At 65.9% G+C, this 56,882-nt stretch carries 53 protein-coding genes and 1 tRNA gene (1 of these 54 running past the window's edge); 38 read left to right on the top strand and 16 right to left on the bottom strand.

Annotated features, from left to right (window positions below; genetic code table 11):
* The first annotated feature begins 220 nt into the window (after positions 1-220).
* Positions 221-820, top strand: a complete 600-nt coding sequence (locus E3T37_RS13380) for a hypothetical protein (RefSeq protein WP_134367597.1) — start codon at positions 221-223, stop codon at positions 818-820.
* 250 nt (positions 821-1,070) lie between these two features.
* On the top strand, positions 1,071-1,187 hold the full coding sequence (locus E3T37_RS13385) for an MJ0042-type zinc finger domain-containing protein (protein WP_134367599.1): 117 nt from the start codon (positions 1,071-1,073) through the stop codon (positions 1,185-1,187).
* A gap of 95 nt (positions 1,188-1,282) precedes the next feature.
* Here the strand turns inward: E3T37_RS13385 and E3T37_RS13390 are convergent, their stop codons facing one another.
* The 8 genes from E3T37_RS13390 to E3T37_RS13425 form a co-directional block, all read right to left on the bottom strand.
* On the bottom strand, positions 1,283-3,250 hold the full coding sequence (locus E3T37_RS13390; protein WP_134367600.1) for a zinc-ribbon domain-containing protein: 1,968 nt from the start codon (positions 3,248-3,250) through the stop codon (positions 1,283-1,285).
* A complete protein-coding gene (locus tag E3T37_RS13395; RefSeq protein ID WP_134367602.1) occupies positions 3,247-4,341 on the bottom strand; it encodes an ATP-binding protein in 1,095 nt (364 codons plus the stop codon). The genes E3T37_RS13390 and E3T37_RS13395 overlap by 4 nt, the downstream gene beginning before the upstream one ends.
* Positions 4,338-6,248: a Mu transposase C-terminal domain-containing protein gene (locus E3T37_RS13400; RefSeq protein WP_134367604.1), complete on the bottom strand. Its 1,911-nt coding sequence runs from the start codon at positions 6,246-6,248 to the stop codon at positions 4,338-4,340. Before E3T37_RS13400 ends, E3T37_RS13395 begins: the two co-directional genes overlap by 4 nt.
* Positions 6,235-6,987 (bottom strand): TnsA-like heteromeric transposase endonuclease subunit, encoded by a 753-nt coding sequence (locus E3T37_RS13405; RefSeq protein ID WP_166806111.1) that lies wholly within the window; start codon positions 6,985-6,987, stop codon positions 6,235-6,237. Before E3T37_RS13405 ends, E3T37_RS13400 begins: the two co-directional genes overlap by 14 nt.
* A 638-nt stretch (positions 6,988-7,625) precedes the next feature.
* Positions 7,626-7,970, bottom strand: a complete 345-nt coding sequence (locus E3T37_RS13410) for a hypothetical protein (protein WP_206750642.1) — start codon at positions 7,968-7,970, stop codon at positions 7,626-7,628.
* A complete protein-coding gene (locus E3T37_RS13415; RefSeq protein WP_166806112.1) occupies positions 7,951-8,793 on the bottom strand; it encodes a metallophosphoesterase in 843 nt (280 codons plus the stop codon). Before E3T37_RS13415 ends, E3T37_RS13410 begins: the two co-directional genes overlap by 20 nt.
* A gap of 110 nt (positions 8,794-8,903) precedes the next feature.
* Positions 8,904-9,281, bottom strand: coding sequence for a hypothetical protein (locus E3T37_RS13420; protein WP_134367611.1), 378 nt, complete (start codon positions 9,279-9,281; stop codon positions 8,904-8,906).
* On the bottom strand, positions 9,278-9,583 hold the full coding sequence (locus tag E3T37_RS13425; RefSeq protein WP_134367613.1) for a hypothetical protein: 306 nt from the start codon (positions 9,581-9,583) through the stop codon (positions 9,278-9,280). Before E3T37_RS13425 ends, E3T37_RS13420 begins: the two co-directional genes overlap by 4 nt.
* Before the next feature lie 330 nt (positions 9,584-9,913).
* Here E3T37_RS13425 and E3T37_RS13430 point away from each other — a divergent pair, with 330 nt between their 5' ends.
* The 8 genes from E3T37_RS13430 (at position 9,914) to E3T37_RS13465 (ending at position 21,994) form a co-directional block, all read left to right on the top strand.
* Positions 9,914-10,525, top strand: coding sequence for a helicase associated domain-containing protein (locus tag E3T37_RS13430; protein ID WP_166806113.1), 612 nt, complete (start codon positions 9,914-9,916; stop codon positions 10,523-10,525).
* Between the two features lie 6 nt (positions 10,526-10,531).
* Entirely contained in the window at positions 10,532-11,089 is a 558-nt protein-coding gene (locus E3T37_RS13435) for a hypothetical protein (protein WP_134367617.1), read from the top strand.
* 1,488 nt (positions 11,090-12,577) lie between these two features.
* The gene (locus tag E3T37_RS13440) at positions 12,578-13,177 is read left to right on the top strand and encodes an NYN domain-containing protein (RefSeq protein ID WP_134367619.1); all 600 of its coding nucleotides are present in this window, start codon (positions 12,578-12,580) and stop codon (positions 13,175-13,177) included.
* Positions 13,174-15,219, top strand: coding sequence for an N-6 DNA methylase (locus E3T37_RS13445; RefSeq protein ID WP_134367621.1), 2,046 nt, complete (start codon positions 13,174-13,176; stop codon positions 15,217-15,219). The genes E3T37_RS13440 and E3T37_RS13445 overlap by 4 nt, the downstream gene beginning before the upstream one ends.
* A gap of 129 nt (positions 15,220-15,348) precedes the next feature.
* Positions 15,349-16,869 (top strand): class I SAM-dependent DNA methyltransferase, encoded by a 1,521-nt coding sequence (locus tag E3T37_RS13450; RefSeq protein ID WP_134367623.1) that lies wholly within the window; start codon positions 15,349-15,351, stop codon positions 16,867-16,869.
* On the top strand, positions 16,866-18,044 hold the full coding sequence (locus E3T37_RS13455) for a restriction endonuclease subunit S (RefSeq protein WP_134367625.1): 1,179 nt from the start codon (positions 16,866-16,868) through the stop codon (positions 18,042-18,044). Before E3T37_RS13450 ends, E3T37_RS13455 begins: the two co-directional genes overlap by 4 nt.
* A gap of 221 nt (positions 18,045-18,265) precedes the next feature.
* Positions 18,266-21,661: a DEAD/DEAH box helicase family protein gene (locus tag E3T37_RS13460; RefSeq protein ID WP_134367627.1), complete on the top strand. Its 3,396-nt coding sequence runs from the start codon at positions 18,266-18,268 to the stop codon at positions 21,659-21,661.
* 24 nt (positions 21,662-21,685) lie between these two features.
* Entirely contained in the window at positions 21,686-21,994 is a 309-nt protein-coding gene (locus E3T37_RS13465; protein ID WP_134367629.1) for a hypothetical protein, read from the top strand.
* A 13-nt stretch (positions 21,995-22,007) separates the two neighbouring features.
* Here E3T37_RS13465 and E3T37_RS13470 read toward each other — a convergent pair.
* Positions 22,008-23,449 (bottom strand): IS3 family transposase gene (locus E3T37_RS13470; RefSeq protein ID WP_370292558.1). Its coding sequence is split into 2 segments (ribosomal slippage): positions 22,008-23,080 and positions 23,080-23,449, totalling 1,443 coding nucleotides; the frame shifts between segments, so codons are not numbered across the junction.
* Positions 23,450-23,620: 171 nt separating this feature from the next.
* Between E3T37_RS13470 and E3T37_RS13475 the strand changes: the two genes are divergently transcribed.
* Complete coding sequence (locus E3T37_RS13475; RefSeq protein ID WP_134367633.1) at positions 23,621-23,863, top strand: hypothetical protein; 243 nt, start codon at positions 23,621-23,623, stop codon at positions 23,861-23,863.
* Positions 23,864-24,096: 233 nt separating this feature from the next.
* Here the strand turns inward: E3T37_RS13475 and E3T37_RS13480 are convergent.
* Together E3T37_RS13480 and E3T37_RS16930 are read right to left on the bottom strand one after the other, a co-directional pair.
* Positions 24,097-24,168: transfer RNA gene (locus E3T37_RS13480), tRNA-Arg, on the bottom strand.
* Positions 24,169-24,309: 141 nt separating this feature from the next.
* Entirely contained in the window at positions 24,310-24,948 is a 639-nt protein-coding gene (locus tag E3T37_RS16930) for an iron ABC transporter ATP-binding protein (protein WP_166787088.1), read from the bottom strand.
* A gap of 70 nt (positions 24,949-25,018) precedes the next feature.
* On the opposite strand from E3T37_RS16930, the gene argS reads away from it, so the two are divergent.
* The 10 genes from argS (at position 25,019) to pdxH (ending at position 37,729) form a co-directional block, all read left to right on the top strand.
* The gene (argS, locus tag E3T37_RS13485; protein WP_134367635.1) at positions 25,019-26,695 is read left to right on the top strand and encodes an arginine--tRNA ligase; all 1,677 of its coding nucleotides are present in this window, start codon (positions 25,019-25,021) and stop codon (positions 26,693-26,695) included.
* Between the two features lie 2 nt (positions 26,696-26,697).
* The gene (locus E3T37_RS13490; protein ID WP_134367637.1) at positions 26,698-27,474 is read left to right on the top strand and encodes a DUF2993 domain-containing protein; all 777 of its coding nucleotides are present in this window, start codon (positions 26,698-26,700) and stop codon (positions 27,472-27,474) included.
* A gap of 88 nt (positions 27,475-27,562) precedes the next feature.
* Positions 27,563-27,850, top strand: a complete 288-nt coding sequence (locus tag E3T37_RS13495) for a hypothetical protein (RefSeq protein WP_134367639.1) — start codon at positions 27,563-27,565, stop codon at positions 27,848-27,850.
* Positions 27,851-28,021: 171 nt separating this feature from the next.
* A complete protein-coding gene (gene lysA / locus E3T37_RS13500; RefSeq protein WP_134367759.1) occupies positions 28,022-29,476 on the top strand; it encodes a diaminopimelate decarboxylase in 1,455 nt (484 codons plus the stop codon).
* Positions 29,473-30,810, top strand: a complete 1,338-nt coding sequence (locus E3T37_RS13505; RefSeq protein ID WP_134367641.1) for a homoserine dehydrogenase — start codon at positions 29,473-29,475, stop codon at positions 30,808-30,810. Before lysA ends, E3T37_RS13505 begins: the two co-directional genes overlap by 4 nt.
* Positions 30,810-31,931 carry a threonine synthase gene (thrC, locus tag E3T37_RS13510; RefSeq protein ID WP_134367643.1) on the top strand — a complete coding sequence of 374 codons (1,122 nt, stop codon included), beginning with the start codon at positions 30,810-30,812 and terminating at the stop codon, positions 31,929-31,931. Before E3T37_RS13505 ends, thrC begins: the two co-directional genes overlap by 1 nt.
* A complete protein-coding gene (thrB, locus tag E3T37_RS13515) occupies positions 31,928-32,881 on the top strand; it encodes a homoserine kinase (RefSeq protein ID WP_134367645.1) in 954 nt (317 codons plus the stop codon). Before thrC ends, thrB begins: the two co-directional genes overlap by 4 nt.
* Before the next feature lie 450 nt (positions 32,882-33,331).
* On the top strand, positions 33,332-35,890 hold the full coding sequence (rho, locus tag E3T37_RS13520; protein ID WP_134367647.1) for a transcription termination factor Rho: 2,559 nt from the start codon (positions 33,332-33,334) through the stop codon (positions 35,888-35,890).
* On the top strand, positions 35,890-36,969 hold the full coding sequence (gene prfA / locus E3T37_RS13525) for a peptide chain release factor 1 (protein ID WP_134367649.1): 1,080 nt from the start codon (positions 35,890-35,892) through the stop codon (positions 36,967-36,969). The genes rho and prfA overlap by 1 nt, the downstream gene beginning before the upstream one ends.
* Before the next feature lie 118 nt (positions 36,970-37,087).
* The gene (gene pdxH / locus E3T37_RS13530; RefSeq protein WP_134367651.1) at positions 37,088-37,729 is read left to right on the top strand and encodes a pyridoxamine 5'-phosphate oxidase; all 642 of its coding nucleotides are present in this window, start codon (positions 37,088-37,090) and stop codon (positions 37,727-37,729) included.
* Between the two features lie 8 nt (positions 37,730-37,737).
* On the opposite strand, the gene epsC is transcribed toward pdxH, so the two are convergent.
* Complete coding sequence (gene epsC / locus E3T37_RS13535) at positions 37,738-38,316, bottom strand: serine O-acetyltransferase EpsC (RefSeq protein ID WP_134367653.1); 579 nt, start codon at positions 38,314-38,316, stop codon at positions 37,738-37,740.
* Positions 38,317-38,343: 27 nt separating this feature from the next.
* On the bottom strand, positions 38,344-39,282 hold the full coding sequence (cysK, locus tag E3T37_RS13540) for a cysteine synthase A (protein ID WP_134367655.1): 939 nt from the start codon (positions 39,280-39,282) through the stop codon (positions 38,344-38,346).
* A gap of 134 nt (positions 39,283-39,416) precedes the next feature.
* Here cysK and prmC point away from each other — a divergent pair, with 134 nt between their 5' ends.
* From prmC to E3T37_RS13610, 14 genes are all read left to right on the top strand, one after another.
* Positions 39,417-40,259, top strand: a complete 843-nt coding sequence (gene prmC / locus E3T37_RS13545; RefSeq protein ID WP_134367761.1) for a peptide chain release factor N(5)-glutamine methyltransferase — start codon at positions 39,417-39,419, stop codon at positions 40,257-40,259.
* A 57-nt stretch (positions 40,260-40,316) separates the two neighbouring features.
* Positions 40,317-41,117 carry an L-threonylcarbamoyladenylate synthase gene (locus E3T37_RS13550; protein ID WP_134367657.1) on the top strand — a complete coding sequence of 267 codons (801 nt, stop codon included), beginning with the start codon at positions 40,317-40,319 and terminating at the stop codon, positions 41,115-41,117.
* Between the two features lie 3 nt (positions 41,118-41,120).
* Positions 41,121-42,344, top strand: a complete 1,224-nt coding sequence (locus E3T37_RS13555; RefSeq protein WP_134367659.1) for an MraY family glycosyltransferase — start codon at positions 41,121-41,123, stop codon at positions 42,342-42,344.
* Positions 42,341-42,814 (top strand): hypothetical protein, encoded by a 474-nt coding sequence (locus E3T37_RS13560; protein WP_134367661.1) that lies wholly within the window; start codon positions 42,341-42,343, stop codon positions 42,812-42,814. The genes E3T37_RS13555 and E3T37_RS13560 overlap by 4 nt, the downstream gene beginning before the upstream one ends.
* 173 nt (positions 42,815-42,987) lie before the next feature.
* Positions 42,988-43,776, top strand: coding sequence for a F0F1 ATP synthase subunit A (atpB, locus tag E3T37_RS13565; RefSeq protein ID WP_134367663.1), 789 nt, complete (start codon positions 42,988-42,990; stop codon positions 43,774-43,776).
* A 50-nt stretch (positions 43,777-43,826) separates the two neighbouring features.
* The gene (gene atpE / locus E3T37_RS13570) at positions 43,827-44,060 is read left to right on the top strand and encodes an ATP synthase F0 subunit C (protein ID WP_134367665.1); all 234 of its coding nucleotides are present in this window, start codon (positions 43,827-43,829) and stop codon (positions 44,058-44,060) included.
* A gap of 29 nt (positions 44,061-44,089) precedes the next feature.
* Positions 44,090-44,638: a F0F1 ATP synthase subunit B gene (locus E3T37_RS13575; protein WP_134367667.1), complete on the top strand. Its 549-nt coding sequence runs from the start codon at positions 44,090-44,092 to the stop codon at positions 44,636-44,638.
* Positions 44,638-45,432, top strand: coding sequence for a F0F1 ATP synthase subunit delta (locus tag E3T37_RS13580; RefSeq protein WP_134367669.1), 795 nt, complete (start codon positions 44,638-44,640; stop codon positions 45,430-45,432). The genes E3T37_RS13575 and E3T37_RS13580 overlap by 1 nt, the downstream gene beginning before the upstream one ends.
* An 87-nt stretch (positions 45,433-45,519) precedes the next feature.
* Positions 45,520-47,157, top strand: a complete 1,638-nt coding sequence (gene atpA, locus E3T37_RS13585; protein WP_134367763.1) for a F0F1 ATP synthase subunit alpha — start codon at positions 45,520-45,522, stop codon at positions 47,155-47,157.
* A 124-nt stretch (positions 47,158-47,281) separates the two neighbouring features.
* A complete protein-coding gene (locus E3T37_RS13590; protein ID WP_134367671.1) occupies positions 47,282-48,184 on the top strand; it encodes a F0F1 ATP synthase subunit gamma in 903 nt (300 codons plus the stop codon).
* Positions 48,185-48,203: 19 nt separating this feature from the next.
* Positions 48,204-49,667 carry a F0F1 ATP synthase subunit beta gene (gene atpD, locus E3T37_RS13595; RefSeq protein ID WP_134367673.1) on the top strand — a complete coding sequence of 488 codons (1,464 nt, stop codon included), beginning with the start codon at positions 48,204-48,206 and terminating at the stop codon, positions 49,665-49,667.
* Positions 49,668-49,669: 2 nt separating this feature from the next.
* Positions 49,670-49,936 (top strand): F0F1 ATP synthase subunit epsilon, encoded by a 267-nt coding sequence (locus E3T37_RS13600; protein WP_134367675.1) that lies wholly within the window; start codon positions 49,670-49,672, stop codon positions 49,934-49,936.
* A gap of 5 nt (positions 49,937-49,941) precedes the next feature.
* Entirely contained in the window at positions 49,942-50,712 is a 771-nt protein-coding gene (locus E3T37_RS13605) for a YaaA family protein (RefSeq protein WP_134367677.1), read from the top strand.
* Positions 50,713-50,769: 57 nt separating this feature from the next.
* Positions 50,770-51,741, top strand: coding sequence for a malate dehydrogenase (locus E3T37_RS13610; RefSeq protein ID WP_241980991.1), 972 nt, complete (start codon positions 50,770-50,772; stop codon positions 51,739-51,741).
* Positions 51,742-51,793: 52 nt separating this feature from the next.
* Here the strand turns inward: E3T37_RS13610 and E3T37_RS13615 are convergent, their stop codons facing one another.
* From E3T37_RS13615 to E3T37_RS13625, 3 genes are all read right to left on the bottom strand, one after another.
* Positions 51,794-52,381, bottom strand: a complete 588-nt coding sequence (locus E3T37_RS13615; protein ID WP_134367681.1) for a DNA-3-methyladenine glycosylase I — start codon at positions 52,379-52,381, stop codon at positions 51,794-51,796.
* Positions 52,378-52,878 (bottom strand): methylated-DNA--[protein]-cysteine S-methyltransferase, encoded by a 501-nt coding sequence (locus tag E3T37_RS13620; RefSeq protein ID WP_134367683.1) that lies wholly within the window; start codon positions 52,876-52,878, stop codon positions 52,378-52,380. The genes E3T37_RS13615 and E3T37_RS13620 overlap by 4 nt, the downstream gene beginning before the upstream one ends.
* A gap of 124 nt (positions 52,879-53,002) precedes the next feature.
* Positions 53,003-54,169, bottom strand: coding sequence for a N(5)-(carboxyethyl)ornithine synthase (locus tag E3T37_RS13625; protein WP_134367685.1), 1,167 nt, complete (start codon positions 54,167-54,169; stop codon positions 53,003-53,005).
* Positions 54,170-54,227: 58 nt separating this feature from the next.
* Here E3T37_RS13625 and E3T37_RS13630 point away from each other — a divergent pair, with 58 nt between their 5' ends.
* From E3T37_RS13630 to E3T37_RS13640, 3 genes are all read left to right on the top strand, one after another.
* Positions 54,228-55,190, top strand: a complete 963-nt coding sequence (locus tag E3T37_RS13630) for an aldo/keto reductase (protein WP_134367687.1) — start codon at positions 54,228-54,230, stop codon at positions 55,188-55,190.
* 189 nt (positions 55,191-55,379) lie between these two features.
* Complete coding sequence (locus E3T37_RS13635) at positions 55,380-56,543, top strand: acyltransferase (protein ID WP_241980990.1); 1,164 nt, start codon at positions 55,380-55,382, stop codon at positions 56,541-56,543.
* A 9-nt stretch (positions 56,544-56,552) separates the two neighbouring features.
* On the top strand, positions 56,553-56,882 hold the 5' portion of the coding sequence (locus E3T37_RS13640; protein WP_134367690.1) for a TetR/AcrR family transcriptional regulator. Its footprint extends 261 nt past the window's final position; 330 of the gene's 591 nt are visible here — the first part of the coding sequence; its start codon is at positions 56,553-56,555; its stop codon lies off the right edge, out of view.

Here is a 56,882-nt window from a genome sequence, read left to right on the forward strand (position 1 = left end):
CAGGTGGGCAGATCTGTTGGCCATGAGTGGGCAGTTTTCATGGCCACCAGCGGGCATTCCTACTGGCCGCCAGTGGGCAGTTCGGATTGGCCATTGACAACCTTCAGGCCCAACGCGAGATCGCTCGTTGCTTGCGGCCACTAGGGCTCACGCATCTGGTCGTGCGCGAATTGACTGGCAGGACCCGGGGGCGACAGCGGAATTCGATAGCGTCAGCACCATGACTATTGACCTCGCCGCAAGCTATCGAATTCGCCTTCGGTCCCTCCAATGGGTGAGTTCTTTCCTGCGACAGCTCAGTCATTCGGCCGATGAAGATGCGGTGACTGTCGCGGCCAACTGGGCCGTGGGAGCTGTCTACGATCTCTCTGAGGCGTATTGGGCTCTTCAGCTGGACAAAATCAAGTCGACCGCGTCTCAGGACGCCCATTTCGAATCGTTTCTCGGCGGTGAAACCGTCGGCGGCTTGTTAGTCGCGCGGGCCAAGATGACGCACGAACTCGTACAGGTGAGCTCAATCAGCTCGCTTCGAAACTTGCCGTACGACTTCGCAAAGTTGACGGACTGGGCTTGGGCTGCACCGGCATGGAAGACAGGCGACCGTCTTGACAAACGCACCGAGTGGTACCGACAACACGTGAGTAGACGACCGCTTTGGGTGCCGATTGAAGCGGCAGAGTGGTGGTTCACCACGAACGGTCCGGAATTCGCCACGGGAGAGGCCGTCATCGCGCCGGAGAGCTGGGTCAAAGGTATCGCCCCCGTGTTTTTCAATGCCGACGAGGTAGGAATAGCCAGGCAACTTCGCAAAACCCGCTAGCGACACCTCAATCAGCGTCGTCGCCGCTCCACGTCTTCCTCAAACACAAGATGTAGTGGTGTCCAAATGACGGAGGCACCATATATAGTATTTACCATCGGGCTACAAAGTCCGGTACAAACCAGAACGGCCCCTCTTGGCGGTCGATCTACCAAGTGGGGCCGAAGACTTCTTGCGGAAGAACTAGAGCCTAGCAAGGCTGGATCGAAGAAAGTCACATGGAGCCTTCGCGCACCGCAAAGGACCAGAAATGGCAACCAGCTTCAACATCACCTGCCCGCACTGCCGCACCACATTCCGCAACCAGGTAATCACCCGGCACGGAGCAATCCGCTGCGGGCACTGCGGCAAGACCATCACGATCTAGTTCGGAGGGGGCGTACCTGAAGCCGGGTACGCCCCCTCCTATATCCGGCTGTTTAGCTTTCACCCCGGGCGAGCGGTGTCAGCTGTTCGCAGTGACTAGGCGGCCAACCTGTAGACGAGGATCCGGTCGGCTGGTTCGCATTTGGGGCACCCTTTGGACTGGCGGCGGTTTTGAGTCGTCTGCTGGTGGTCGTGCCTGTTGAGGATGCACTTCCACCACAGCTTGTGGTCGCTCGGGAACATCTCGTGGGCCTCTTTGCGGTTTAGGTAGGGGTGGAGTTCGAGGGAGAGTACGGGTTCGACGGTGCCGAGGTCGTTGTCGCCGACCCTCAGCTTCCGGCTGCAGCAGTACTTGCAGCCGAGTCCGAGGGTGACCTTGTCGATCCGAGCTTGGTACGGGTGATCCTCGTTGGTCTCGCAGAGCCACCACATTTCTCGACGCTCGCCGTGGGTGACGTGTTCGGCGGTGAGGTAGCCGTTCAAGGTGGGGTGCAGGCGGGCGGCTACCTCAGGGTGGGTTGAGGCGAGGCTGTCCTCAAACAAAATGGTTCGCTCGCGGCCACACACGTTGCAACCGCGCTTTCCGGTGACCAGCTCCCAGGGGCGTGCGGGGAAGATGTGGCCGGCAGTGCACCTCCATTTGGCGAGCAGATTCGATCCGGCACCGAGGGTGGCGGGGGAGCAGTCTTCTGCCCAGCCCTGGGCCCACATTGCTGCGACGGAGGGGTCAGTGGTGACCATGCAGTTCTCCCCGGAGCGGGTGGTTCGGTTGGAGCAGAGGGCGCAGTTGTAGGTCGGGAGGGTTTTCTTTGATGGGCTGACGTCGTGACTGTGGCCTTTTGTGCAGGTCCACGAGTGCTTGGTGCTGGAGTTGTTGGCGACGTCGGCGGCGGTCAGGCCGCCGTTGCGGTACAGGTCGAACTGGGCCGCGGCATGCGTGCTCATCGTTTGGACGTCATTGGTGCCCGGCCGGACTCGGCGGGTAGTGCAGAGGCCGCAGTCAGGGGTGTACATCGTCGGCGTCATCGTGCCTGGCAGCGTCACTGGGGGCAGGAAGTCGAACGTGTGCCCGTTCTCGCACGTGAACGGCCGAGGGACGGTGGTCTCGGGGCCGGTGTAGAGCGCGTTCAGATCAGCGATCGTGAGCATCGCGGTGATGGGGGTGTCGCCGATGATCGCCAGGTAGTTATCGATCGGCTCCAGATCACCGGTGACTGCGGTTAGCCAGCGGGCAGTCGACGGCCGGAGCGGGTAGTCGTGGTGCCAGTCGGGGCGGAAGGGGTCGTCCAGGGTGATCGCGTTTCTCAGGGCAAGGACAGTGGGGCGCAGATAGATCCACAGTGCCCGCGTCACCGCCGGGCGCGCGTTTCCCAGGCTGGCGCTCACGACGCTGTCCAGGTGGGCGTATGCGTCGGCGAAGGCCGGGGTGGTGGCGAAGAATCGTCGGGCGAAGGTGTCAGCAGTGATGGCCTGAATGGTTCTGATCACTGCGGGGAAGACGAGGGGCTCGGCCTGCTCGATGGGCAGGTCGGGGTGGAGGTCCTGGGCGATGGCTTTGGTGGTGAGGAGGTAGAGGCGCACGTCGATGAGGCGTTTGCGTCGCAGCTTCTCGAACACGGCCTGGGCGTGGACGGTCTCGGGGCTGGCGTGGTGCTGGTCGTTGGCGCGGCTCCACAGGCCGATCCAGCGCTCGTGCCGGGCGCAGACGATGTCATCGAAGTGGGGGTTCTGTTCGACGATGGCGCCGTGGGCGCAGTGCGTGCAGGCGAAACGCTTTGGGAGGGTGTCCATGAAGTGTCGGCACGGAGTGAACCCGTCTTTGAGCCATGCGGAGGTGTGTGGGTCCAGGTGCAGGGTGTCGCGTTTCGTGATGGTGGTGAGCGCGCGCATCCATCCGTCGTGCTGGTTCTTTTCGGTGCGGCCGGTCTCGAATGCGCGGGTCAGGGTTGTCCGGTGGGTGTCGTCGCAGAAGTTCGCGGCGAGGAGCCGGGTGCTGTAGCTGTCGAGGGTTTCGCGGTGGAAGGGGCGCACGTCGAACGGGAGAACGCGGATCGGGGCGTTCATGCGCTGGCCAGCCCGGACATCGGGTACTGCAGGGCCTTGCTGCCCTTGCTGAGGGCGGCCATTTTGATTTTGTAGTTCTCTTCGGCGAACTGGTCCAGTTTGACGGTGTTCATTACGGCTTCGGTGAGGCACTCCTGGGTGTATTTGGGGTTGGTGATCAGTTCGATGGTCGCCCCGGTCAGGAGTTTGGCGAGGCTGCCGATGGACCCGGAGGTGCGCAGGTAGAGGTAGTCCCGGAGCAGTCGCAGAGTCCCGATCTCTTGGTGACGGAGGGGGAGCTTCTTTTCGAACGCGGCGATGAGGCCGGACCAGGTTTTCCGGTCTGCGGCGTCGCCGAGGTTGAGGCGTTCCATGTCGAAGATGGTGAAGCGGCCCCGGAGCTGCTGGCCTTTGGCGCCGGAGAGGAGGGCCCCGTTGGCGAGTCCGAAGCCGGCGTAGACGAAGGTGGCGGGGACTTCGTTGTGCAGGTTTTTCAGCACGTCGACGGATTCGCCGAGGCCGACGCTGCGACCGACGAGGTTCTGCAGTTCGTCGACGACGATGAGTTGGGTTCCGGCAGCGATCAGTGCCTGCACGACGCGGCGGCGGATTTCGCCCATGGACTCTCGGCCGGTGACCGGGAGGCCCAGGAACTCGGCGAACGTCTTCATGAGCAGTTTCCCGGTTGAGGCGGCGGGTACTGACACGTACACCACGGGGAGTTGGCCGTGTTCTGCGTAGTCGGGGTACATCCGCGTGTACTGGGAGTGGACGGTGCGCATGAGGGTCTTGGCTGTTTCGGTCTTGCCGACGGTGGAGTCGCCGTTGAGCATGAGGCCGGCGTGGCCGGAATTGCGGCCGACGTTCACGGCGAAGGCCTGCTTGAGGAGCCGGACGGATTCGGTCACGTGCGGGGTGGCGATGACGATTCCCCCGGAGGTGTACACGACCCGGGAACGATCGTAGGAGGCGCGGGCGGTGTCGGTCATCGAGGAGTATTCGGCGTCGTTGAGCATCTCGGGGCGCGGGATGCTCCGGTTCAGGAACGAGGTCAGGCCGTCGCGGTCGTGGAGGGAGGAGGGGCGGTCGGCGGTGTGGAAGAGGAGGGTCATGAGAGGTTTCCTTCGGGGTCGAATTCGGAGAGTTCTTCAGCGTCGTCGTCTTCGTCGAAGTCGGCGGGCATGAGCGCGGGGCGCGCTGGGGTGGGGAGTTGGTGGAGCGGGGTGCCGGCGAGTGTTGCGCCGACGAGGGCGACTTCTGCCCGTTGGGTGAGACGGGTCTCCGCCTCGGTGGGTTCGGTGCTGTCGGGTTGGAACGCGGCGAAGAAGGGGCTGTTTTGGGCGTTCCAGTCGCGGATGGTGCATTCGATGAATGAGCCGTCGGGAGCTTTCGCCCACACCGCGGACGGGTTGTATGGGTCGTAGTGCAGGACCATGGAGTTCTCCCGGCCGCGGAACTGGTGCAGTTCCGCGGAGTCGTAGAAGTGGTTCGCGTGTCGGAGGCCGGTGGAGGTGAGGGCCTTCTTGGTTGACGGCAGCAGCGCGAGGTACTGGTTCCGGCTGAGGGGGATGTCGATCGTGCCGGTGGCTGCCGCGGCGGCGGCAGCCATCTGGTTCGGGGAGAAACGCACGGTGGGATGCAGGGGGTCCTGCAGAGAGGTGTGCGACAGGTTCTGCCACACGTTGAGGACCCAGTCGTGGAAGAGTTCCTGCACGGCGTAGATGTCCAGGAGGTCATCGCGCTTCTCGATGTCTTCGCCGCGAAATTCGACGCCCCGGCCGACGTATCCCGGGAGGTACTGGGTGAACAGCGTGCCGATGGTTTTAAACATGCGTTCCACGATCGATTTACTGGTCGGGGTGCGCGGCGGGGAGAAGATGACCCGCATGTGGAATGCCTCGGCGGCTCGCAGGGTCGGGGTCGATTTGAAGTCCTTGCCGTTGTCGATGACCAGGATGCGCGGGTACACGTAGGGACGGTGGTGCGCGAGTCGGGCCAGGTCGTCACTTCCGAGCAACGTGCAGGTGGGGTTTTGCAGCTGGACCATGTCGCGGAACCGGCTGCGGTCGGGCTGGTTCTGGATCGGGGTCAAGGCCTGGGCGATGAGGCCGACGTGGTCGACGCTCTTCGTCGCGACGAGGCGAAACGAATAGGCGAGGATGCTGCGCGTGGCGACATCGATCATGATCGTCAGCGTGGGCCGTTGCGGCTTTCCGTTGGGGACTTTGACCAGGAGGTCCAACGGGGTGGAGTCCAGCTGGACTTCGGCGCCGGGCAGGACCTGGACGTGTTTGGCGTGGGGCCGGTCGGGGCGGTCTGCCAAGGAGCGGCGAGTCTTGGCGCTGCCGGTGGTGTGCTTGTTTCTTGTGTAGTTCTCGATCAGCCGGTACATGGTTCGCTGCGACGGCAGCTGCGGCGCGTCGGCGCCGTACTGGAGGGTGAGCTCGGCCCGGGTCAGGTGGATCAGCCGCTGGTTTGTTCCCGTTGATTCACCGCGTTGGGCGGCGATGACGTCACAGAGAGCTTCGATGACTTGCCTGCGATCCTGACTTGCGGAGTGTTTACCCGTCAGGGCGCGGCCGTCGATGAGGGCTGTTTCGCCGGCCTTTTTGAATGCGGACAGCTTGGACATCAGTGTTGAGCGGGCCATCTTCAACTCGGTCGCTTCGAGCTCGAGGAGTTTGGACTGGACCCGCTGCTCCTGCGTGGTGGTTTCCGGGTCGAACTGGGCCCGCGGCTTGCTGACGTTGGGATTCTCGCCAGTGGTGATTTCGCGCAGGTGATCGGACAGGGTGAGCGTGCGTCGCTGTTGCGTGTCGGAGAGCGATCCGAGGAGCCGTCCGTCGGCGATCGGGGCTGGTTCCAGGCCCACGACGCGTTGGGATAGTTCGGCCAGGTGCATGGTGACGTACTGGCCCGTGGCGGTGGAGCGCATTTTGACCAGGCCGGCGCTCTGTTGGATGAAGGCGTATTGGCCGTCGTCGAGTTCGATGGGGACGGTGATGTCAAGCGTGGGCATGGGGGCTCCGTTCAATGAGGGTGGTGCCGTCTATTCGTTGGGCCAGATCGGTGTGTACTACGCGAAGCCACAGGAGGTGGAAGAGTGCGGAACGGCCTGAGGCGAGTGAGTCTGGCGACAGAATCTGGGCCGCGTCGTCGAATCGCGTTGGCCCGGTGAGATCCGCGAGCAGACGGGTTGTGGCGTCGTCTCCGGGGCTGAATAGGGGATGGGTGAAGTTGCTGAGCCAGGTCAGGTTGGCCTGCACCTGCTCGGGGAGGCCGGCGAGGACCTGGTAACCCCAACCCACGGCCGCGCACACGGCCTGCGTTTTCGCGAACTGCTCGAGTGCTTTCGAGGTGATCTTCGAGGCGGGTTTGATGTCGTAGACGACCTGGCGATTGTTGGCGTGCAGTGCCATCAGGTCGGGGACGTGCCGGCCGCCGTCAGCGAAGACCATCTCCATCGGCTGAGCGGCGATCGCCGTGATCGACTCGACGTGGTCGAGGTACATCATCATGTTTGCCTCGTTCAGCGACTCGTGCCAGACATGAGACTGCGTCTGGGAGAAGTAGTACAGCCCGTAGTAGTTCCGCTGTCGCGGATACGACGTCGGCTTGCGAAACGGTTCGGCGAGGTAGAGATGCCGGCCCAGCAGGCTCCGGTCGGCCGGCGCCTCCCGCGTCGTCTTCGGGGTGGGTTTCCACCGCACCAGGGCGTTGCCGCTGAATCGCAGCGACTCGTCAACGATCAGTTTCATCAGGTCTTTGTTCATGAAACTTAGGTGTGCGGCAGGAAATCTGGGCTAAGGCAAAAACGCCGAGAAAGTGTATTAACAGCCGAGAAATATGCTTATATGCCGAGAATGCGCTGCATTTTCGGGTAGTTTTGGGGTCATGACCGCGCCCCGTTACGAACCTCGTGCTTCCTGTGCTGAACCGGACAGTTTCGGAAAGGCGAGGGAGGTGGTCTGGATTCCGCCGACGGACGAGCGCTCTGCCGCGTTGGGTCGAGCTGCTCGACTGCAGCACATGTATGCGGTTCGGATTCGTGCACGGGCGAGGGCGATCACGAAGGGGACAGTGCTGCCCAGCCCGAGTGGTCCACTCGCGGCTCGCCCCGGGGCGGATCTGAAAGCTCCGCTGAAGACGCTCGCGATGAAATCGGGGACGAGTTATGCCCGGCTGTTGCGGTGCCTGCGGGGTGAAGTGGTGATGCGCCTGGATGACATTGCGTGGGCAGATTTCGTGCTGGGGGAAATCAGCGAACAGCAGCAGCGTGCACCAGCGGCAGTCGATCAGCCCGGGCAGCGCCGTGGTCCGTCTGGGCTGTAGCGACTGGTACCGAACGGCCCGCCCCCACCGTGCGGCCACTTCGTCGGACGCGCGCAAGGCGCCCTCAGTCAGACACCGCATCGCCCACTCCCGGGAGCTCATCCCGGCTGATAGCTTCGATCGCGGCCACCGTTGAAGTGCTGGCCCAGTAGAACTCGATGTCGTCGTCCCAGCCATCGGTGAGCATGGTCCACCGTCCGCGGTGACCGACTTTGAGGGTGTCGATTGTGCGCAAGGGCCGGGGCCGGTCGTTGATCGTCGGGGGCGCATTGACGCCGGGGACACGCGTCACCGTGCCGAGGTCCAGGTCAAAGAAATGCGTGCTGTCCCGCGTGGTGACCCGCCACGCGCCACCTTCATCTCCACGGAGTTCGCTCACGTGGATTGGTTCAACTGCCGGGTCGGCCATCATCAGTCCTTTCTGGTTCGTGGGTGTCCGGCACGGCGGGGGCACCGTTCCGGTAGAGGAACTCCAGGCCGAGGGTGGCGGTATCCAGGATCGCCAGGTTCACCCGGTTCGTGCCGTTCATGTCGAGCACGACGACGCGGGTGGGGTAAGCGGCCCCGGGCACGGTCAGCACCTGGTCGTGGAAGCGGTGGTAGTGGCCTCCGAGGGTCAGCCGGGGGCGGGTTTGCAAGACGGCCCGGCGAAACATCACCCGACTTTCCGTTGCGTACCTGATGTCGTCCGTCGAGAAGCCCAGTTCCCGGGCGCGCTGTTCCAGATCGGGCTCGTCCATCAGCGGCGCTTCATGTCCGACTAGAACATCTGCGCGTTCGCTGCCCAGGCGCCGCAGATCCGCTTCAGTGATCTGTTCCTCGGGCCACCACGAAATGCCCTCCTTCCGGAGTTCGCGGTCGATGCTATTGGCGCCGCCGAGGATGGCCAGGGTGAACTCGCCGATTTGGGCGCGGTATCCGCGGGGAAGGTGAGCGACGTTGTTGGCGATCCATCTCAGGCCGTCCGGGTCGACCGGATATGCCGCGAGTTTGGGGTGCCAGTCGTGATTGCCGTCCAGGAAGAACATGGTCATCTGATGCCGGGCCAGGGCGCGCGAGATCTTGTTGAGGTCGATCCGCCAATTCCTGCCAGGCCACAGGATGCCCCAATCACCCAACTGCACGACGACGTGCACGCCGCGGTCCGCGAAAGCCCGGAAAGCCTGCAGGGCGTGCTCGATGTCCCCGTGGAGGTCTCCCATGATTCCGATCCGGGTCGATTGCGACAGCATCTGCACGTCGTAGGACGGTGACGAGGAAAAGGGGGCCGGGCGGTGCGTTTGACGGTGTGGCTTCAGATCGCTGCGCGGGTCGTCAGCCGGAGGACTCTGCTTGCCGGTGCTCATGGTTCGAACCTGATCTGCGGGATGGCGCCGTAGTTGATGTAGCCGCCGACGAATCGCACGGATTCGATCTCGGCGGCGCTGAGCTCCCGCGCGGGACGCACCGGCTCGATGGTCACAAGGGGGGAGCTGACATAGCGGCCAGTGACCTGGCTGGCGGACACGAGGGTCAGGGGGCTGCCGATCTCGACCGGACCGATCCCGGAAAAGCTCAACCACTCGTGGTCACCGGGAAGCTGGCGAGCCGCCGGGCCCGGGGCCCGCCGGTAGGCGCGCAGATCGCCGTCGATGAGAAGGACCGAGCCGTGCTCTGTGGTCAGCCGGGTGACGCCCGACGAGCCGGGCACCCCATCGGACGGCGCTTGTCTGCGGATCATGCTTCACCCCGGTCGCTGTCGAGAACGGGGGTAATGCGCTCGATCGCAGTCACCGGCGTGCTGCGGCGCGTCGTCGCATCCACACCCGGAACGGCCAGGTCAATGAGCAGCTGCATGGAACGGCCGACCGAGCACTCCACAACCCTCAGCAAACGGACGGTGGAACGATCACGGCGCAGACTGTGGACCCGCGCGGGATGATCCGCCGCTGGAATTCGGCACATCTCGTGTCGGTCGAGATCAAGCCAGTAGGTTGAGCCGGACCGGGTTCGGATCCTGAACTGCCCGGTGACCTGGTCCATCAGGGTACTCATCGAGACCATGAGCCAACCTCCGTGCAGCTGCGCAGCCGGACTGGGCGGGCAGGACCTGACTTGTCGACGGTCGGTGTCGTAGCCACGGGCCAGCGCACCCAATCCGATCTCGGAAGGCCCTGTGCAGTCACGCCTTGATCGCGCATTCGCGAACCTCCCGTGTCGCTCGACTGCTCGAGTGAACGGTCGGTACAGGGACGCTAGCCGGGGATTCCGGTCATGCGGGTCCGTGCAGGAATGCACCTTCCGACACATCGCGGGAGCTGTCCCGCGCATGACCTTTCCGACCCGCACGCCTTGCGGGTCGGAAAGGGACCCATGCCCGCACCGACCCCCGTAGAGCTCCTGCACGCCGACTACGCGCAGCTTCACCACCAGCCTCCCTCGACCCTCACTGCGGATCAGAGACGATCGCTGACCTTCTACAACGGTGAAATGGAATCCCGCAGCGCCGGTGAGATCCCCGACAGCGTCCCTCGAGACGTCGCCAACTGGATCCGCAACGTGTTCGCCCTGGAGGCCTTTGTTCGCTGTCAAGGCCGCATGCCCCGCGAAAACCGCCGCCTCCCAGAGGGCGCGATCTCCGCCGTGGAAAAACAGCGCGCTAACAGTGTCCGCGCGCAGCGCCGCGCATTCATCGCCGGGCGCCTCTGCACCTACCAAGTTCGGCGGCTGCTCTGCGTCCCCGGGTTCAGTTTCCATCCGCTGGAGGACGTCTGGCAGGCGAGCTGCGCTGCGTATGGTGACTTCACCGCCACACATGGGGACGCGCCGAAATTTCGCAGCACAGACCCGTCCGAACGGGCCCTCGCCGGGTGGGCCGCGAAAATGCGCTTGGCCCACCGGGCCGGCACTCTCTCCACAGACAGGGTCGAGATCCTGACGGGTCTGGACTTCTGGACCTGGGGTGCCCCGTCCAAGCAGCGATGAGTTCCCGTGCCGGAATACAGTTCCGACTGCTCTCCACCGGCCGACGGTGACCCGGTGCAGGATCAGACTATGACGAATAATCTTAACGGCGACGGGCGCGCCGCGAGCGGGTCACAGCACCGTTCGGACGAGACTCGCTCGGCCGGAGCGGCGGCGCCTTCGCCGCAGCTCGCTCGGGCCATACGTGCAACGGCAGAGGCGTGGCGGCGGTTCGAGGAAGAGTTCGGTCTCCTGACCAACGGTGAAGTTATCGAGATGCTGGGTGTCACCTCAGCTGGTCCGAGCTGGGTGGCTGCGCAACGCAAGGCCCGCAAGATCATCGGCGTGCGCCGGGGGAACTCCTACCTATACCCGGGCTTCCAATTCGACCACGAGACGGTCCTGCCCGTGATCGCGCCGTTGCTCGAGTTGGCACACGCCAACGGGTGGTCGAGCGACGATCTGACACTGTGGATGTTCGGCCCCAGCACATCGTTCGTTCAGGAGGATCGGCCGGTCGATCACCTGCTGGAGCCCGAGGCGGTCCTGGCCGCCGCGACGCTGACCATGGAAGCCTTGTGGTGACCAGCAGCGACCCGCCTCACCGGGCGGAGGAGCCCACGGGTTCCGCGCCCGAGGCGACTACGTCGAGAACCCAAAGCTGGGACGTCGCTCTTCGGCAGCGGGAACACACACTCAAGTCACGTGGGAGTCGACCGTTGGACCTTTCCGCGACGGCGCGAGCCTGATGCAACTGCTCGACATATCGACGGAGGAATTGGATAGGGCGTCGAATGCCGGCGAGTTTTCAGTTCAACGCCTCAGCAGAGCTCTTGACGGGGCTCCGCGAGGTGTTGGCCGTGTTGGACCCGGGGCTGGATAATCCGTGGGGCGACGCCCTGTGGCTCACCGCGGCCATCCGGCGATTCGTGGGTCGTTCCGCCGCGAAGCTGATGCGAATCGGGGAACTTAGACCTGTCCTCAATGCGGCGCGACAGGATCGGGCGACGTGGGATCGATAGACCGCACGGGGCCCGTCACTCGGGGCGGCAACTGACCACCGGATCGGCGACCAGCATGCTGGCGCCCAGCGTCGAGCGAAAACGCGGACTGAGCGCACCCCCCTGCCAACCCTGCCTGGGTCGAGGCTGTCTGCCGGACCGGATGTACGAGGGTGGGACGGTCCGAGTCGTGTTTTTCGTACTTTTGGGCCGGGGCCGGGGCCGGGGCCGGGTTCGGGTGTGTTGCGGGACCGGATGTACGAGGGTGGGGCCTTCCGGTCGTGTTTTTCGTACTTTTGGTCCGGGGTCGGGGTGTGTGGCCGGACCGGACGTACGAGGGCGGGGCTTTCCGGCCCCTCTTCTTCGTACATTTGGTCCGGTCTCCCGTCCCGGCAAGACCAGAAGTACGATCTACAGCGTTCCGGGTCGGGTTTTTCGTACCTTTGGTCCGGGGTCGGGGTGTGTGGCTGGATCGGATGTACGAGGGCGGGGCTTTCCGGGTCATGCTCTTCGTACTTTTGGTCCGGTTTTGAGGTGGTGTGGCCGGACTGGATGGACGAAGGGTGTGCCTTCCTGGCCTTGTTCTTCGTACATTTGGTCCTGGCTCCCGTCTCGGCGGGACCTTTACGACGACTATCGGGTGTCGTCGGCGGACGGCGTCGTCCATCTGGTCCTGCCCACCGTCGGCAGATCCAGCGGCGACGTCAGGGTCGGGGAGAGAAACAGCGCGGGTCAGCGTGCGGGCGGAGGCACGCTCCGCGGTAAGGTCCCGAACCCCGGCCGGGGTCCTTGACGTAATACAACGTTACCGGCGCGCCAGCGGTCCGCGGCGCCGACCACAGCGGTTCACTCCCATGAATCCGAGTCCGTTTCGGCGCCCGTGGTGGAGTGCGAGAACCGGACCTCGAGCGCGCCCGAGGCTGGCGACCCCGGAGCGTGCGGCGGCTGCTGACCGCCGGGTTCGGGCAGTTCCAGCGCCGCCGTCGCGTCGCGGGCGGCCCGACGGGCGTCGGCGTCGACCGTCCATCTGGATGACGGGGAATCGCCATCTGTCCCTGCCCGGGATCGCGCCTTGACCGGCGAGCAGCAGAGATCCATTCAGCTCGCGTCGATGAAAACATATTCACACTTGACAACACTGCCCACCATCTGTCATTGTGAATGTATTCACACCAGCAAGTTCGGAGAGGGGCTTAACATGATCCACAGCCAGAAGCAGAACCCGCCGCAGCGCACGCTGCACGTGATCGACATCGAGAATCAACTCGGCACGCCCCGGGTCACTGCGGACGAAATCGCCGAATGGTTCCGTGAATACGCGTCCCGGGTTGCGATCGGGCCGCTCGACCACATCGTGATCGCCGTCGGGACTGTCGACGGCCTGGTCGAGTTGACCACGATCAACTGCCGCCGGCTCGTGAAACTGGGGGTCAACGGTGCAGACCTCGCCCTCCTGAACGTCCTCACCGAGGAGAACGTTGCCCGTCGGTTCAATCGGGTCAACCTCGCCTCGGGTGACGCGATCTTCACCCCGGCCGTTGCCGAACTCGCCGGTGCCGGAGTCATCGTCACCGTGATCTCCCGCCCGCAAAGCCTGGCGGCGCGACTGCGTATGGCAGCCACCGCCACTATTACTTTTGAACTCACCGCTCAGTACAAGGAAGCAGCATGATGACCAACGCCCCCGTTGAGCCCACGATCGGACCCGCGGAAGTCGCCCGCCTCGCCGGCGTGAGCGCCTCCACCGTCAGCAACTGGCGGGCCCGTGATCTCGGCTTCCCCGAACCGGTCACCGCGAACACGTCCAGGCCTCTCTTTCGCCTCGCCGACGTCGAGGACTGGCTGACCCTGCACGCCCCGGGCAAGTCCAGGACGCGGTCAGACCGGCCCGCCTACGTACTTGTGAACATGCTGCGCGGTCGTATCAGTGCTGACAATTACGTCGATGTCGTTCTCCCGGTGCTGTGCGCAGTGAAAGTGCTGCGAGACGAGAGCCCGGGCCGGGCAGCCAGCCTGCGCTCCCTCTCCTCGTCACTCGATGAGGTGACCACTCTGCTGACCAGCCACGGGCGCTTCCTCGGACAGGCCTTTGCGAACGCACTCGACATACTCGGCCCGTCCGCCGCCGACGTGATGGATGCTCTCGCGGCAGAGGTCAAACCCGGTGACGACCTGGCTGCCGTCGCCGAAGACCTCCTGGCGCTCTCCACGGAGAGCACGCGGCACAACGTCAACGTTCACTCCACCGGGCCCCAGCTCGCCCGACTGATCGCGGGGCTGGTCCCCGACGAAGCCCGTGACGTGGCGGATCTCGCGTGCGGTGCGGGGGACGTCCTGCGGACAATCGCGGAGGCGCATCCCGAAATCCACCTGATCGGACGCGACATTTCGGACGACGCATTGCAGTTGGTGGCCTGCCGTTTCTTCCTGGAGCGGATCTCGGCGGACCTCGAACACAGCGATCTGCTGCATCCGACGAATGGCTCCTATAACGCCGTGGTGATCGATGGCCCCCTCGGCCTACGACTGGATGAGAGTGAACTCGCTGCGGTGATACCGCTTCCCTTTGGGCATTCCAAGGCCAATCGAGGCGAGACCGTGTGGGCGCAGCTCGCTTTCCGGGCGACCAACTCTGGCGGCACGGCAATCGTGCTCACCACGGAGAAGTCTCTCGCCGCGCAACGGAACGCGCCCGACGTGTTCAGGGAGATGCTCTTCGCAGGAGTGGTCGAAGCGGTCATCAGTCTCCCAGCACGAGCCCTACAGCGAACATCGATCCCCACCCAGATCCTCGTGCTCCGAAACCGCATCGATCTGGACGCCACCGAGCCCGTGCTGATGATCGACCTGGCCGAGGTCGACGGTCGCCGCGGCCTAGCCCCTAGCCAGGTTGATGACATGAACATCATCGTTCGGAATTGGCGCGAGGACCGGTTGGTTCTGAACTCGAACGCAGTGGCCGTGCCGGTGCGTGAACTCGCCGAACTCGGTGCGCCGCGGACCCCACGGGCATGGCTCATCGCGAAACGCCCGGTCGACCTCGGTGGCCTCCGGATCTCCCTCGCAACGGCGGAATCAGCCTTCGCCACTGCTCAAGCAGAAATATCCACACTCCGGCATGCGCCGATTCAACTTGTCGAACGCGAACACCCAGCTGAACTGCACCCGCTCGACTCACTCCTTGAGGTCGTCCGATCGTTCTTGACCAGCACCTCCGAAGGCGAAGGCCACCCGGTACGCATGATCACACCGAAATCCGTACGCACGGGGGAGATCGCGGAACGTAACGTCAAGACGCTGCCGAGCGAGTCCAGCGACCTGCGCACGAAATCCGGTGACGTCGCGGTCGCTGTCGTTGGATCTGAGATCGTCACCCGCGTACTGACCGAAGCCGGACTGGTCGTTGACAGCAACGTCCAGCTCGTCCGCGATCCAGCCGGCCGATTCGACCCGCACGTCCTCGCCCAACTGCTTCGCACGGAATCCAATCAGGCTCTGGTTAGCGACGGCGTCATCACCCGAGTCGAAGCCGGAAAACTGCGGGTTCCCTTGCTCCCTCTGGACGAACAGGCCCGTCTGTCGGCTGTGATCAGACAACTGGCCGATGCCAATCAGATTGCCGCTCAGCTGGCTCAGGCGAGCGAGGATGGCGCGCGCGCGCTCCGCGAGGCAATCATGTCCGGCAGGCTAGCGGCGGGGGACTCGAATGAGTGACGTGCGGGTCCAGGTGGCCGCCGACCCGACGTCGGCGGCCGCCGATACTCTGCAAGACTCGACAGCGTCGCCGTCGAGCAACACCGGCCGGACACACAACACACGTTTCAGTAAGAGGAGCACCGCACAGTGGTAACTGGGGAACTGAAGTCACAGATCGACAAGGTCTGGAAGGCATTCTGGACCGGCGGCATCGCCAACCCGGTCGAGATTATCGAGCAGATCACCTACCTGCTCTTCATCAAGCGGCTCGACGAGCTGCACACCAAGGAAGAAAACAAGGCCAACCGCCTGGGCGTCGCCATCGAGAACCGCGTGTTCCCGGAGGGTGACGATGACGCAGCCCGCACACCCCGCCCTTACAACGACCTGCGCTGGTCAGTCTTCGCCAACCGCGACTCCACCGAAATGTTTGAAATCCTGGGCCAGCACGTCTTCCCGTTCCTGCAGCAACTCGGCAAGGCAGGCTCGAGCTACGCCCGCAACATGAAGGACGCCCGCTTCACTATTCCTACGGCGGCCCTTCTGGTGAAGGTTGTTGATCTTCTAAACGACATCCCCATGGACGACCGTGATACGAAGGGCGACGTCTACGAGTACATGTTGTCCCAACTGGCGACCGCCGGCACGAATGGCCAGTTCCGCACTCCGCGCCACATCATCAAGCTCATGGTCGACATGTCCGCGCCCACCCCCGATGACACCATCATCGACCCCGCCGCCGGCACCGCCGGATTCCTGATGATGGCCGGCGAATACCTGCACGATCACCACCCGGAAATCTGGGCGGACAAAGCCCAGCGCGACCACTACAACCAGGAGGCGTTCACCGGCTACGACTCCGACGCCGCCATGGCCCGCATTGGCAGCATGAACCTGCTACTCCATGGTGTCGAGAATCCCACCATGGAGCGTGCAGACTCGCTGGCCGAGACGCACCCCAAGACAGAGTCCTATAGTCTCGTCCTCGCCAACCCGCCCTTCGCCGGCAGCCTCGACTACGAAACCACCGCCAAGGATCTGCTTCAGGTCGTCAAGACCAAGAAAACTGAACTCCTCTTCCTCGCCCTCACCCTGCGGCTTCTAAAGAACGGCGGCCGTGCTGCCGTAATCGTGCCTGACGGAGTGCTTTCGGGCTCCACGAATGCACATAGGGAACTGCGCCGCATGATCGTCGAGGACCAAAAACTCGACGCCGTGGTGAAGCTCCCAAGCGGAGTTTTTCGGCCCTACACCGGTGTCTCTACAGCAATCTTGTTTTTCACTAAGACCAGTTCTGGAGGAACCCAAAGCGTCTGGTTTTACGATGTTCAAGCCGATGGCTTCTCTCTCGACGACAAGCGCACCGAGCTCGATCCGACTGTGTACGAACAGGACAATCTGGCCGATGTCCTACTCCGGTGGAAGACCTTAACCAGTGACCCGGCGATCGAAGGCGATCGCCCCCGAACGGCCCAGTCTTTCCTCGTGACGAAGGCCGAGATTGCGAGCCAGGGCTACGACCTCTCCCTCAATCGCTACAAAGAAGTCCAGCAGGATGTTGTTCTTCACCGTTCTCCATCGGAGATCCTTGGCGACATTTCCGCGCTCGAAGTTGACATTGCTGCGGGTCTGGGTGTCCTGCGCCATTCACTGGGTGTCGGGGAATGACCTTCGCCAGGGCACGCGTGGGCGACATCGCTCAAATCAATCCGCGTCTTGCTTACGACGTTGCGGACATCGACTCCGTTTCATTTCTCGGAATGGCCGACGTCTCCGAGCTCGGATGGACAAACTCAGGGATCAGTCGTCCTTACTCTGAGGTCAAGAGGGGATATACGACTTTCATCAACGGCGATCTGCTAGTCGCAAAAATCACACCCTGTTTCGAGAACGGAAAGATTGCGCAAGCTGTCCTTGACCACGAGACTGGCGTCGGATCCACTGAGTTTCACGTAATTCGACCGGATTCCGACCTTGTCGATAGTCGGTACTTACTTCATGTATTACGTTCGCCGGCGGTCCGAAGGGCCGGCGAGGCGCGTATGACCGGTAGTGCAGGCCAGAAGAGAGTTCCTGCCTCATACTTCGGGTCGCTTGAAATTCCACTCCCACCCGTCCCCGAGCAGCGCCGCATCGCGGCCGTCCTCGACCAGGCCGACAACCTACGAGAAAAGCGCCGTCGCGCCCTGGCTCTGCTTGATGAGCTTGCAGATTCGCTTTTTCTTGAATGTGCTTCTACACCAGGTACGCCCTTGTCGCTGAAGGATTGCGGCGTGTGGTTCTCCTCAGGTAAAAGCGTCGTGGGACTTGGAACGAGCGAGCATTCCTCTAACCGGGTCTTGAAGGTCAACGCGGTCTCTACCGGACACTTCGTTCCGGCAGCGTCTAAGTCGCTCCCGTTGAGCTACAGTCCGCCACCATCCCATCGAGTGTGCGACGGGGACCTCCTGTTCACGCGGGCTAGCGGAAGCATTGATCTCATTGGAGTGTCGGTTTTCGCCCTAAAAACACCGGATGGTATGTATCTTCCGGACAAATTGTGGCGGGTCGAGTTAAGTGCGGGAAGTCTTGTGAGCAAGCCTTTTCTCCACGCGCTGTTCAGGCAGACTGACTTCAGAAGCTTTGTGGAGACTGAAGCGAGTGGCTCGAGCGGGGTAAGGAATATCTCCCAATCCAATGTTGCCCGTTTCAGAAGTTCGATCCCGAGTCGAGACGCTCAACGACTCTTCACAAGGCGAACTGAGGAAATTGACGGAGCTCGCGACAGTATGGCGCGAGAACTAGACGCGCTCGATGGGCTCTTCGCTTCTCTGCAAGACCGCGCTTGCCTAGGCGAACTTTAGACTTCCAATCGCCTTTCTGACCGGTCGTTGAGTTTGTGGGCCTGGCTCAACTACATGCTGATGCGGCCCGATCTGGCTATCCGCTCGTAGTCTGCCAGCAGACCTAGCACTCGTGCGAGGTCGTCGAGGTCGACGAAGTGTCATTGGAGTGACCCAGTCAGTCGTCGCATTACCTGCGACCGATAGAGTCAGCGTCAGAATGTGAAATGGGGGAGCGTGCAGTGAGTAATTTCGAATTCGTCCGGGCGGGGTGGGCCGAGATCGGCGATGAGGCGCGCGGGGCCGAGCACTACACATTCGGCGATCCGCGTGCGTCCATGTTCCGCGCGCGTCGCGCCCTTGAACTCACGGTGCAGTGGCTCTACACGGCCGATTCCACCCTCACTCGGCCGTACAAGGACGATCTCTCGAGCCTTCTTTTCGAACCCACCTTCAAGGCTCTCGTGGGCCCGGGCATTCACACGAAGATGAACCTGATCCGTTTGCAGGGTAACCGTGCCGTGCATGGCGCGGCCTCGGTGCGGGACAGCGACAGCCTGCCGGTGGTGCGCGAACTTTTTCATGTGCTCATTTGGCTGGCCACACGTTATGCGGCGAGCCCCGGGCAGCGGCCGGCCGGCGGTATGCCGTTCGACGCGGCATCGATCCCGAAGCCACAACCGGGGGCCGCCGCCCAGACCCAGGCGCAGCTGGCGCAACTCGCCGCAGCAAATGCTGCGAAAGACAAAGCCCTTGCCGAGGCTGCGGCCAACAATGACGCGCTCGTGGCCGAGCTCGCCGAACTGCGGGCGCAGGTGGCGGCAGCGAAACTCGCCAACTCGACCGTGCCCGACACCCACGACTACCTCGAGGCTGTTACCCGGGCGGAGTACATCGATCTGCTACTGCGGGAGGCCGGTTGGGCGCTGGCAGACAAACGCGATCGTGAGTTCCCGGTCACTGGTATGCCTACGCCCAGCGGCACGGGTTTCGTGGACTATGTGCTCTGGGGTGACAACGGGCTGCCGCTGGCGTTGGTTGAGGCGAAGCGCTCTGCCCAGACCGCGGCGGCTGGTAAGCAGCAGGCTCTTCTCTATGCGAACGCCCTTGAGGCGCAGTTCGGGCAGCGCCCGGTGATTTTCTACACGAATGGGTTCGACCATTTTATCTGGGACGATCTGCGCTACCCGGCGCGTCCGGTCGCCGGCTTCTACACGCGCGATCAGCTAGCGCTGCTCGTGCAGCGCCGGATCTCGCGGCTGCCGCTAGCCTCGGTCGAGACGAAGAAGAGCATCGTAGGCCGGTACTACCAGACCCGGGCCGTGACGAGAATCGCCGAGAGCTTCGAGTCGGCCAATGAGCGCAAGGCGTTGCTCGTGATGGCAACCGGCAGCGGTAAGACCCGCACGGTGATCGCGCTCGTTGACGTGCTCATGCGGGCGAACTGGGCGAAGCGGGTGCTCTTCCTCGCTGATCGGAAAGCGCTCGTCAACCAGGCCACGAACGCGTTCAAGGAGTTCCTGCCCGAGACGGCGCCGGTGAACCTGCTCACCGAGAAGGACACCGAGGGGCGCGTGTTCGTCTCCACCTACGGCACCATGATGGGGTTGATTGACCAGGGCGGCGACGAGCTGCGGCGCTTTGGTCCCGGCTACTTCGACCTCATCATCATCGACGAAGCTCACCGGTCGGTCTACCAGAAGTACGGCGAGATCTTCGGCTATTTCGACTCCCTGCTCGTTGGTCTCACCGCCACGCCCAAGGACGAGGTCGACCACAACACCTACGGCCTGTTCAACCTCGAAGACGGCGTGCCGACCGACTCCTACGAACTCGGCGAAGCCATCAAGGACAAATATCTGGTGCCCCCGGTCGGGCGGCCGATCGCCCTCGGGTTCATGGCCCGAGGCATCCGCTACGCCGACCTCACCGTGGAGGAACAGGAACAGTGGGACCTGCTCGACTGGGACGAGGGTCTGGTACCCGACGAGATTGGCGCGGCCGCTGTGAACAAATGGCTCTTTAACGCGGACACCGTGGACAAGGTGCTCGAGGTTCTGATGACCGAGGGGCGACGGGTGGCCGGCGGGGACAAACTCGGCAAGACCATCGTGTTCGCCAAGAACAACCAGCATGCAGAGTTCATCGCCGAACGCTTCGACCTGAACTACCCCGAGTTCAAGGGTCACTTCGCTCAGGTTGTGACCTACAAAACTACCTTCGCGCAGAGCGTGATCGACAACTTCTCGCAGTCGGAGAAGAGCCCACAGATCGCGATTTCAGTTGACATGCTCGACACCGGCATCGACGTGCCCGATGTCGTCAACCTGGTCTTCTTCAAGCCGGTGTACTCGAAGACGAAGTACTGGCAGATGATCGGCCGCGGCACGCGGCTTCGGCCTGACCTCTATGGGCCGGATGCGCCCAAGCAGGACTTCGTCATCTTCGACGTCTGCGGCAACATCGACTATTTCAACCAGGAGCTGCCGAATAGCAGTGCGTCGGCCACTGAACCTCTGCGGCACCGCCTGTTCCAAGCCCGGGTATCGCTCCTGGGCGCGCTCGACCGGCTCGGCTCCGTTGACGCTGGCCTCGTCGAGCTCCGCGGTTCGCTCGCTACTGGCCTGCACGCGACCGTCGCGGGCATGAATCAGCACAACTTCCTGGTGCGCCGACATCTGAGCGCGGTCGAACATTTCGCGGATGCCGCCGCATGGGCGAAACCGTCGGTTCAGGACCTCGACGCCGCGGCCGAGCACCTCGCTGGTCTGCCCTCTAGTGTGGACGCCACGGACGCCGACGAGGAAGCCCGCCGCTTCGACCTTCTCGCCCTGCGCACCCAGCTGGGAGTGGTTGAGGCAGACCCGAACTATGCGGCCGCTTACGCGGCAGCGAAGAGTCGCATCCGGGCGATCGCCGACGCCCTGGCCGACCAGCACAACGTGCCCGCCGTGCAGAAACACCTTGAACTGATCTATGCAATCGCCGGGGAAGACTGGTGGGAGGGCGTGACCCTTCCGTTGCTGGAAGTGATGCGCCTCCGTTTGCGTGGCCTTGTCCGCCTGATCGACCGGACGAAGCAGGCGATCGTCTACGTCGACTTCGAGGACACCCTTGGCGAACTCGTGCCCATCGATCCAGAGATCTTCACGCCGGGGGTCGACCGGGAGCGGTTCCGGGAGAAGCTGTTGGCGTTCCTTCGCGAGCACGCCGACCAGGTGGTGCTGCACAAGCTGCGTGCCGGCCGGCAGCTCACCGGCCTTGACTTGAAAGAGCTGGAACGCATCCTGACCGACACCGGAGGGTTCTCGGCCGAGGAGATCGCGGCTGGGGCCACTGAGGCCCATGGCCTGGGACTGCTGATCCGTTCGGTGGTCGGGATGGACCGCGCTGCGGCATCCGAAGCTCTCAGCGCCTTCGTCGCGAACGCGACGCTCACCGGCAACCAGCACGCCTTCGTCGATCTGGTCATCGACCAGTTGACGGCGCGAGGCGATGTGCCGGTCGCGCTTCTGTACGAGGCGCCATTCACCGACTACGCACCAATGGGCCCAGACGGGCTTTTCACTGACGCGCAGGTCACGCAGCTCGTGAGCGTGCTCAATCGCGTCGCGGCGACCGCCGCCGTGGCCTCGTAGTCAACAGGCGAGAACGGGCCCGCGATGACCGATCCATTGCAGTGGCTGGTACCACCTTCAGCGGTGGCTTTGATTGGCACTGAAGAAATTGTTGGACTGGATGCAACGGTCAGCGACTTCTGGCAATTCGCTATGGGTGACCTGCGAATGAATAACGCTCGCGGCTATCTTGCGGAGTTCATCGTTGGCAGGGCCCTTGGTCTGAACCATGCCCAGCGCGTGGAATGGGATGCGTATGACATCCTCTTCGGCGACATCACGATAGAGGTGAAGTCGTCGGCGTACCTGCAGTCGTGGGACCAGCGGAAACCCGGAATTTGTCAAGGTGAATGAGGCCAGCGTGAGTTTAGGCGGCTAGTTTCGGCTCCGCGTTTTGAGCTTCGGTTGGCTTGTTGATCCAGGCTGTGTCGGGGGTGGCGAGGATCTTCGGGTCGCAGCTGGTGCTGAAGCGCTCGGGGTTCCGGGCGCGTGCTGCGGCGAGGGTCGCCGCCCGTTCGGCGGCCTTGCCGGCGGCGAGGCCATAGTGGACGTCGGCGGGGGTGTTGAGGCCGATGCCGGTGTGCCGGTGGCTGTGGTTGTAGCCCTCGACGAAGGTGTTCATGAAGCGGCGGGCGTCGCCGAGGGTGCCGAAGCGTTCCGGGAACACGGGGGCGAATTTGAGGGTCTTGAACCACGCCTCTGAGTAGGGGTTGTCGTTGCTGACCCGGGGCCGGGAGTGCGACTTGGTGACCTCGAGATCTGAGAGGAGCGCGGCCACGGTCTTGCTCGTCATCGACGTGCCTCGGTCGGCGTGGACGACCTGCGGGGTGCCATGGATGGAGAAGGTCTCGGTCATCATCTCGGCGGCGAGGATCGCGGACTCGGCCGGATGGACCTTCACGCCAACGATGTATCGGGAGTAAATATCGATCATCACGTAGGCGTCGAAGTACTTGCCCTTGATTGGGCCGGGCAGTTTCGTGATGTCCCACGTATAGACCTGGCCGGGGCCGGTAGCGACCAGTTCCGGGATCGCGCGGGCCGGGTGGCGGGCCAGCCGGCGGCGTTCCCTGACCTGCTGGTTCTCGGCCAACACCCGGTAGATCGTGGAGATCGACGCCAAATACACGCCCTCGTCCAGCAGCTGCGCGTAGATCTGGATCGGCGGCAAATCCACGAACCGGGCCGAGTTCACCACCGCCAGAATCCGGGCCCGCTCGAGGACATCGAGCCGATTCGCCGGCACCACCACCGGCCGGGCGGCCCGGGTGCGGGGCGTCCGGGTCGCGGTCGCCCGCGGCAACCCGACCAGGCTGGCGGCCGTCCGGGTCGGAACGCCGCGGCCCGTGAGATCGCGGTAGGTGGTCATCACGGTTTCGTGTGCGGTGTTTCGTCCCGCGAGCTCTTCGAAAGATTTTCGAGTAGCTCGTGCATTTTTGACATGATCTCCAACGCCACCCCCGTCGTTTCCAGGCGCCGTTCGGTTAGCTCCAGTTGGCGGCGGAGCCGGGCGATCTCGGCCTGCTCGGGCGTGAGCCGGCCGATCTTCTCCCCGGGTTTCTTGCCCTGCAGCACCCCGGTATCGCGTAGTTTTCGCCACTCCGTGATCTGTGAGGAATAGATGCCCTGCTCCCGCAAATACGCGCCGCCTCCGTTGCGGGAGATGGCGTCCTCGTAGGCGGCGAGGTGGTCGAGTTTCTGCTTCGGGGTGAATGAGCGCCGGGGCGTGGGGCCGCCCGCGCGGGGGCCGGAACTGCTGTTATTCATGGGACTATCGTCGCGCACGGCGATCAACGATGGGCTGGACATGGTGGGACTTCCTGATTCTCGCCCTACGTCAAACGGCGGACTTGCTCTGAGCTACTGGCCTCAACTCACCCTGACACGTAGGGACCGAGCGTCATTGAATTCACGCGACTCAAGAGCACCCGGTGGGACCCTCGTGGTGGCGAGGATCCGGCGGGGCCGGGATACAACGCAATGGTCTATGTCTTCTGTGTGCAGACAGCACAGGACCACGACACATACGATCAACTGGCTCTCGACCAATGGGACTTCTACGTGCTCCCACGCAGCGTGCTCAAGGATCTGGGCCAAAAGAGCCTGCGGCTGTCCACGCTCAAGGCGCTTGCGTCGAAAGGTGGGGGGACAGAGAAGGGGGTTCTCTGGGCCGACTTGCGGGAAACTGTTACGAGTGCGGCGGTCGGTCAAGATCGCGACTGACACGTTTTCATGTGTCCTGAGAGCTGACCCGGCACAATCTGCGCAAGCTGCTGACACGAAACAAACTTCACGGGATCTGACCGCGCGTGAAAAGTCGTACAGACCGGACGACGGGCACCGAACTCGCGGTCCCGCCTTGGACGCTGCGGGTTCGCCATAGAAGTGCGGCAATCGAGGCACGTTGTCCGAACTAGGTGGCAAAAGTCCGAACTAGCGTGTCACGCGACACAATGTGCCCCCAGGCAGATTCGAACTGCCGCCCCTGCCTCCGGAGGGCAGTGCTCTATCCCCTGAGCTATGGGGGCCAGGGAAAACACTAGGTTATCAGCATCTCGGAGCCCGATGTGCCGCATCGAGTTCCACGGATGCGTCCGAGCCCGCCCGGCATGCCGCCCGAACTCGACCGAAAGTGTCGAACTCGGCGGCGGTCGAGCCGGTCAAGCCGGTTACTGCAGGTTGGCCAGTGCCGCGGATACGACCTTCTCGGCGTCACCGGGCTCACCGAATACCGGCGAACTCAAGGTTACCCAGTAGGTCTCTGTGAAGACCTGCACCTCGCCCTTGCCGCCGGAGGTGCCGAAGTAGCCCTCCACGGCGGGCGGGGTGCCGTAGGTCGGCACGATCTGCCCGGCGGAGGCGGCCGTGTTCTTGAGCTGGTTCAGGAGCACGTCGTTCGGCTGAGCCACCGAGATCTCGATCATTTCGCCGCTGGTCTGGTTGAGCAGGCCGCAGGCGAGTCCGTCATACTCGACGGCCTTCTTAGCGAGAGCACCGCCCGGTTTGAAGTCGGGCGCCGTTCCGTAGTTCGGGTTGAACTCATACACATCGTCGAGCGTGAGCACCTGGTCGCAGGCGAGCGTGACCGGGGTGCCAGAGGGGGTCGGCGTCGGCGTCGGGGCAGCCGAAGGAGTCGAGGTCGCCGCCGCGGTCGCCGACGCCGTGGCTGTGGCTCCGGGGGTCTTCGCCGGCGCGGAATCTGAGGAGCAACCGGTCAGCGCCACCAGCGCGACCGTGCCGGCGGCGAGGAGCAGGCCGGCACGCAGGCGCCGCTCCTGACGGAACGTGGGCGCAAGAAAGTCATTCACGGGTTGACTTTACCAAGACGGATGCCCGCAACCCGGCCGGTCAGGACCGCGCCGGGTAAGATCGGTCTTTGTGACTCCCGCTGAGCTTTCCCAATCCCTGTTCGACCTCATCCTCCAGTTGAGCGAGCGTCGACGCGCGGCCGGAACCGAGGTGGCCGACCTCGGCCTGACCGTGGCGGACGTCACCCTGGAACGGCCGAGGAACCGCGACCACGGCGACTGGGCCTCCAGCATCGCGATGAAGATCGCCAAACCCCTCGGCGCCAGCCCGCGTGAAATCGCCGCGGAACTCGCCGCCGGCCTCGAGCAGCTTCCCGACATCGCATCCGTCGACGTGGCCGGACCCGGCTTCATCAACATCCGTCTCGAGGCGGCCGCGGCCGGCGCCCTGGCCAGGACCATCGTCGAGGCCGGCCCCGCCTACGGCACCGGACACCTGTACGACGGCATCAGGATCAACCTCGAATTCGTCTCGGCGAACCCCACCGGCCCCATCCACATGGGCGGCGTGCGCTGGGCGGCCGTGGGCGACAGCCTGGCCCGCGTGCTGCAGGCCGAGGGCGCGGATGTCACGCGCGAGTACTACTTCAACGACCACGGCTCGCAGATCGACCGCTTCGCCCGCAGCGTCCTCGCCGGCTACCACGGCGAGGCCACCCCGGAAGACGGCTACGGCGGAGCGTACATCGGTGACATCGCCGACCAGGTGGTCGCGAAATACGAGGGCGACATCGCAGTGCTGGCCCGCGACGAGCAGCAGGAAGTCTTTCGCAGCGTCGGCGTCGACCTGATGTTCACCGAGATCAAGGAAAAGCTGCACGGCTTCGGCGTCGACTTCGACGTGTACTTCCACGAAGACTCCCTGCACGAGTCCGGCGCGGTCAACCGTGCGATCGAGCGGCTGCGTGAACAGGGCCATATCTTCGAAGAAGACGGGGCCATCTGGCTGCGCACGACCACCTTCGGAGACGACCGCGACCGGGTCATCATCCGTTCGAACGGGGAGCCGGCCTACATCTCCGGTGACCTCGGCTACTACCTCGACAAGCGCGAACGCGGCTTCGACCAAAACCTGATCATGCTCGGCGCCGACCACCACGGTTACGTCGGCCGCATGATGGCGATGGTCGAGGCGTTCGGTGACGTGCCCGGCGTCAACCTGCAGATCATGATCGGCCAGATGGTCAACCTGCTGCGCAACGGCGAACCGGTGCGGATGAGCAAGCGGGCCGGCACCATCGTGACCCTCGACGACCTCGTCGACGCCGTCGGCGTGGACGCCGGGCGTTACTCCCTCGTGCGCTCCAGCAGCGACACCCAGCTCGACATCGACCTCGACCTGCTCGGAAAGCGCACCAACGAGAACCCGGTGTTCTACGTGCAGTACGCCCACGCCCGCACCTGCTCGGTGGCCCGCAACGCGGCCGCCGCCGGTGTGGAACGCACGGCGTTCGCGCCCGAGCTGCTCACCCATGAGAGCGAGTCGGCCCTTCTCGGCGTGCTGCAGGAGTACCCGCGGGTCGTGGCCCAGGCCGCGGAACTGCGGGAACCACACCGCATCGCCCGGTACATCGAAGAGGTCGCCGGCTACTACCACCGCTGGTACGACAACTGCCGGGTCATCCCGCTCGGTGACGAGCCGATCACCGACCTGCACCGTACCCGGCTGTGGCTGAACGACGCCACCGGCCAGGTCATCCGCAACGGCCTCGGCCTCCTCGGCGTCGCCGCCCCGGAGCGCATGTAACCGTGGACGCGAGTGCCAGGAGAACACGGCGCCGAGGCCTCGGCGCCCAGATCGTGGTCGGTCTGAGCCTGCTCGGGCTGGTCGCGGCCTTCTTCTTCGTCGACGCCGGGATGCGCGGCTACGCCGAACGCCAGGTGAAGCAGGAGATCGCCTCGAACCTGCCGAAGACGGTGACCGGCGACGTGTCCGTGTCCATCGGCGGGCTGTCGGTGATCTGGCAGTACCTGGCCGGCAGCTTCGACCGGGTCGACCTGAAGTCCTCGGCGCTGAGCGTGGACGGCGTGCCGGCATCCGTGCATGTGGTGGCGACGGATGTCCCGCTCGACCGCTCCCGCCCCGTGGGCGACGTGCGCGGCATCGTCGACCTCGGCCCGGCCGCCCTGAACACCCTGCTGAGTGACTCGCTGCTCAGCGGGGCGGCCGACGCCGGCCTCGAACTCGGGCAGGACGAGGTCAGCTACACCGGCAGCATCGACCTGCTCGGCTTCCCGATCGACTACCGGGCCACGGCCAGCCCGACCGTGGACGCCGGCTCCGTCCTGCTCAGGCCCACCGGCGCCCGCATCACCTCCGGCGCCGGCGGCTTCGACGTCGGCGACCTGCTCTCCCAGGTGATGGGCGAGAAGCCGGTCCGGATCTGCGTGGCCTCGTACCTGCCCGACGGAGTCACCCTGTCCGGTGTCACGGTCACGCCGGAGCGGGCCCGACTCACCCTCCAGTCGAGCAGCCTGACCCTGAACCGCGCATCGCTCACGACCCTCGGCAGCTGCGCGGGCTGAAGTCCCCCATATTGAGGCCTGACAGTTCGGGCCGACCGCCGTACCCTTGGTATACCCGCTGATCGCGTTCCTTGGTCGAGGAGGCATCATGACCCTGCTTCGCATTCAACACCCCGTGCCCGACTACGACCGTTGGAAGCGCGCCTTCGACCTGGATCCCGCCGACCGCAAGGCATCCGGCGTCATCCGCTACACGATCCTGCGGTCCCGGACGGATCCGAAGTTCCTCATGATCGACCTCGAATTCGCCACGCCGCTCGAAGCCGAGAAGCTGCTTCTGAAGATGCGCCGCCTCTGGAGCACCAGTGGGTCCAGCGTGATGAGCGACCCCGAGGCGTGGATCGTCGACATCGTCGAAAGCGTCGAACTCGGCTGATCGCCACACGAAGACACGCGATTCGGCGCGGACCCGGGGCGTTCGCTAGAATCTTGGCAGGTCCCTCGCGTACAGACGCAGGCATCCTTTCACTGGCTTCAGGGACCAACCCGGGTTCGCTCGCCACTCAGTGAGACACCCACTCGACTCTTTCCCGTGAGGTTTTCACCCGTGGCCACCAACCCGCTCGCCCCCGACTGGCTCGGCCTTCCCGACGACGCCAACGCGCTCGCCCGGGGCCTCTGGCCGGCCACCCTCCTGCGTGCCCCCGAGGGCGAACTCGTCATCGGCGGCGTTCCCGCCTCGGCCCTGGCCGCCGAATTCGGCACACCCCTGTATGTGGTCGACGAGACGGATGCCCGCGCTCGCGCGGCCACCCTGCGCGAGGCATTCGAGGCCGAGTTCGCCCGCATCGGCACGACCGTGCACATCTATTACGCCGGCAAGGCGTTCCTCTCCACCGAGGTCGCCCGCTGGATGCTGGCCGAGGGCCTCAACATCGACATCTGCAGCGGCGGGGAACTCGCGGTCGCCCTCGCCGCGGGAACGCCGCCGCACCGCCTCGGCTTCCACGGCAACAACAAGTCCCTGACCGAGATCGACGACGCCTGCCGCCTCGGAGTCGGCACCATCGTGATCGACAGCCCGGTGGAGATCTCCCGGGTCGCCGAGGCCGCCGCCCGGCACGGCGCCCGCCAGACCGTGCGCCTGCGGGTGAACAGCGGTGTGCACGCGCACACGCACGACTTCCTCGCCACCGCGCACGAAGACCAGAAGTTCGGGGTCGCGCTCGAAGACGCGCCCGCACTGGTGGCCCGTATCCGCGCCGAACCGAGCCTGCGCTTCCTGGGTCTGCACTGCCACATCGGCTCGCAGATCTTCGGCGCGGACGGCTTCGCGGAGTCCGCGTCCCGGCTCCTGGCCGTGCACGCCGACCTGCTGGCCGGCGGGCCCGTGCCCGAAATGAACCTGGGCGGCGGCTTCGGCATCGCCTACACCTCCGCCGACACGCCCACCCCGATCCGCGAGCTCGCGGCCCGCCTGGCCGACATTGTCGCCGCGGAGTGCGCGGCCCGCGGCATCCCGGTGCCCGTGGTCGCGTTCGAACCGGGCCGCGCCATCATCGGCCCGGCCGGAGTCACCCTCTACGAGGTCGGCACCACCAAGGCCGTCAACCTGGGCGGCAACACGCGCCTGTACGTCAGCGTGGACGGCGGCATGAGCGACAACGCCCGCCCGGCCCTGTACGGCGCCGACTACACGGTGCGCCTGGCCAATCGTTCCTCGCAGACCGACCCCGTGCTGGTGCGCGTGGCCGGCAAGCACTGCGAGAGCGGTGACATCGTCGTCGACGCCGACTACCTCCCGGGTGACGTGGCCCCCGGCGACCTGGTGATGGTGGCCGCGACCGGCGCCTACTGCTGGTCGCTGTCGAACAACTACAACTTCGTCGGCCGGCCCGCCGTGGTCGCGGTGGCCGGCGGCATCCCACGGATGCTCGTGCGCGGCGAGACCGTCGCCGACCTGCTCGCCCGCGACACGGGGTTCTCACCGGCGGCCGACCCCGCCGACACCCGACCGAAGTCACCGAAGTCACCGAAGTCACCGAAGGAACCCGCCCGATGATCGAATACCGCAATCTGCGCGTCGCCCTCCTCGGTGGCGGTTCCGTCGGCGCCCAGGTGGCCCGGCTGCTGCTCGAGCACGGCGAGGAACTCGCCAACCGGGTGGGTGCGAGCCTGGAGTTGGTCGGCATCCTCGTGCGCGACCTCGACGCCGAACGCACCGTCGACCTGCCGCGCGAGCTCTTCACCACCGACGCCGAGACCCTGATCCTCGGCGCCGACGTCGTGATCGAGTTGATGGGCGGCATCGAGCCGGCCCGCAGCTACATCCTGATGGCGATCAACTCGGGCGCGGATGTCGTCACCGCCAACAAGGCGCTGCTGGCCACGCACGGCCCCGAACTCTTCGCTGCCGCCGCCCAGGTCGGCGCGCAGCTCAACTACGAAGCGGCCGTGGCCGGCGCCATCCCGATCGTTCGCCCGCTGCGCGACAGCCTCGGCGGCGACCAGGTCAACCGCATCCTCGGCATCGTCAACGGCACCACCAACTTCATCCTCGACCGGATGGACGTCGAGGGCGACACCCTCGAGGACGCCCTCCGCCTCGCCACCGAACTCGGCTACGCGGAGGCCGACCCGACCGCCGACATCGAGGGGTTCGACGCGGCGCAGAAGGCGGCCATCCTCGCCAGCCTCGCCTTCCACACGACCGTTCCGCTGGAATCGGTGCACCGCGAGGGCATCACGGCGATCACCCCGGCGCAGATCGAATCGGCTCGGAAGGCCGGCTACGTCGTGAAGCTGCTCGCCATCTGCGAACGCCTGGTCGACCCGGAGACCGGACTGCCCGGCGTCTCCGCCCGGGTCTACCCGGCCATGGTGCACCGCAATCACCCGCTCGCCGCCGTGCACGGCGGCAACAACGCGGTCTTTGTCGAGGCGGAGGCCGCCGGCAGCCTCATGTTCTACGGCGCCGGCGCCGGGGGAGTGGAGACAGCCTCCGCCGTGCTCGGCGACCTGGTGTCCCTGGCCCGGCGGCACATCGCCGGCGGCCCGGGAGTGGCTACCTCCACCCACGCCGACCTGCCCGTGCTCGACATCGGCAGCATCGCCACCCGCTACGCGGTCACCCTGGAGGTCACGGACGAGCCCGGCGTCCTCGCCGCCCTGGCCAGCGTGTTCAGCAACCACGGTGTGTCGCTGGCCCTGGTCGAGCAGTCCATGACGCAGGCCACACCGCGCACCGCGAATCACGCGGCCGTCCCGTCCACGGCTACCCTAGTGATCGGAACGCACGAGGCCAGGGAGTTGGCACTGGCCGCCACCGTGCGCGATCTCGCGGCCCACAAATTCGTCACCAATGTCGCATCCGTTTTGAGAGTTGAAGGAGTCTGATGTCCAGCGAACGAGAGTCCCTGCCGAACACCGCCGTGAAGACGGCTTCACGGCAGTGGCGCGGCGTGCTGCGCGAATACGCCGACCGCCTGAACATCACGGATGCAACGCCGATCATCACGCTCGGCGAGGGTGGCACCCCGCTCATTCCCGCTCCCGCGCTCTCCGCCCGCACGGGTGCGAAGGTCTGGGTCAAGTACGAGGGCATGAACCCGACCGGTTCCTTCAAGGACCGCGGCATGACCATGGCCATTTCCAAGGCCGTGGAGGATGGCGCCAAGGCCGTCATCTGCGCCTCCACCGGCAACACCTCCGCCTCGGCCGCCGCCTACGCGGCCTACGCCGGCATCCAGGCCGTCGTGCTCGTCCCCGAGGGCAAGATCGCCATGGGCAAGCTCAGCCAGGCCATCGCGCACAACGCGCAGCTGCTGCAGGTGCAGGGCAACTTCGACGACTGTCTCGACATCGCCCGCGACCTGTCCGCGAACTACCCCGTGCACCTGGTCAACTCGGTCAACCCCGACCGCATCGAGGGCCAGAAGACGGCGGCCTTCGAGGTCGTCGAGGTGCTGGAAGACGCCCCGGACATCCACATCGTCCCCGTCGGCAACGCCGGCAACTACACCGCGTACACGCGCGGCTACACCGAGGAACTCGAGCGCGGCGCCACCACGAAGCTGCCCCGGATGTTCGGATTCCAGGCTTCCGGCAGCGCCCCGATCGTGCTCGGCCACCGCGTCGACCACCCGGAGACCATCGCCAGCGCCATCCGCATCGGCAACCCCGCATCCTGGGACCTGGCCCTGGCCGCCCGCACCCTGACCGACGGGTACTTCGGCGCGATCAGCGACGAGAAGATCCTCGAGGCCTACCGCATCCTCTCCGCCGAGGTCGGCATCTTCGTCGAGCCCGCCTCCGCGATCAGCGTCGCCGGCCTGCTCGAGCGGGCCGAGGCCGGACTCATCCCCGCCGGCTCGACCGTGGTGCTCACCGTCACCGGCCACGGCCTCAAGGACCCGCAGTGGGCCCTGCGCACGGCGGATGGCTCCGACGTGAAGCCGACCATCGTGCCGGTCGACACCGCCGAAATCGCGAGCGTCCTCGGGCTGGTTCAGAAATGACCATCGCCGAGGCCGTCTCCGGCCGGTCGGCGCTGGCCGGTCGCTCCGTCACGGTGCAGGTCCCGGCCACCACGGCTAACCTCGGCCCGGGTTTCGACACCCTCGGCCTGGCCCTGGCGCACTACGACCACCTCGATGTCAGCGTTCGGGACGAACCCGGCGTCTTCGTCGAGGTGCAGGGCGTGGGCGCGGGAGAGGTGCCGACCGACGAGACCAACCTCGTCGTGCGCGCCATCATCCACACCTTCGCCGCCTACGGCCAGGAGCTTCCGGGCCTGAACCTGGTCGCGCACAACGTCATCCCGCACGGGCGGGGCATGGGCTCCTCGGGCGCCGCCATCGTGTCGGGCATCATGGCCGCCAAGGGCCTGCTCGAGGGCATCGTCGATATCGACGCGGAGGCGCTGCTCGCCCTCGCCACTGAGATGGAAGGCCACCCGGACAACGTCGCGCCGGCGCTCTTCGGCGGTCTCACCATCGCCTGGATGGCCCCGGAGGGACCGCGGCACAAAAAGCTGATGGTGCACCGCGGCGTCAAGCCGCTCGTTTTCGTGCCCGAGCACGCCATGTCCACCGCGCTGGCGCGCAGCCTGCAGCCGGAAACGGTGCCGCACGAGGACGCCGTCTTCAACGTGTCCCGGTCGGCCCTGCTGATCGCCGCGCTGATCCAGAGCCCGGAACTGCTGCTGGCAGCCACCGAGGACAAGCTCCACCAGAGCTACCGCGCCGCCGCGATGCCCGAGACCAGCCGTCTGATCACGCTGCTGCGCGACCACGGCTTCGCCGCCGTCGTCTCCGGCGCCGGTCCGTCGATCCTCGTTCTGGCCAGCGACCCGGGCCAGCGTCTCGTGGCCGCGGATCTGGTCGCCGCCGAGTCGGAGACGCCGTGGCAGGCTCTCATGCTCGCCGTCGACTCCCTGGGCGCGACGGTCACCCGCACCGACGCCTAAAGCCCCGCGCCTCCGTCCCGCACCCCACGTCCAACCTTCGTCCGAGCGCCTTGAACCAATTCGACGGAGATGTTGCTCTAGATAGGCGATTTTCGGGGTTTTGACTCTGATTTGGGCAAAATCTCCGTCGAATTCGTTCCGGGCGGGGAGGCTCGCGGGAGCAGGGGGTGCGGGACGGGGTAGGAGACGCCGGGACACGCCGGAGCTCCGCGTGTCCGCGCGATCTGTCGGTTCTGCTAGAGTCAAGGGGTACCCGATGGACACGCTTAACGCGCGAGTCCCTTCTCCGGTGCATTCCCTGTAACTCACTGCTATCGCATCATCTATGCGTAGCTGTGTGTGTTCACTTCAATCCACATCATTTTGGGATTGGACCACCCGCAGCGCGTGAGACGCTGCAACAGCTTCCCTGGTACGCACGTATGTCGCCAGGGGAAAGGACAATTTTTCGTGACTGACGTCAACCTTCGTACCCTCGGTACGGATTCCTCGCGCCTCTCCACCCTTCGCGTTGCCGAGCTTCAGGCTCTGGCGCTCGAACTGGGCATCCCGGGCGCTTCCAAACTCCGTAAGGGAGAGCTCGTGGACGCTATCACTGCGGAACAGGCTCGGAACACCCCCGCGGCTGAGTTCGCCCCGGACGCCCCAGTGATCTCCGGTCCCCCGGTTTCCTCCGACTCCGCCGGTGCCGCGGGCGATTTCGCCGCGCCGGCCGCCGACGCTGCCGTTGCCACGGCACCGCGCAAGCGGGTCTCCCGCCGCGCCACCACCGCGACCGCGGCACCAGCCGTGGCGCACGTCAACGCTGACGGTGACCTGGGCATCGGCATCATCGTCGCGGACTCCACCACCAAGCGCCGCACCACGGCCCCCACCACGTATGCCGGCCCCTCCGCCGACTCGGTGACGACCGAGCCGACCACCCCGGCCGCCGAAAAGCCCGTTCGCCAGGCCCGCAAGCGCGCCACCTCCGTCACGGTCAAGGCCGCCGCTGCCGCCGAGGCCGCCACGGAGACCGGCGCCGCCGAATCCGCCGCACCTGAGACCGCAGCAGTGGCGACCGGCACGGTGGAGACCGCGGCCTTCCAGCCTGAGGCCGCCGTCGAGGCAGCCCCGGAGACTGCGGCTGAAGCACCCGCCGAAGCCGAAACGGCGACCGGCTCCGGCCGTTCGCGTCGCAGCAGCTCGCGCGGCGGAGCCCGTAACGGGACCGCCCGCAACGCCATCGACGCCCGCAGCAGCATCGACGCCCGCAACACCGCCGATGAGCTCGCCGCCGAGGCTCCGAACGTCATCGAGCAAACCACGCCTGCCGAGCCGGCCGAGGTCGAAAAGGCCGAGGCGACCGAGCAGGTCGAAGAGACCGAGCAGGCCGAACAGCCCCGTCAGGGACGCAACCGCAACCGCAGCCGCGGCGGCGACCGCAACCAGGGCGCCGACCGCAGCCAGGGTGGCGCCGAGCGCGGCGAGGACACCGGACGCCAGCAGAACCAGCGTCAGGCCGGCAACCGCCAGCAGAACCAGGACAATCAGGCCGACCGCGGCCAGGAACGTCAGGCGCAGGGCCAGGACCGTCAGGGACAGGACCGTCAGGACCGACAGGGTCAGGGTCAGGGACAGGACCGTCAGGGTCAGGACCGTCAGGACCGTCAGGGCCAGGACCGTCAGGGTCAGGACCGTCAGGGCCAGGACCGTCAGGGCCAGGACCGTCAGGGTCAGGACCGCAACGTCGGCCAGGACCGCAACGGCCCGGACGACGACCTGAACAGCCGCAGCAACCGCAACCGTTTCCGTGACCGCAAGCGTCGCGGCGTGACCACGGGCGACGACTTCGAGCCGGAGCTGAACGACGACGATGTGCTGATCCCGGTCGCGGGCATCCTCGACGTGCTCGATAACTACGCCTTCGTGCGCACCTCCGGCTACCTGCCGGGGGCCAGCGACGTCTACGTGTCGCTCGGCCAGGTCAAGAAGTACAACCTGCGCAAGGGTGACGCCGTTGTCGGTGCCATCCGCCAGCCGCACGAGGGTGACCAGAGCGGCCGCCAGAAGTACAACGCGATCGTCAAGGTCGACTCCATCAACGGCCTGACCGTCGAGGAAGCCGCCAACCGGGTTGAGTTCCAGAAGCTCACCCCGCTCTACCCGCAGGAGCGCCTGCGGCTCGAGACCGAGCCGGGGAAGCTCACGCAGCGCATCATCGATCTCGTCGCCCCGATCGGAAAGGGCCAGCGCGGCCTGATCGTCGCACCGCCCAAGGCCGGCAAGACCATCGTCATGCAGCAGATCGCCAACGCCATCGCCACGAACAACCCCGAGGTCCACCTCATGGTCGTTCTCGTCGACGAGCGTCCCGAAGAGGTCACCGACATGCAGCGCACGGTGAAGGGTGAGGTCATCGCCTCCACCTTCGACCGCCCCGCGGAGGACCACACCACGGTCGCCGAGCTCGCCATCGAGCGCGCCAAGCGCCTGGTCGAACTGGGCCACGACGTCGTCGTGCTGCTCGACTCGATCACCCGCCTCGGCCGTGCGTACAACCTCACCGCGCCGCCCTCGGGCCGCATCCTCTCCGGCGGTGTCGACGCCTCCGCGCTGTACCCGCCCAAGCGCTTCTTCGGCGCCGCGCGCAACATCGAGAACGGTGGCTCGCTCACCATCCTCGCCTCCGCTCTGGTCGAGACCGGGTCCAAGATGGACGAGGTCATCTTCGAGGAGTTCAAGGGCACCGGCAACATGGAGCTCCGCCTGTCGCGCCAGCTGGCTGACAAGCGCATCTTCCCAGCGGTGGATGTCAACGCATCCGGCACCCGTCGTGAAGAAATGCTGATGAGCACGGATGAAGTCAAGATCACCTGGAAGCTGCGCCGCGCCCTCGCCGGGCTCGAGCAGCAGCAGGCGCTCGAGGTCATCCTCGGTCGCCTCAAGGAGACCACGTCCAACGTCGAGTTCCTGATGCAGGTTCAGAAGTCGATGCCGACCCTCGGCGGGTCAGACAAGGATCACTGATGTTCGAGTCTGTTCTGACTCTGCTGGCTGAGCACGACGAGCTGCAGTCTCAGCTGGCCGATCCGGAGCTGCACGCGAACCCAGCCCGCTCGAAGAAGGTCAACCGCCGCTACGCCGAGCTCAGCCGCATCATCGCGGCGTGGAACGAGTGGAAAGAGATCGGCGACAACCTCGAGGCAGCCCGCGAGCTCGCCGCCGAGGACGCCGACTTCGCCGCGGAGATCCCCGGGTTGACGGAACAGCTGGAAGCCGCAGCCGAAAAGCTGCGGCGTCTGCTGATCCCGCGCGACCCGCTCGATGCCCGTGACGTGATCATGGAGATCAAGATGGGGGAGGGCGGCGCGGAATCCGCACTGTTCGCCGCCGACCTGCTCCGGATGTACCTGCACTATGCGGAATCGAAGCGCTGGAAAACCGAGATCATCGAGCAGACCACGAGCGATCTCGGCGGGATCAAGGACATCCAGCTCGCCATCAAGGGCAACTCGAGCGACCCCGCAGAGGGCGTCTGGGCGCACCTGAAGTACGAGGGCGGCGTGCACCGAGTTCAGCGGGTGCCCGCCACGGAGTCCCAGGGACGCATCCACACCTCCGCCGCCGGCGTGCTCGTCTTCCCCGAGGTCGACGAGCCCGAAGAGGTCGAGATCAACGCGAACGACCTCAAGATCGACGTGTACCGGTCGAGCGGCCCCGGCGGCCAGTCGGTCAACACGACCGACTCCGCCGTGCGCATCACGCACCTTCCGACCGGCATCGTCGTGGCCATGCAGAACGAGAAGAGCCAGCTGCAGAACAAGGAAGCCGGCATGCGCGTTCTGCGTGCCCGCGTTCTCGCCCGGCAGCAGGAAGAGATCGACGCGGCAGCCAGCCTCGTGCGCAAGGGGCAGATCCGCACCATGGACCGGTCCGAGCGCATCCGCACGTACAACTTCCCCGAGAACCGCATCGCGGACCACCGCACGGGCTACAAGGCCTACAACCTGGACACCGTGATGAACGGCGCCCTGGAGGCCGTGATCGATTCCTGCATCACCGCCGACGAGGCCACTCGCCTGGCCGAGATCGGCGACCACGACTAGATCTCAGAATGATTCGCACGAGATCAGAGGCTTTCTGTGGCCCCGTCCCTCCTAGGCTGGAGGGGCAGGCCGGGGAGCTTTCGCATTCTGCCGGCCCAAACCGAGGGCGAGGATGCCGATGGAATCCCTGACGAGTCACACCGACTACGGCGCGGTGGGCCTGAACAAGTCCGGGGTCGACCCCGACCCGATGATCGAGTTCGCCGCGTGGCTGGCGGCCGCCGAGCAGGCGGGGCTCTACGAGCCGAACGCCATGGTGGTCGGCACCGTCGACCCGGACGGCCGGCCGAGCAGTCGCACGGTGCTGCTCAAGGGCCTCGACGGGAGCGGATTCGAATTCGTCAGCAACTACGGTTCCCACAAGGGCCGGGCGCTGGCCGCCAATCCGGGCGTCTCGCTGTTGTTCCCCTGGTTCGCGATGCAGCGCCAGGTGATCGTCTACGGCACGGCCCACCCCACGGATGCCGCCACTAGCGACGCCTACTTCGCGCGCCGACCGCGGGCCGCCCGCATTGCCGCTGTGGCCAGCGACCAGTCGCAGCCGATCGCGAGCCGTGCCCTGCTCGAGGAACAGGTGCGCCGGGTGGAAGCGCGCTACCCGGGCGACACGGACATTCCCCGGCCGGACGACTGGGGCGGCTACCGGGTGACGCCGCACGCGATCGAGTTCTGGCAGGGGCGAACGTCGCGGCTGCACGACCGCCTGCGCTTCACGGCCGCCGCCGCGGGCGGCTGGACCCTGGAGCGGCTGCAGCCCTAGCGGCAGCGTCAGTCGTCGGTGAGCGGCAGTCCCCTCGCGCTCTCGATCGTGTCGGGCCTGGCCGGCTGCACGGTCGCCGGAATTCCGAGGAGCACGGACTTCGCCGGGGCATCCCGCGTCACCACAGCGTTGGCGCCGACGGTGCTCCAGGCGCCGAGCGTGATCGGGCCGAGGATCTTGGCCCCGGCGCCGACCGTCACGCCGTCGTGCAGGGTCGGATGCCGCTTCTCGCCACGGGCCACCCCGTGACGGGATTTTCCACCGAGCGTGACGCCGTGGTAAAGCATGACGTCGTCGCCGATCTCCGACGTTTCACCGATCACCACTCCCATGCCGTGGTCGATGAACAGCCGTCGCCCGATCCGGGCGCCCGGGTGGATTTCGATCCCGGTCAGGAACCGGGTGAACTGGGACAGCAGCCGGGCCGGCAGCCACAGCCCGGCCGTCCAGAGCCGGTGCGCGACCCGATAGGACCAGACCGCGTGCAGGCCGCTGTACGCGAGGAACACCTCGATGTTGCTGCGGGCCGCGGGGTCGTGGGCGCGCGCCATCAGCACGTCTTCCCGGATGCTCGACAAGACTCCCATCGGCTGCTTCCGCCGCCCTCTTCTCGCCTAGTCCAGCAGGTCTTCGTAGAGAACGGTCGAGATATACCGCTCGCCGAAGCTCGGCAGGATTGCCACGATGGTCTTGCCAGAGTTCTCGGGCCGCTTGGCCTGCTCGAGGGCCGCCCAGACCGCGGACCCGCCGGAGATGCCGGAGAGGATGCCTTCGTCGGTCGCGAGGGCACGCGCCGTGGCCAGCGAGTCGGCCAGGGTGACGTCGGTCACCTCGTCGTACACGGTGGTGTCGAGGACCTTCGGCACGAAGTTGGCACCGATGCCCTGGATCTTGTGCGGCCCCGGCTTGCCGCCGGTGAGGATGGGGGAGTCGATCGGTTCGACCCCGACGACCCGAACGGAGGGTTTGCGCTCCTTGAGCAGCTGACCGGTGCCCGTGATGGTGCCGCCGGTGCCGATGCCCGCCACCAGGATGTCCACGGCGCCTTCGGTGTCGTCCCAAATCTCCACGCCCGTGGTCGCGCGGTGGATGGCCGGGTTGGCGGGGTTGTCGAACTGACGGGCGAGGATCGCCCCCGGCGTGCCGGCGGCGATCTCTTCCGCCTTCGTGACGGCGCCGCGCATGCCTTCTCCACCGGGCGTGAGCACGATTTCCGCGCCGTAGGCACGAAGCAGCACGCGGCGCTCCTTGCTCATGGTCTCCGGCATCGCCAGGATCACCCGGTAACCGCGGGCCGCCCCCACCATGGCCAGGGCGATGCCGGTGTTGCCGCTGGTACCCTCGACGATGGTGCCGCCCGGGGCCAGTTCGCCCGACGCCTCGGCGGCGTCGACGATCGCGATGCCGATCCGGTCCTTCACACTGCCCGAGGGGTTGTAGAACTCCAGCTTCACCAGCACGGTCGCGTCCAGGCCGGCGGTGAGCCGGTTCAGTCTGACCAGAGGGGTCCCGCCGACGGCAGCGGTGATATCGGAGTGAATCTTTGCGGGCATCGGTGAGCGCCTTTCGATCGGTTTTCAGGACCTCGCCCAGCCTAGGGCCACGGCATTGGGCGAGCGAGTGCATTACATTCCAAAGAGTGACAACTCCGCCAAGCGACCATTCCATTCCCGCCGCCGTCGACGAAATGCGCGACCTGGCCATCCGTTCACTCTCCGCGGCCGGGATTTCCGACGCCGAGGTGGACGCCGATCTACTGATCGGCCACGTCCTCTCCCAGAGCCGGGGGCAGGTGCAGGCCGCCGGCATCCTGCGCACCAGCCTCAGCGAGACGGATGCCGCGGCCATCCTGGAACTCGTTCACCGCCGCTCTCTGCGCGAGCCGTTGCAGCACATCACCGGCCGTGCCCCGTTCCGCTCCCTCGAACTGAACGTGGGACCCGGAGTGTTCGTGCCTCGGCCCGAGACCGAACAGGTGGCGCAATTCGCCATCGACGCCCTCCGTTCCCTGCCCGACCCGGAACCGATCGGCGTGGACCTGGGCACCGGCAGCGGCGCGATCGCGCTGGCCATGGCGGTCGAGGTGCCCCACGCCCGCGTCTGGGCGGTGGAGAACTCTCCGGATGCGTTCCCGTGGACCACCCGCAACTTCACCGAGGTCGGTGCCGACAACGCCACCCTCGTGTTCGGCGACCTGACCGACGCGCTGGCCGAACTCGACGGAACCGTCGCCGTGGTCATCTCGAACCCGCCGTACATCCCCGCGGACGCCATCCCGCGCGACCCGGAGGTGCGCCTCTTCGACCCGGCCCGCGCGCTGTTCGGCGGCCGGGACGGCCTCGACGTCGTGCGACACGTGTCCCGCACGGCCCTGCGCCTGCTGCGCCCGGGCGGGGTGCTGGTGATCGAGCACGGCGAGTTGCAGGGCGCCGAAATCCGGGCCCTCCTGGCCGCCGACGGCTGGCGTGCCCCCGCCACCCACCGCGACTACACCACCCGCGACCGCGCGACCACCGCCCTGCGACCCTGAGGTCGACGAGGCGGGCTGCCAGCCTCCCGGGAGGTGGCTGCACTAGAATCGGTCGAAATGACACGCATCTATGACTGCTCGGTTGACTCGGAATACGCAGCCGGCATGAGACTCGCACGATCGGCCATCGGCCGTGGTGCGCTCGTCGTCATCCCCACCGACACCGTCTACGGGCTCGCCGCCGACGCCTTCAGCCCGGAGGCCGTGCAACGGCTCCTCGACGCCAAAGGGCGGGACCGCACCTCGCCGCCGCCCGTGCTCATCCCCGGCATCCCCACCCTCGACGCCCTCGCGCAGGACGTCCCTCCGCCCGTACGTGAGCTCGTCGCCGCGTTCTGGCCCGGCGGCCTGACCGTCGTGCTCACCGCCCAGCCGTCTCTGGTCTGGGACCTGGGCGAGACTCGCGGCACGGTTGCACTGCGGATGCCGAGCAACCGGGTCGCCCTCGACCTCCTGGCCGAGACGGGACCCCTGGCCGTGTCATCCGCCAACATGAGCGGCCTTCCCGCCGCCATCGACGCGATCGGCGCCGAAGACATGCTCGGCATCAATGTCGCCGTCTATCTTGACGGGGGAGTCGCGGGCCTCGACTACGAGCCGATCGGCGACCGCGCCGGAGACACCTCGTCGACAATCGTGGATGCCACCGGCTACGGCTCCAACGGAGGCAAGGTGGTCATCGTGCGCAACGGCGTGATCTCGCGGGCGGCGATCGAAGCCGTGATCGGGGACGCCCTTGCCCCGGTCGGGTTCGCGCCCCCCGCCGCTGCTTCGGAGCCCGCCGCCGAGCCCGCCGCCGAAGCGTCCACGGCGCCCGCCGGCGACACCGCACCCGACCCGGCCGCAGACGCGGGCTAATCGATGACCGTCTTCGTTCTGCTGGCCCTCGTCTCGGCCTTGATCACCTTCGGGTTCTCGATCCTCGTGCTCAAACTGAGCCACCGCTACAAGCTGTACCCGAAGATCCGCGAACGCGATGTGCACACCCGGCCCACGCCCCGCCTCGGCGGCATCGCCATCTTCCTCGGCATCGTCGGCGCCTTCGGGGTGTCCTACCTGATCGCCGCCGCATTCGCCCCGCTCCGGCTCATTTTCAGCGACCCGCAGCAGATCCTCGCCATCCTCGGAGCCGCCCTGCTGATCGTCCTGCTCGGCGTGGCCGATGACCTCTGGGACCTCGACTGGATGACCAAGCTGGCCGGCCAGTTCATCGCGGCCGGGCTCGTCGCCTGGCAGGGCGTGCAGGTCCTGTCGCTGCCGATCGGCGGGCTGACCGTCGGGTCGTCCTGGATGTCCATCCTGATCACCGTGATCGTGATTGTGATCGTGATGAACATGATCAACTTCATCGACGGGCTCGACGGCCTGGTCGCGGGGGTCGCCCTGATCGCGAACGGCGTGTTCTTCGTCTACAGCTACCTGCTCGTGCGGGACACGTCTCCGAGCAACTACTTCAACCTGGCCTCCCTGATCGCCGCTATCCTGGTGGGGGCCTGCGTCGGGTTCCTGCCGCTCAACTGGCGTCCGGCGAAACTATTCATGGGCGACGCCGGCGCGCTGCTGGTGGGCCTGCTGATGGCCACCTCCGCGATCGCGATCACCGGTCAGGTCGACCCCACCGCAGTCAACCGGTCCCAGCTGTTCCCCGCCTTCATCCCGATCATCCTGCCGGTCGCGATCCTGATCATCCCGCTGCTCGACTTCGGCCTGGCCGTGTTCCGGCGGGTTCGGGCCGGGAAATCGCCCTTCAGTGCCGACCGCAAACACCTCCACCACCGGCTCCTCGACATGGGGCATTCCCACCTGCATGCCGTGCTCATCTTCTACGGCTGGACGGCGGCCGCATCCGTCGGCTGCCTGCTCTACTTCGTACTGCCCGTGTACTTCGGCCTGCCCACCTGGTACGCCACGATCTTCCTGATCTTCGCACTGCTGGTCTGCACCCTTGTCACGCTGGCTCCGCTCAGCCGGCGCAAGGCCGTGGAGGCCGCCAGTCAGCTTGCGAGCCCGGCCACCCAACCAGTCGAGACCGCCCGATTCGACCCTCTCGATGAGGCGGCGACGACGGCCGAGGAGAACGTATGAGCACCATGGCACCCCGTCCGGCCCAGCCCACTTCGATTCCAGTGTTCCGCCGCATCCTCGTCTACGGCAGCGTCCTCGCCGCCGGCATCGCCGTCGTCGGGGCCGTGGTCGGCGGTCTGGCCGCGGGGGCCGAGGGCGTCGTGAGCGCCCTGATCGGAACCCTGCTGTCGGTGGTCTTCATGGGGATCACGGCCGGCAGCATCCTGGTCGCCAATCGTTTCGCCGGCACCGCCGCGGCCATCGGCGCGTTCTTCGGAATCGTGATGGGAGGCTGGCTGGTCAAGTTCGTCGTCTTCCTGGTGCTGATGGTGCTGCTCAAAGACCAGCCCTGGATCCAGCCGGTCGTGCTGTTCCTCAGCATCATCGCCGGAGTCGTCGGTTCGCTCCTGGTCGATGTTTTCGTGCTGATGAAGAGCCGAATGACGTACGCCAGCGACATCACCCTGCCGACGGCGGCACACGACGACTGAGCGCGGGCTCTCGATTCGGTCTCCCGGCCTTTTCTTGCTAGGGTAATGACCGATTCGTCCCGTGTTGTTTCTGCCTTCTTGCAGAACAATCCGGCCACACATTCGTCATCGCGAGAGCAGAGCTTCTTGCCCCGAAACAGGAGAAAGCGCTGCTAGAAACCGCCGTAAACCTGATGATTCCGTTTGCCACCGATGAGGGTGGCTTCCACGGTCCGACGATTGGTGAATTCTTCCCCGAAGCGATCTTCTTCGCCGGGACGCCATTCGAAATAAATCGCATCATGCTCATCCGCTTCCTGGCAGTCGCCGCGCTGCTGCTAATTTTCTGGATCGGCACGCGCCGCATGAAGGTCATTCCGACCCGCATGCAGAGCGTCGTCGAGATGGGCCTGGACTTCGCCCGGGTCAACATCGCCGAAGACATCCTCGGCAAGAAGGACGGCAAGCGTTTCCTGCCGTTGATCACGACCATTTTCTTCATGGTCCTGTTCCTCAACATCACCGGCCCGATCCCGTTCCTCAACATCGCCGGAAGCTCCGTCATCGGAGTTCCGCTGGTGCTGGCGCTGGTGGCTTACAGCGCCTTCATCTACGCCGGCGTCAAGAAGAACCCGGCGAACTTCTTCCGGAACGCCCTGTTCCCACCCGGAGTTCCGCCGTTCCTCTACATCATCGTGACGCCGATCGAGTTCATCTCGACGTTCCTCATCCGCCCGGTCACTCTGACCCTTCGGCTGCTGATGAACATGATCGTCGGCCACCTGCTCCTGGTGCTGTTCTTCAGTGCGACGCAGTTCTTCTTCTTCACCGCCACCGGCGGGTTCAAGTTGTTCGGTGCGGGCACCCTGGTGTTCGGCTTCGCGTTCACACTCTTCGAAGTGCTGATCGCGCTGCTCCAGGCCTACATTTTTGCCCTGCTCACCGCTGTCTACATCCAGCTCGCGCTGGCTGAGGAGCACTAAACCTCGAATCCGGCATTCGCTGTATTCGTCACTACGGAAGGAACCATACGTTGGACGCAACAACCGTTCTCGCGGCAATCAACGGAAACATCGCGACTGTCGGTTACGGCCTCGCCGCAATCGGCCCGGCAATCGGCGTGGGCATTGTCGTCGGCAAGACCATCGAGGGTGTTGCTCGTCAGCCCGAACTGGCCGGCCAGCTCCAGGTCCTGATGTACATCGGCATCGCCTTCACCGAGGCGCTCGCCTTCATCGGTATCGCCACCTACTTCATCTTCGTTTAGTCCTCTTTTCTCTCTAGTCAGGAGGCACGATGTTTAACGCAGTGATTGCAGCTGCTGCTGAGAAGGCGGAAAATCCGCTTCTCCCCGCGGTCTACGACATAGTCTGGTCCTCGCTCATTTTCGTGGTCATTCTGTTCTTCTTCTGGAAGCTCGTGCTTCCGAGGATGCAGAAGCTTCTCGACGACCGCGCAGAGGCCATCGAGGGCAACATCGCGAAAGCGGACGATGCCCAGCGCAAGGCCGAAGCTGCTCTCGAGCAGTACACGGCCCAGCTTGCTGACGCTCGCGCCGAGGCCGGCCAGATTCGCGAGCACGCTCGCATCGACGGCCAGAAGATCATCAACGAGCACAAGGAACAGGCCCTGGCCGAAGCCGCTCGCGTGACCACCAGCGCCAAGGCTCAGATTGAAGCAGAACGTCAGGCGGCAGTCGTGTCCCTTCGTTCCGAAGTGGGCACCCTGGCCATCGACCTCGCATCCGGTGTCATCGGCGAAAGCCTGACCGACGACGCGAAGGCCACCGCCATCGTCGACCGTTTCCTGGCCGACCTTGAGGCCTCGGAGAAAGCAGCTAAGTAATGGGAAGCGCCACCAGAGAAGCTTTGGCCTCGTCGCGGGCGGCACTGGCTGCCCAGGGCAGCACGGCCGATCTGGCGACGGGCGAGAGCCTGTTGAACGCCGGTCGCGTGATCGGTGACTCCTCGCAGCTCCTGTCCGCTCTGGTCGACCCGGCAGCGGATGCCGCGGCGAAGGCGGCGCTCGTTCGCGCCGTGTTCGCCTCGGCCCTGACCCCCACGGCACTGGAGCTTCTCCAGTCCGTCGCTGCGACTCGCTGGTCGAGTCACAGCGACCTGCTGGCCGGGGTCGAGGACCTCGGGTTGCGTTCGATCGCATCCTCGACCGACGACGGGATCGTCGAGGCCGAGCTGTTCGCCTTCGGCAGCGCCGTCTCGTCCAACGCGGAGCTCGAACTCGCTCTGGCCAGCAAGTTGGGAAAGGCGAGCGCCAAAGTCGGCCTCGTCAACTCCCTGCTGGGCGGCAAGGTCACCGAACAGACGCTGTCGATCGTGCGGCACCTCGTGCAGCAGCCTCGCGGCCGCCGCATCGGCGAGTTGCTGCGCTACGCGGCATCCGTCGTCGCCGACCAGTCAGGGGCCTCGATCGCCACGATCACGTCCGCCGCAACGCTCGCGCCCGAACAGGTGGAGCGCCTCCGCACGAGCCTCACCGCTCGTTACGGTCGTCGGCTCACGCTCAACCAGGTCGTCAACCCGGCTCTGGTCGGGGGAGTCCATGTTCAAATCGGTGACGACGTCATCGATGGCAGCATCGCCACCCGCCTGAAAGACCTCCGAAGCAAGCTCGCTGGCTGAGCGTTCAGCCAGTAACACACACACCTCGGGACGGCAGCGTCCCGTGCACGACAGAACCTGTACATCCGGTACAGAAAAGGGAAGATGATGGCAGAACTAACGATCAGCCCCGATGAGATCCGCGACGCTCTCCAGGACTTCGTCAAGTCCTACGAGCCGAACAAGACCGCAACGACCGAGGTTGGCTACGTCACCACGGCCGGCGACGGGATCGCACACGTCGAAGGCCTTCCCAGCGTGATGGCGAACGAGCTCATCAAATTCGCTGACGGCACCCTGGGCCTGGCCCAGAACCTCGACGAAGACGAGATTGGCGTCGTCGTGCTCGGCGAGTTCACCGGCATCGTCGAGGGCATGGAGGTGCACCGCACTGGTGAGGTTCTCTCCGTACCCGTCGGCGACGGCTACCTCGGCCGTGTCGTCGATCCGCTCGGTGCTCCCATCGACGGCCTCGGCGAGATCAAGACCGAGGGCCGTCGTGCCCTCGAACTCCAGGCTCCCGGCGTCATGCACCGCAAGTCGGTTCACGAGCCGATGCAGACCGGCATCAAGGCGATCGACGCCATGATCCCGATCGGGCGCGGACAGCGTCAGCTGATCATCGGTGACCGCCAGACCGGCAAAACGGCCATCGCGATCGACACGATCATCAACCAGAAGGCCAACTGGGCTTCGGGCGACGTCAACAAGCAAGTTCGTTGCATCTACGTCGCCATCGGCCAGAAGGGTTCCACGATCGCCGCCGTCAAGGGCGCGCTCGAGGACGCCGGCGTGATGGAGTACACGACCATCGTCGCGTCCCCGGCCTCCGACCCCGCCGGCTTCAAGTACCTCGCCCCGTACACCGGTTCGGCCATCGGCCAGCACTGGATGTACGCCGGCAAGCACGTCCTCATCATCTTCGACGACCTGTCCAAGCAGGCCGAGGCCTACCGTGCGGTCTCGCTGCTGCTGCGTCGCCCGCCGGGGCGCGAGGCATACCCGGGCGACGTGTTCTACCTGCACTCCCGTCTGCTCGAGCGTTGCGCGAAGCTCTCCGACGAACTCGGCGCCGGATCGATGACCGGTCTTCCGATCATCGAGACCAAGGCCAACGACGTCTCCGCGTACATCCCGACCAACGTGATCTCGATCACCGACGGCCAGATCTTCCTGCAGTCCGACCTGTTCAACGCCAACCAGCGTCCCGCAGTCGACGTGGGCATCTCGGTCTCGCGAGTCGGCGGTGACGCTCAGGTCAAGTCGATCAAGAAGGTCTCCGGAACTCTCAAGCTCGAACTGGCCCAGTACCGCTCGCTCGAGGCCTTCGCGATGTTCGCGTCCGACCTCGACGCGACCAGCCGTCGCCAGCTGGCCCGTGGCGCCCGTCTGACCGAACTGCTCAAGCAGCCCCAGTACTCGCCGTACCCGGTCGAAGATCAGGTCGTCTCGATCTGGGCCGGCACGAACGGCAAGTTCGACGAGGTTCCGGTCGAGGACGTTCTGCGTTTCGAGCGCGGGCTGCTCGACCACCTGGGTCGCACCACCGAGGTCCTCAAGACGCTGCGCGAGACGAACATCCTCGATGACGCCACCGTCGCGACGCTCGAACTCGAGGTCGACAAGTTCAAGCAGGGCTTCCAGACCGGCGAGGGCAAGCCACTCGCCTCGGTCGGCAAGGAAGAATTCACGGCCATCGCCGTCGAAGACGTGAATCAGGAAAAGATCGTCAAGCACCGACGCTAAGCGCCCCGGTCGCGTTCCCCACCGGGTCTGAACGAACAAAACTCGTTCGGACCAGGGGGAGCGCGGCCAGGCTCGCACGGCCACCGCACCACCCCACCCACTGACAAGGAAGCACAGGAGACACATGGGAGCGCAACTTCGGGTCTACCGGCAGAAGATCAAGTCTGCCCAGACGACTAAGAAGATCACTCGGGCCATGGAGTTGATCTCTGCCTCGCGCATTCAGAAGGCCAAGGCCCGCGTCGCGGCGTCGACACCGTTCGCCCGCGCGATCACGCAGGCGGTCTCCGCCGTCGCGACGTACTCGAATGTCGCTCACGTGCTCACGACCGAGCCGGAGAAGATCGAACGCGCAGCGGTCGTCATCTTCGCGTCCGACCGTGGCCTCGCCGGGGCGTTCAGCTCCCAGGTGCTGCGTGAAGCCGAGTCGCTGAGCGAACTGCTCCGTGGCCAGGGCAAGGACATCGTCTACTTCCTCGTCGGACGCAAGGCGGTCGCGTACTTCAGCTTCCGTCGTCGCCCGTCGGAACAGGTCTGGACAGGTTCGACCGACCAGCCCGACTACGAGACGGCGCGCGAGATCAGCGACGCGCTCCTCGAGGCCTTCCTCCGGGAAGCGGACGACGGCGGCGTGGACGAGATCCACGTGGTGTTCAACCGTTTCGTGAGCATGGTCACCCAGGTTCCCCAGGTTGTTCGGCTCCTTCCGCTCGAGGTCGTCGAGGGCGTCGAGGAACCCGGTGAAAACCAGGTTCTCCCGCTCTACGAGTTCGAGCCGGACGTTGAAACGGTGCTGGACTCGCTCCTGCCCGTCTACATCGAGAGCCGCATCTTCAACTCCATGCTGCAGTCCGCTGCAGCCGAGCACGCCGCGCGTCAGAAGGCCATGCAGTCGGCCTCCGACAACGCGGACAAGTTGATCAAGGACTTCACCCGGCTGTCCAACAACGCCCGGCAGACCGAGATCACCTCGCAGATTTCCGAGATCGTGGGTGGAGCCGACGCGCTCTCATCCGCCAAGAACTAAAACCAGAGAAGAGAGAGCAATGACTGACACCATATCCGCGCCAGTCCACGCACCGGTGGATTCCGTCGCCGTTGGCCGGATCGCCCGCGTCACGGGCCCGGTCGTCGACATCGAGTTCCCGCACGACTCGATCCCGGGCATGTACAACGCACTGAAGACGACCATCGTCATCGATGATGTGACCACCGTCATCACGCTCGAGGTCGCCCAGCACCTCGGCGACGACCTCATCCGCGCGATCGCGCTCAACCCGACCGATGGTCTGGTCCGTGGCCAGGAGGTCCGGGACACCGGTTCCCCCATCACTGTCCCGGTCGGCGACGTCACCAAGGGCCGCGTCTTCAACGCCATTGGCGAGGTGCTCAATGCGGAGCCCGGCGAAAAGATCGAAATCACCGAGCGCTGGCCCATCCACCGCAAGCCGCCGCCCTTCGACCAGCTGGAGTCCAAGACCCAGCTGTTCGAGACCGGCATCAAGGTCATCGACCTTCTCACGCCGTACGTTCTCGGTGGCAAGATCGGACTCTTCGGTGGAGCCGGCGTCGGCAAGACCGTCCTGATCCAGGAAATGATCCAGCGCGTCGCGCAGGACCACGGTGGAGTGTCCGTGTTCGCCGGTGTCGGGGAGCGCACCCGTGAGGGCAACGACCTGATCCACGAGATGGAAGAGGCTGGCGTCTTCGACAAGACCGCCCTCGTATTCGGCCAGATGGACGAGCCGCCGGGAACGCGTCTGCGCGTCGCCCTGTCGGCCCTGACCATGGCGGAGTACTTCCGTGACGTGGCCAAGCAGGACGTGTTGCTCTTCATTGACAACATCTTCCGCTTCACCCAGGCCGGTTCCGAGGTGTCGACCCTTCTGGGCCGCATGCCGAGCGCCGTAGGTTACCAGCCGACCCTGGCAGACGAGATGGGCATCCTCCAGGAGCGCATCACGTCGACCCGTGGCCACTCGATCACGTCGCTGCAGGCCATCTACGTTCCTGCCGACGACTACACCGACCCGGCGCCGGCGACGACCTTCGCCCACCTCGACGCCACCACCGAGCTGTCGCGCGAAATCGCGTCGAAGGGGCTCTACCCGGCCGTCGACCCGCTCACCTCGACCAGCCGCATCCTCGACCCCCGCTACCTGGGCGCCGACCACTACACCACGGCCGTGCGCGTCAAGGCGATCCTGCAGAAGAACAAGGAACTCCAGGAGATCATCGCGATCCTGGGTGTTGACGAACTCTCCGAGGAAGACAAGGTCACCGTCTCCCGCGCGCGCCGCATCCAGCAGTTCCTGTCGCAGAACACCTACATGGCCAAGAAGTTCACGGGTGTCGAGGGCTCCACGGTGCCGCTCAAGGACACCATCGAGTCCTTCACCGCCATCGCCAACGGCGACTTCGACCACGTGGCCGAACAGGCCTTCTTCAACGTCGGTGGCATCGCCGACGTCGAAGAGAAGTGGGCGAAGATCCAGAAAGAGAACGACTAGTCATGGCCGGGACCCCGCTCACGGTCAGTGTCGTCGCGGCCGACCACGAGGTCTGGTCCGGCGAGGCCAGCATGGTGGTCGCCCGCACCGTGGAGGGCCAGATCGGTATCCTTCCCGGGCACGAGCCCATGCTGGCGATCCTTGCCAGTGGCGAGGTTCGGGTGACCCTGAGCGGCGGTGAGAAAGTCGTCGCCGAGGCGGCGGACGGCTTCCTGTCGGTCGCCAACAACGTGGTCACGATCGTCGCACGCAAGGCAGAGCTCGTTTAGTTCGCTTGCTGATCCTGCTGCCGCCGTCCGAGACAAAACGTCTCGGTGGCATCGAAGTACCGCTTGACCTGCAGTCCCTCCAGTACCCGTCGCTTGCATCCAAGCGGCGGGTACTTGTGCGTTCGCTCCGCTCGCTCGCCCGGCATCCGGATGAGATGATGGCGGCCTTGAAGCTGGGCCGCACCCAGTCCGCCGAGGTCGGACGGAATCTGGCGCTGTCATCGTCACCGACCATGCCGGTGCTGGACCGCTACACCGGGGTGCTTTACGACGCCCTCGACGCCGGCACCCTGTCGCCGGCCGACCGCGACTGGGCCCGGCACCACGTGCTGGTGCACTCCGCACTGTTCGGGCCGGTCGGCGCGCTGGACCTCATTCCGGCCTACCGCCTCTCGTGCAGCTCGAAGCTGCCCGAGATCGCCCTGAAGAAGCACTGGGCGGAGTCAATCGCGCGTGTGCTGGCCGAGTCTGAGGGGCTCCTGCTCGACTTCCGCTCCGCGGGCTATGTCGCGCTCGGGCCCGCGCCGGTGCGTCCCGGCTCCGTCTATCTCCGCGTCCTCGCCGAGACTGCGGACGGCCGCACGCGCGCCCTGAACCACTTCAACAAGCAGGCGAAGGGCCGCTTCACCCGGGCCCTCGTGCAGCACGGCGAGTCCTTCACGACGCTCGACGCGTTGCTCGGGTGGGCGGCCGGGGCGGGCTTTGTTCTGCGCCCCGGATCGGTCGGGGAACTCGACCTGGTCGTCGACCAGTCGATTGCCGCCGCCACGGTCTGAAAGCGGCCCCACCGACGGGCATTCCGGCCCTAGGCTGTGACCGTGCCCACACCACCTATGAACGTCACCGTCACCGGCGCCGGCGGCCAAATCGGCTACACCCTGGTCTTTCGGATTGCGTCAGGCGCCCTGCTCGGCCCGACCACACCGATCAACCTCACCCTGCTCGAGATCCCCGGGGGACGCGCCGCCGCGGAGGGCACAGCCCTCGAGCTGCAGGACTGCGCGTTCCCGCTGCTGCGGTCGGTCACCGTCACGGAAGACCCGGTCCGCGCCTTCGACGGGGTCAGCATCGCGCTGCTGGTCGGTTCCCGGCCCCGGGCCGTCGGCATGGAGCGGGTGGCTCTGCTCGAGAGCAACGGTCGCATCTTCGGGCCGCAGGGGCTCGCGCTCAACGAGGGCGCGGCATCCGATGTGCGCGTCCTGGTCGTGGGCAACCCCGTGAACACCAATGCCCTCGTTGCCAGCGCTTTCGCTCCGGACATTCCGGCGGAACGCTTCACGGCCATGACCCGGCTGGACCACAACCGCGGGCTCGGCCAGTTGGCCGCCCGGCTGGGCGTGCCCGTTCCCGAGATCGACGGACTCACCGTGTGGGGGAACCACTCCGCCAGCCAGTACCCGGATGTCTCCCACGCGACCGCGGGCGGGCGCCCGGTGTCCGGCCTCGTGGACGAGGCGTGGCTGACCGGGGAGTTCATTCCCCGGGTCGCCAACCGCGGTTACGAGATCATCCAGGCACGCGGCGCGTCGTCCGCGGCGTCCGCGGCCAGTGCGGCCATCGACCACGTCTACGACTGGGTCAACGGGACCGGCGACCGATGGACCTCCGCGGGCGTCGTGTCGGACGGCTCCTACGGCGTGCCGGAGGGTCTGGTCTGTTCATTCCCGGTGCGCGGCGTGGACGGGCGATACGAGATCGTGCCGAACCTCTCGATCGACGCCTTCTCGCGCGCCCGGATCGACAACTCGGTCGCCGAGCTGCTTGAAGAGCGCGCCGCGGTTCTGTCTCTCGGCCTGCTGCCCTGACCTCCGGTCGGACCTCCAGCCGATCCTCTGGTCGGCGCCTCCAGCCGGTCCTCTAGTCGGCGGAGGCGCGGTGGCAGCCCTGCACGTGATCGTCGACGAGGCCCGCGGACTGCATCAGCGCGTACATCGTGGTGGGGCCGACGAACCGGTAACCGCGGGCGCGCAGCTCGCGGCTGAGCGCCGTCGATTCCGGGGTGATGGCCGGGATCTCGCTGAGCGTTACCAGCCGGGAGCTGCGGCCTGGCGGTGCGAAGCTCCAGATCAGCGCGGCCAGGCTGTGACCGAGGTCCCGGGTGACCCGGGCGTTGCCGATGGTCGCCTCGATCTTCCCGCGGTGGCGGATGATGCTGGGATCGGCCACGAGACGGGCGACGTCTGATTCGTCCATGACGGCGACCCGGTCCACCTCGAAGCCGTGAAACGCGGCCCGGAAGGCGGGGCGTCGCCGCAGGATCGTGATCCACGACAAGCCCGCCTGGAAGCCCTCGAGGCACAGCTTCTCGAACAGCGCCCGGTCGTCCCGAAGCGGACGTCCCCACTCTTCATCGTGGTATCGCCGGTATTCGGCGTCGTCGCCCACCCAGCCGCAGCGGGCGAGCCCGTCCGCGCCCACCCGGAGCGAACCGGTCGCGTCGGTCACGACCGGTGCTCGATGCCTTCGTGATCGAGCAGCCAGACCTTGGTGGGGATGCCGCTGCCTCCGCTGTACCCGGTGATGCGCCCGTCAGCGGCCAACACCCGGTGACAACCGACCAGGATGGGCACGGGATTCGCACCGATGGCGCCGCCGACGGCCCGACCTGAGCCCGGCTTTTCCAGCGACCTCGCCACTTCTCCGTACGAGGTGACGTCGCCGAAGCCCAGTGCGGCCAGGCGCGCCCAGACATCCTTCTGGAACGCAGTGCCCTGCCGCGGCCGGACGGGCACGTCGAAGCTGGTGCGGGTTCCGGCGAAGTACTCCGTCAGCTCCCGGGCGGCCTGGGCGAGCAGGGGGGAGGGGGCCTCTGCCGACGCCTCCAGGGGCAGATGCCCGTCGCGCTCGATCGAGAGCGACAGGATGCTCTCACCGTCGCTGGTCAGTTCCAGCCGCCCAATGGGGCTGGGCAGCCGGATCAAAGACGTTTCGATGCTGATCATGACTCGACTGTAGTCGGCGCCGCAGCGGGACTCTGGCGGCTTTCGGACCTGAGGGGAACTGGCACCGTCGCCCACTGGGGAGGAGGCTTCGGCCATGGCCACCCGACCGGACCAGGCCCCCGGCTCAGGCCAGCGGTAGGTGCGGGTAGTCGGCGGAGCGGTTCTGGAAGGCCAGGATGCTGGGATTCTGGATGACCCCGTTCCTGATCTCGATCGCCCGGCGCAGGGTCTCGTCGGCACCCCAGGCGTTCTCGCCCCTCAGCACGTCCTCGAGGTAGGGGAGGAGTGCCGCACTGATCTCCCAGGTGGCGGAGTCCCACAGATAGGAGGGACTGTGGTCGACCGCGTAGTACGTGACGTTGTCGCCGACGGTGAAGACCGGGTTGGCGAACGTGGTCGGCCGGGCCCAGGCGAACCCCATGCCGGCATCGCACGACACGTCGACGACGAGGGTTCCCGGGGCGAGCAGCGCGAGGTCCGCATCCCGCAGGAAGGTGAGCGGCTGGTTGGGGTCCTGCAGCACGCAGTTCACGATCACGTCGTGGCCGGCCAGGAAGTCGGGCAGCGGCATCCGTTTGCCCTCGACCAGAACGGAGTCGACCGAACCGGCGGCGACACCACCGGAGTCGCCGGCGCCATCCTCGCGCACGAGCGGCACGATCCGGGCGGCGTCGAACACCGACCCCGGCGCGATGGCGCGCGGGGTGACCAGGCTGACGTCGGTGACTCCGTGGGCCCCCAGGGCCGTCACGGCTCCGCGGGCGGTGGACCCGGATCCGATCACGGCCGCGCGCAGCGGGCGGCCGTACACGCCGGTCGAGCCAACGAGCGACAGGGCGTGCACCACCGAGGCGTAACCGGCGAGCTCGTTGTTCTTCTGCAGGATGTGCCGTTTGAAGTCGCCGTCCGCGGTCCACTCGTTCATCGCCTCGAAGGCGATCAGGGTGAGTTTCTTGTCGATGGCGAGCTGGGTGAGGGCCGGGTCCTGCACGCAGTGCGGCCAGCCCCAGAGGATCTGCCCCTCCCGCAGCTGGCCGATATCCGCGAGCAGCGGCTTGGCCAGCAGGATGACGTCACACTCCGCGATCAGCTGCTCGCGGGGGAGCAGGCCGCCCACCAGCGGCGCGAGCCGTTCGTCGGGCATGCCGAACTGTTCCCCGTAGCCCTGCTCCAGATAGATGCGGCCGCGCACGTCGGCATCAATCTGGTCGAGGTGAAGCGGATGCAGCGGAAGGCGACGTTCGTCCACCTTGCCGGAACGGGACATGACGCCAATGGAGAGCCGGTTCATCTGATGCCTTTCGGGTCACGACCTGTTTAGCACAGCGCTGTGAGCCTAATGTGGGGGCATGGCGCAGATCGACTACCGCAGGCTGGGCGATTCGGGACTGATGGTCTCCACGATCGGCCTCGGCTGCAACAATTTCGGTCGTGCGGGCACGGCCACCCAAAGCCAGGCGGGCACCTCCGCCGTCATCGATACGGCGGTCGACGCCGGGATCACCCTGTTCGACACGGCGGACATCTACGGCGCGGAACGGGGCCTCAGCGAAACCCTGATGGGCCACGCTCTGCAGGGCAAGCGGGACCGGATCGTGCTGGCGTCCAAGTTCGGCATGGACATGAACGGCCGGAACGGGCCGGACTGGGATGCGCGCGGCTCGCGCCGGTACATCCGCCTGGCCGTCGAGGCCTCGCTCCGGCGGCTGCAGACCGACTGGATCGACCTGTACCAGCTGCACACGCCCGACCCGAACACGCCGATCGAGGAGACGCTGCAGACGCTGGACGACCTGATCCGGGAGGGCAAGGTGCGCTACATCGGCCACTCCAACCTGGCCGGCTGGCAGATCGCGGAGGCCGAGTTCACGGCTCGGCTGCACGGGCATCCGCGGTTCATCTCCGCGCAGAACGAGTACAGCCTGCTCGTGCGCGACGCGGAGGAGGAGGTGCTGCCGGCCGTCAACGCCTACGGCCTGGGGTTCCTGCCGTTCTTCCCGCTCTACAACGGCCTGTTCACGGGCAAGTTCTCGCGTGCCGGGGGCCCGGCCGACAGTCGGATCATGATGTTCAGACCCCATCTGGCCGAGACGGCCCCCTGGGACGTGATCGAGAAGTACGAGGCGTTCTGCGACGAACACGGCGTGACCATGCTCGCGGCCACGTTCGCCTGGCTCCTGGCCCAGCCGGGGCTCACCAGCGTCATCGCCGGCGCCACGCGGCCGGAGCAGGTCGTGCAGAACACCCTCGAAGCGAACGAGTGGCAGCCGACGCCCGAGGACGTCGCCTGGATCTCCGACCTGTTCGCGTGAGTTCACGCGGGGCCGGCCGCCGCGGATGGGCCCAGGGGGGCCGGCTTCCGCACGGGTTAGGCTTACGGGATGCTCGGCGGGAGTAGCCGGTCGCCCGGGGCGAATCATCCTCCGGCAGGTGGCTATCGTCGCTTGAGTGTTCGAGCGCACGCTCACCCTCGTGCCGACAGTGAGGCTCCACCCGTGACGATGCAGACCACCCGGCGGCCGCGCGTGAAGCGCCCCGCCGCCCAGCTCAACACCGTGCAACTGGCCCGAGGGTTCGCGGCGCTCGCCGTGGTGGCCTACCATCCGCAGTCGACCGAGGTGAAGTACTTCTCGGGCACGAACATCCTGCCGGAATTCCTCGGCCGAGGGCTGTCCGGCGTCGACCTCTTCTTCGTGATCAGCGGTTTCGTCATGGTCCTGACCACCCGCGGCAAGCACGGAACGCCCCGCCAGGTAGGCAAATTCGTGTGGAACCGGTTCTTCCGCATCTACCCCACCTACTGGGTCTACAGCCTGGCGCTGCTGCCCGTGCTGCCCGTGCTGTTCCTGGCCCCCGCGTTCATCAACTCGTCCCAGGGCGGTCAGATCGACATTCTCTCGTCCTTCCTGCTGCTGCCGACCGAGATCCTGCCGCTGCTCCTCGTGGCTTGGACGCTGACGATCGAGGTGTGGTTCTACGTCGTGTTCGCGGTGGTCCTGTTCCTGCCGGAGCGGATGCTGGTGCCCGCCCTCGCGGTCTGGTTCGCCCTGCTGGTGATCGTGAACTGGGCCGGCCCCATCTCGGCGAACCCGTACCTCGAACTCCCGACCAACGCCATGGCCATCGAGTTCATCCTCGGCGGGGTCGCCGCGCTGCTGTTCCGGCACGTCAACCGGGTCGTCGCCGCCGTGCTGGCCGTCACCGGCATCGTCGTGCTGCTCTCCTTCGGCGCCACCACTCCTGCGGACCTCTACGCGGGTCCCGGCCTCGACCGCCCACTCACCCTCGGCGTCGGGTTCGCCCTGCTGCTCCTGGCGGCAACGGCCCTCGAGCACCGTCGCGGAATCGGCGCCCTGTCCCGGCTCACGGTTCTCGGCGACATGTTTTACTCCGTCTACCTCTGCCACGTGCTCGTCCTCGCTGTGACGGGTCGCGTCTGGCTGACCATCGCCGGCTCGTTCGCCGCCAACCCGATCATGGTCGCCGGCTGGTGGGTCGTCACCCTCGCGGCCGTGCTCACGGTGGGCTACCTGAGCTACCGCCTGATCGAGCGCCCGGTGATGACCGTGGCGCATCGCTGGCGGGCAGCCGTGTTCCACGAGAAGGACACCGGAAGCCCGGCGGGCGCCACATCCCTCCTTGTGAGTGAGCGCTCACTCAGTTAGTCTGAACGGATGACGCGGAAGCCGGCCCGAGCCAGGTCGCTGTCGGTCGAGGACCGGCAGTCGATGATCATCGACGCCGTCACCCCGCTGCTGATCGAACACGGCCAGGGCGTCACGACCCGGCAGATCGCCGAGTGCGCCGGCATCGCCGAGGGCACCATCTTCCGGGCTTTCGACAGCAAGGACGAACTGATCCGGGCCGTCGTGGCCCGGCAACTCGATCCGGAGCCGCTCCGGGTGCAGCTGGCCGCGGTGGACCTCGCCCTCCCGCTCGAGGAACGGGTGGGCGCCATCGTGGGGCTCCTCCGTGCGCGCTTCGCCCGGGTCTTCACGATCCTG

The sequence above is a fragment of the Cryobacterium sp. TMT2-10 genome (genome assembly GCF_004403075.1).
GTDB lineage: Bacteria > Actinomycetota > Actinomycetes > Actinomycetales > Microbacteriaceae > Cryobacterium > Cryobacterium shii.

What these genes read in the sequence shown, in the direction of transcription:
- E3T37_RS13380 (WP_134367597.1), top strand. Translation starts at nt 221, where the DNA reads ATGACTATTGACCTCGCCGCAAGCTATCGAATTCGCCTTCGGTCCCTC.
- E3T37_RS13385 (WP_134367599.1), top strand. Translation starts at nt 1,071, where the DNA reads ATGGCAACCAGCTTCAACATCACCTGCCCGCACTGCCGCACCACATTC.
- E3T37_RS13390 (WP_134367600.1), bottom strand. Translation starts at nt 3,250, where the DNA reads ATGAACGCCCCGATCCGCGTTCTCCCGTTCGACGTGCGCCCCTTCCAC.
- E3T37_RS13395 (WP_134367602.1), bottom strand. Translation starts at nt 4,341, where the DNA reads ATGACCCTCCTCTTCCACACCGCCGACCGCCCCTCCTCCCTCCACGAC.
- E3T37_RS13400 (WP_134367604.1), bottom strand. Translation starts at nt 6,248, where the DNA reads ATGCCCACGCTTGACATCACCGTCCCCATCGAACTCGACGACGGCCAA.
- E3T37_RS13405 (WP_166806111.1), bottom strand. Translation starts at nt 6,987, where the DNA reads ATGAAACTGATCGTTGACGAGTCGCTGCGATTCAGCGGCAACGCCCTG.
- E3T37_RS13410 (WP_206750642.1), bottom strand. Translation starts at nt 7,970, where the DNA reads ATGGCCGACCCGGCAGTTGAACCAATCCACGTGAGCGAACTCCGTGGA.
- E3T37_RS13415 (WP_166806112.1), bottom strand. Translation starts at nt 8,793, where the DNA reads ATGCTGTCGCAATCGACCCGGATCGGAATCATGGGAGACCTCCACGGG.
- E3T37_RS13420 (WP_134367611.1), bottom strand. Translation starts at nt 9,281, where the DNA reads ATGATCCGCAGACAAGCGCCGTCCGATGGGGTGCCCGGCTCGTCGGGC.
- E3T37_RS13425 (WP_134367613.1), bottom strand. Translation starts at nt 9,583, where the DNA reads ATGGACCAGGTCACCGGGCAGTTCAGGATCCGAACCCGGTCCGGCTCA.
- E3T37_RS13430 (WP_166806113.1), top strand. Translation starts at nt 9,914, where the DNA reads ATGCCCGCACCGACCCCCGTAGAGCTCCTGCACGCCGACTACGCGCAG.
- E3T37_RS13445 (WP_134367621.1), top strand. Translation starts at nt 13,174, where the DNA reads ATGATGACCAACGCCCCCGTTGAGCCCACGATCGGACCCGCGGAAGTC.
- E3T37_RS13455 (WP_134367625.1), top strand. Translation starts at nt 16,866, where the DNA reads ATGACCTTCGCCAGGGCACGCGTGGGCGACATCGCTCAAATCAATCCG.
- E3T37_RS13465 (WP_134367629.1), top strand. Translation starts at nt 21,686, where the DNA reads ATGACCGATCCATTGCAGTGGCTGGTACCACCTTCAGCGGTGGCTTTG.
- E3T37_RS13475 (WP_134367633.1), top strand. Translation starts at nt 23,621, where the DNA reads ATGGTCTATGTCTTCTGTGTGCAGACAGCACAGGACCACGACACATAC.
- E3T37_RS13495 (WP_134367639.1), top strand. Translation starts at nt 27,563, where the DNA reads ATGACCCTGCTTCGCATTCAACACCCCGTGCCCGACTACGACCGTTGG.
- E3T37_RS13505 (WP_134367641.1), top strand. Translation starts at nt 29,473, where the DNA reads ATGATCGAATACCGCAATCTGCGCGTCGCCCTCCTCGGTGGCGGTTCC.
- thrC (WP_134367643.1), top strand. Translation starts at nt 30,810, where the DNA reads ATGTCCAGCGAACGAGAGTCCCTGCCGAACACCGCCGTGAAGACGGCT.
- thrB (WP_134367645.1), top strand. Translation starts at nt 31,928, where the DNA reads ATGACCATCGCCGAGGCCGTCTCCGGCCGGTCGGCGCTGGCCGGTCGC.
- prfA (WP_134367649.1), top strand. Translation starts at nt 35,890, where the DNA reads ATGTTCGAGTCTGTTCTGACTCTGCTGGCTGAGCACGACGAGCTGCAG.
- pdxH (WP_134367651.1), top strand. Translation starts at nt 37,088, where the DNA reads ATGGAATCCCTGACGAGTCACACCGACTACGGCGCGGTGGGCCTGAAC.
- epsC (WP_134367653.1), bottom strand. Translation starts at nt 38,316, where the DNA reads ATGGGAGTCTTGTCGAGCATCCGGGAAGACGTGCTGATGGCGCGCGCC.
- cysK (WP_134367655.1), bottom strand. Translation starts at nt 39,282, where the DNA reads ATGCCCGCAAAGATTCACTCCGATATCACCGCTGCCGTCGGCGGGACC.
- prmC (WP_134367761.1), top strand. Translation starts at nt 39,417, where the DNA reads ATGCGCGACCTGGCCATCCGTTCACTCTCCGCGGCCGGGATTTCCGAC.
- E3T37_RS13550 (WP_134367657.1), top strand. Translation starts at nt 40,317, where the DNA reads ATGACACGCATCTATGACTGCTCGGTTGACTCGGAATACGCAGCCGGC.
- E3T37_RS13555 (WP_134367659.1), top strand. Translation starts at nt 41,121, where the DNA reads ATGACCGTCTTCGTTCTGCTGGCCCTCGTCTCGGCCTTGATCACCTTC.
- E3T37_RS13560 (WP_134367661.1), top strand. Translation starts at nt 42,341, where the DNA reads ATGAGCACCATGGCACCCCGTCCGGCCCAGCCCACTTCGATTCCAGTG.
- atpB (WP_134367663.1), top strand. Translation starts at nt 42,988, where the DNA reads ATGATTCCGTTTGCCACCGATGAGGGTGGCTTCCACGGTCCGACGATT.
- E3T37_RS13575 (WP_134367667.1), top strand. Translation starts at nt 44,090, where the DNA reads ATGTTTAACGCAGTGATTGCAGCTGCTGCTGAGAAGGCGGAAAATCCG.
- E3T37_RS13580 (WP_134367669.1), top strand. Translation starts at nt 44,638, where the DNA reads ATGGGAAGCGCCACCAGAGAAGCTTTGGCCTCGTCGCGGGCGGCACTG.
- atpA (WP_134367763.1), top strand. Translation starts at nt 45,520, where the DNA reads ATGGCAGAACTAACGATCAGCCCCGATGAGATCCGCGACGCTCTCCAG.
- E3T37_RS13590 (WP_134367671.1), top strand. Translation starts at nt 47,282, where the DNA reads ATGGGAGCGCAACTTCGGGTCTACCGGCAGAAGATCAAGTCTGCCCAG.
- atpD (WP_134367673.1), top strand. Translation starts at nt 48,204, where the DNA reads ATGACTGACACCATATCCGCGCCAGTCCACGCACCGGTGGATTCCGTC.
- E3T37_RS13600 (WP_134367675.1), top strand. Translation starts at nt 49,670, where the DNA reads ATGGCCGGGACCCCGCTCACGGTCAGTGTCGTCGCGGCCGACCACGAG.
- E3T37_RS13610 (WP_241980991.1), top strand. Translation starts at nt 50,770, where the DNA reads ATGAACGTCACCGTCACCGGCGCCGGCGGCCAAATCGGCTACACCCTG.
- E3T37_RS13620 (WP_134367683.1), bottom strand. Translation starts at nt 52,878, where the DNA reads ATGATCAGCATCGAAACGTCTTTGATCCGGCTGCCCAGCCCCATTGGG.
- E3T37_RS13625 (WP_134367685.1), bottom strand. Translation starts at nt 54,169, where the DNA reads ATGAACCGGCTCTCCATTGGCGTCATGTCCCGTTCCGGCAAGGTGGAC.
- E3T37_RS13630 (WP_134367687.1), top strand. Translation starts at nt 54,228, where the DNA reads ATGGCGCAGATCGACTACCGCAGGCTGGGCGATTCGGGACTGATGGTC.
- E3T37_RS13635 (WP_241980990.1), top strand. Translation starts at nt 55,380, where the DNA reads ATGCAGACCACCCGGCGGCCGCGCGTGAAGCGCCCCGCCGCCCAGCTC.